Annotated in this window: 42 protein-coding genes (1 of these 42 cut by a window edge); 13 read left to right on the top strand and 29 right to left on the bottom strand. The window is 67.8% G+C overall.

All coding sequences use genetic code 11. The features are described 5' to 3' along the window. Positions 1-244: 244 nt before the first annotated feature. The gene (polA, locus tag MWN34_RS14060) at positions 245-3,193 is read right to left on the bottom strand and encodes a DNA polymerase I (RefSeq protein WP_247029925.1); all 2,949 of its coding nucleotides are present in this window, start codon (positions 3,191-3,193) and stop codon (positions 245-247) included. 210 nt (positions 3,194-3,403) lie between these two features. Between polA and truA the strand changes: the two genes are divergently transcribed. After that, positions 3,404-4,156, top strand: a complete 753-nt coding sequence (gene truA / locus MWN34_RS14055) for a tRNA pseudouridine(38-40) synthase TruA (protein WP_247029924.1) — start codon at positions 3,404-3,406, stop codon at positions 4,154-4,156. Between the two features lie 7 nt (positions 4,157-4,163). Here truA and MWN34_RS14050 read toward each other — a convergent pair whose 3' ends face one another. After that, positions 4,164-5,510 carry a dihydroorotase gene (locus MWN34_RS14050; protein ID WP_247029923.1) on the bottom strand — a complete coding sequence of 449 codons (1,347 nt, stop codon included), beginning with the start codon at positions 5,508-5,510 and terminating at the stop codon, positions 4,164-4,166. Positions 5,511-5,696: 186 nt separating this feature from the next. Between MWN34_RS14050 and ygfZ the strand changes: the two genes are divergently transcribed. The 6 genes from ygfZ to MWN34_RS14020 all read left to right on the top strand — a co-directional run bounded on the left by ygfZ (position 5,697) and on the right by MWN34_RS14020 (position 10,441). After that, a complete protein-coding gene (ygfZ, locus tag MWN34_RS14045; protein WP_486187718.1) occupies positions 5,697-6,557 on the top strand; it encodes a CAF17-like 4Fe-4S cluster assembly/insertion protein YgfZ in 861 nt (286 codons plus the stop codon). Then, the gene (locus MWN34_RS14040; RefSeq protein WP_247029921.1) at positions 6,554-7,156 is read left to right on the top strand and encodes a DNA-3-methyladenine glycosylase I; all 603 of its coding nucleotides are present in this window, start codon (positions 6,554-6,556) and stop codon (positions 7,154-7,156) included. The genes ygfZ and MWN34_RS14040 overlap by 4 nt, the downstream gene beginning before the upstream one ends. Next, positions 7,156-7,812, top strand: coding sequence for an HD family hydrolase (locus tag MWN34_RS14035; protein ID WP_247029920.1), 657 nt, complete (start codon positions 7,156-7,158; stop codon positions 7,810-7,812). Before MWN34_RS14040 ends, MWN34_RS14035 begins: the two co-directional genes overlap by 1 nt. Then, positions 7,809-8,315: a tyrosine phosphatase family protein gene (locus tag MWN34_RS14030; RefSeq protein ID WP_247029919.1), complete on the top strand. Its 507-nt coding sequence runs from the start codon at positions 7,809-7,811 to the stop codon at positions 8,313-8,315. Before MWN34_RS14035 ends, MWN34_RS14030 begins: the two co-directional genes overlap by 4 nt. Positions 8,316-8,470: 155 nt before the next feature. Next, positions 8,471-9,721: an MFS transporter gene (locus MWN34_RS14025; protein ID WP_247029918.1), complete on the top strand. Its 1,251-nt coding sequence runs from the start codon at positions 8,471-8,473 to the stop codon at positions 9,719-9,721. A gap of 255 nt (positions 9,722-9,976) precedes the next feature. Then, the gene (locus MWN34_RS14020) at positions 9,977-10,441 is read left to right on the top strand and encodes a hypothetical protein (protein WP_247029917.1); all 465 of its coding nucleotides are present in this window, start codon (positions 9,977-9,979) and stop codon (positions 10,439-10,441) included. A 106-nt stretch (positions 10,442-10,547) separates the two neighbouring features. Here the strand turns inward: MWN34_RS14020 and MWN34_RS14015 are convergent, their stop codons facing one another. The 18 genes from MWN34_RS14015 to MWN34_RS13930 all read right to left on the bottom strand — a co-directional run bounded on the left by MWN34_RS14015 (position 10,548) and on the right by MWN34_RS13930 (position 27,754). Further along, on the bottom strand, positions 10,548-12,242 hold the full coding sequence (locus MWN34_RS14015) for a tetratricopeptide repeat protein (protein ID WP_247029916.1): 1,695 nt from the start codon (positions 12,240-12,242) through the stop codon (positions 10,548-10,550). 287 nt (positions 12,243-12,529) lie between these two features. Then, a complete protein-coding gene (locus MWN34_RS14010; protein WP_247029915.1) occupies positions 12,530-13,000 on the bottom strand; it encodes a phage holin family protein in 471 nt (156 codons plus the stop codon). Next, positions 13,000-13,350 (bottom strand): ElaB/YgaM/YqjD family protein, encoded by a 351-nt coding sequence (locus tag MWN34_RS14005; protein ID WP_247029914.1) that lies wholly within the window; start codon positions 13,348-13,350, stop codon positions 13,000-13,002. The genes MWN34_RS14010 and MWN34_RS14005 overlap by 1 nt, the downstream gene beginning before the upstream one ends. Positions 13,351-13,455: 105 nt before the next feature. Beyond that, complete coding sequence (trmB, locus tag MWN34_RS14000; RefSeq protein WP_247029913.1) at positions 13,456-14,223, bottom strand: tRNA (guanosine(46)-N7)-methyltransferase TrmB; 768 nt, start codon at positions 14,221-14,223, stop codon at positions 13,456-13,458. A gap of 100 nt (positions 14,224-14,323) precedes the next feature. After that, complete coding sequence (gene metK / locus MWN34_RS13995; RefSeq protein ID WP_247029912.1) at positions 14,324-15,517, bottom strand: methionine adenosyltransferase; 1,194 nt, start codon at positions 15,515-15,517, stop codon at positions 14,324-14,326. A 218-nt stretch (positions 15,518-15,735) separates the two neighbouring features. Next, positions 15,736-16,152, bottom strand: a complete 417-nt coding sequence (locus MWN34_RS13990; protein WP_247029911.1) for a helix-turn-helix domain-containing protein — start codon at positions 16,150-16,152, stop codon at positions 15,736-15,738. A 105-nt stretch (positions 16,153-16,257) separates the two neighbouring features. After that, on the bottom strand, positions 16,258-17,844 hold the full coding sequence (gene lnt, locus MWN34_RS13985) for an apolipoprotein N-acyltransferase (protein WP_247029910.1): 1,587 nt from the start codon (positions 17,842-17,844) through the stop codon (positions 16,258-16,260). A 64-nt stretch (positions 17,845-17,908) separates the two neighbouring features. Continuing rightward, the gene (locus MWN34_RS13980; protein WP_247029909.1) at positions 17,909-19,123 is read right to left on the bottom strand and encodes a hemolysin family protein; all 1,215 of its coding nucleotides are present in this window, start codon (positions 19,121-19,123) and stop codon (positions 17,909-17,911) included. Positions 19,124-19,141: 18 nt separating this feature from the next. Then, a complete protein-coding gene (ybeY, locus tag MWN34_RS13975) occupies positions 19,142-19,642 on the bottom strand; it encodes an rRNA maturation RNase YbeY (protein WP_247029908.1) in 501 nt (166 codons plus the stop codon). Next, entirely contained in the window at positions 19,639-20,619 is a 981-nt protein-coding gene (locus MWN34_RS13970) for a PhoH family protein (protein WP_247029939.1), read from the bottom strand. Before MWN34_RS13970 ends, ybeY begins: the two co-directional genes overlap by 4 nt. A gap of 179 nt (positions 20,620-20,798) precedes the next feature. Continuing rightward, on the bottom strand, positions 20,799-22,238 hold the full coding sequence (miaB, locus tag MWN34_RS13965; RefSeq protein WP_247029907.1) for a tRNA (N6-isopentenyl adenosine(37)-C2)-methylthiotransferase MiaB: 1,440 nt from the start codon (positions 22,236-22,238) through the stop codon (positions 20,799-20,801). Between the two features lie 263 nt (positions 22,239-22,501). Then, positions 22,502-23,320, bottom strand: a complete 819-nt coding sequence (gene olsA, locus MWN34_RS13960) for a lyso-ornithine lipid O-acyltransferase (RefSeq protein WP_247029906.1) — start codon at positions 23,318-23,320, stop codon at positions 22,502-22,504. 3 nt (positions 23,321-23,323) lie between these two features. After that, complete coding sequence (locus MWN34_RS13955) at positions 23,324-23,794, bottom strand: Fur family transcriptional regulator (RefSeq protein WP_247029938.1); 471 nt, start codon at positions 23,792-23,794, stop codon at positions 23,324-23,326. A gap of 91 nt (positions 23,795-23,885) precedes the next feature. Then, on the bottom strand, positions 23,886-24,377 hold the full coding sequence (locus MWN34_RS13950) for a GNAT family N-acetyltransferase (RefSeq protein WP_247029905.1): 492 nt from the start codon (positions 24,375-24,377) through the stop codon (positions 23,886-23,888). After that, the gene (gene tsaB, locus MWN34_RS13945) at positions 24,377-25,057 is read right to left on the bottom strand and encodes a tRNA (adenosine(37)-N6)-threonylcarbamoyltransferase complex dimerization subunit type 1 TsaB (RefSeq protein WP_247029904.1); all 681 of its coding nucleotides are present in this window, start codon (positions 25,055-25,057) and stop codon (positions 24,377-24,379) included. The genes MWN34_RS13950 and tsaB overlap by 1 nt, the downstream gene beginning before the upstream one ends. Positions 25,058-25,145: 88 nt before the next feature. Further along, a complete protein-coding gene (locus tag MWN34_RS13940; protein ID WP_247029903.1) occupies positions 25,146-25,700 on the bottom strand; it encodes a NifU family protein in 555 nt (184 codons plus the stop codon). A gap of 106 nt (positions 25,701-25,806) precedes the next feature. Then, positions 25,807-26,370, bottom strand: a complete 564-nt coding sequence (locus MWN34_RS13935) for a universal stress protein (protein ID WP_425532115.1) — start codon at positions 26,368-26,370, stop codon at positions 25,807-25,809. A gap of 40 nt (positions 26,371-26,410) precedes the next feature. Continuing rightward, on the bottom strand, positions 26,411-27,754 hold the full coding sequence (locus tag MWN34_RS13930) for a glycosyltransferase family protein (protein ID WP_247029901.1): 1,344 nt from the start codon (positions 27,752-27,754) through the stop codon (positions 26,411-26,413). A gap of 159 nt (positions 27,755-27,913) precedes the next feature. Here MWN34_RS13930 and rfbC point away from each other — a divergent pair, with 159 nt between their 5' ends. From rfbC to rfbA, 4 genes are read left to right on the top strand one after another with little or no spacing between them, the layout of a single operon-like run. Beyond that, positions 27,914-28,483, top strand: coding sequence for a dTDP-4-dehydrorhamnose 3,5-epimerase (rfbC, locus tag MWN34_RS13925; protein WP_425532114.1), 570 nt, complete (start codon positions 27,914-27,916; stop codon positions 28,481-28,483). Positions 28,484-28,497: 14 nt separating this feature from the next. Beyond that, entirely contained in the window at positions 28,498-29,565 is a 1,068-nt protein-coding gene (gene rfbB, locus MWN34_RS13920) for a dTDP-glucose 4,6-dehydratase (RefSeq protein ID WP_247029899.1), read from the top strand. Then, a complete protein-coding gene (rfbD, locus tag MWN34_RS13915; protein WP_247029898.1) occupies positions 29,565-30,452 on the top strand; it encodes a dTDP-4-dehydrorhamnose reductase in 888 nt (295 codons plus the stop codon). Before rfbB ends, rfbD begins: the two co-directional genes overlap by 1 nt. Positions 30,453-30,504: 52 nt before the next feature. After that, the gene (gene rfbA / locus MWN34_RS13910) at positions 30,505-31,383 is read left to right on the top strand and encodes a glucose-1-phosphate thymidylyltransferase RfbA (RefSeq protein ID WP_247029897.1); all 879 of its coding nucleotides are present in this window, start codon (positions 30,505-30,507) and stop codon (positions 31,381-31,383) included. A gap of 64 nt (positions 31,384-31,447) precedes the next feature. Here the strand turns inward: rfbA and trpS are convergent, their stop codons facing one another. Then, the gene (gene trpS, locus MWN34_RS13905) at positions 31,448-32,491 is read right to left on the bottom strand and encodes a tryptophan--tRNA ligase (protein WP_247029896.1); all 1,044 of its coding nucleotides are present in this window, start codon (positions 32,489-32,491) and stop codon (positions 31,448-31,450) included. 152 nt (positions 32,492-32,643) lie between these two features. Beyond that, the gene (murJ, locus tag MWN34_RS13900) at positions 32,644-34,209 is read right to left on the bottom strand and encodes a murein biosynthesis integral membrane protein MurJ (protein WP_247029895.1); all 1,566 of its coding nucleotides are present in this window, start codon (positions 34,207-34,209) and stop codon (positions 32,644-32,646) included. Between the two features lie 192 nt (positions 34,210-34,401). On the opposite strand from murJ, the gene MWN34_RS13895 reads away from it, so the two are divergent. After that, complete coding sequence (locus tag MWN34_RS13895; protein ID WP_247029894.1) at positions 34,402-35,403, top strand: adenosine kinase; 1,002 nt, start codon at positions 34,402-34,404, stop codon at positions 35,401-35,403. Between the two features lie 126 nt (positions 35,404-35,529). On the opposite strand, the gene MWN34_RS13890 is transcribed toward MWN34_RS13895, so the two are convergent. Together MWN34_RS13890 and MWN34_RS13885 are read right to left on the bottom strand one after the other, a co-directional pair. After that, complete coding sequence (locus MWN34_RS13890) at positions 35,530-36,078, bottom strand: ActR/PrrA/RegA family redox response regulator transcription factor (protein WP_247029893.1); 549 nt, start codon at positions 36,076-36,078, stop codon at positions 35,530-35,532. Positions 36,079-36,201: 123 nt separating this feature from the next. Further along, a complete protein-coding gene (locus tag MWN34_RS13885) occupies positions 36,202-37,617 on the bottom strand; it encodes an ActS/PrrB/RegB family redox-sensitive histidine kinase (protein ID WP_247029892.1) in 1,416 nt (471 codons plus the stop codon). A gap of 199 nt (positions 37,618-37,816) precedes the next feature. Between MWN34_RS13885 and MWN34_RS13880 the strand changes: the two genes are divergently transcribed. Beyond that, positions 37,817-39,169, top strand: a complete 1,353-nt coding sequence (locus MWN34_RS13880; RefSeq protein ID WP_281503007.1) for a polyhydroxyalkanoate depolymerase — start codon at positions 37,817-37,819, stop codon at positions 39,167-39,169. Positions 39,170-39,267: 98 nt separating this feature from the next. Here the strand turns inward: MWN34_RS13880 and phoB are convergent, their stop codons facing one another. The 5 genes from phoB to pstC all read right to left on the bottom strand — a co-directional run. Beyond that, positions 39,268-39,969: a phosphate regulon transcriptional regulator PhoB gene (gene phoB / locus MWN34_RS13875; protein WP_247029891.1), complete on the bottom strand. Its 702-nt coding sequence runs from the start codon at positions 39,967-39,969 to the stop codon at positions 39,268-39,270. Between the two features lie 65 nt (positions 39,970-40,034). Then, a complete protein-coding gene (gene phoU / locus MWN34_RS13870; protein ID WP_247029890.1) occupies positions 40,035-40,748 on the bottom strand; it encodes a phosphate signaling complex protein PhoU in 714 nt (237 codons plus the stop codon). Between the two features lie 26 nt (positions 40,749-40,774). Further along, a complete protein-coding gene (gene pstB / locus MWN34_RS13865) occupies positions 40,775-41,596 on the bottom strand; it encodes a phosphate ABC transporter ATP-binding protein PstB (protein WP_247029889.1) in 822 nt (273 codons plus the stop codon). A gap of 7 nt (positions 41,597-41,603) precedes the next feature. Next, positions 41,604-42,437, bottom strand: coding sequence for a phosphate ABC transporter permease PstA (gene pstA / locus MWN34_RS13860; protein WP_247029888.1), 834 nt, complete (start codon positions 42,435-42,437; stop codon positions 41,604-41,606). A gap of 16 nt (positions 42,438-42,453) precedes the next feature. Next, a protein-coding gene (gene pstC, locus MWN34_RS13855; protein WP_425532119.1) for a phosphate ABC transporter permease subunit PstC crosses the window boundary here: on the bottom strand, positions 42,454-42,835 show its end. 587 nt of this gene lie beyond the right edge of the window; the window shows 382 of its 969 coding nt (coding positions 588-969); the start codon falls outside the window, past its right edge; it ends in the stop codon at positions 42,454-42,456.

Here is a 42,835-nt window from a genome sequence, read left to right as displayed (position 1 = left end):
GTTTCCGCCTATGCCGATGGCGGCCGTGACCCCAGCCTCTATGGCCGTCCCGCGCAGACCCAGACCCTGACCGAAGGTCGCAACGCTGCCTTTGCTGCCCCGGCCGCCGATGCCGCGAACGCCAATGCGGCGATCAACCAGCAGGTCCAGCAGAACGCCCGCTCGTCCAACTGAGCCGACGTCGCCTGAACCAAAAAAGGGGCGCTCCCAACCGGGGGCGCCCTTTTTTTGCGATCGAACGATATCAGTGGGCCTCGTCCCAATTCTCCGCGGCGCGCGCGTCCACCCTCAGGGGCACGCGCAGCGCCACCGCCGGCAGCGGCGCCTGCTCCATGACCCGCGTGATCACCGGCAGAGTCGCCGCGATCTCCTCGTCCGGCACCTCGAAGATCAGCTCGTCATGCACCTGCAGCAGCATGCGGGCACTCAGCCGGGCAGCCTGCAGCGCCGCCTCAACCCGCGCCATGGCGCGGCGGATGATGTCGGCTGCGGTTCCCTGCAGCCGGGCGTTGATCGCCGCGCGCTCGTTGAAGGCACGGATCGAGGGATTCTTGGCGTTGATGTCCGGGTAGTGGCAGCGCCGTCCGAACAGGGTTTCCACATAGCCATGCTCGCGGGCATAGGCCCGGGTCGCATCCATATAGTCGCGGATGCCGGGAAAGCGCTCGAAATAGCGCTTGATGTAGGCCCCCGCCTCCTCGCGCGGGATGGCGAGCTGGTTGGCGAGACCGAAGGCCGAGATGCCGTAGATGATGCCGAAATTGATCGCCTTGGCGCGCCGGCGCACCTCGCCCGGCATGCCAGCGACCGGCACCCCGAACATCTCGGACGCGGTCATGGCATGGATGTCGAGCCCGTCCTGGAAGGCTTGCCGGAGCGCCGGCACCTCGGCGATCTCGGCGAGCAGGCGCAGCTCGATCTGGGAATAATCCGCCGAGACCAGCTTGCAGCCGGGCGCGGCGACGAAGGCCTTGCGGATCTTGCGACCTTCCTCGGTGCGCACCGGAATGTTCTGCAGGTTCGGCTCGGAGGAGGACAGTCGTCCCGTGGTGGTCGCGGCGAGCGCGAAGGAGCTGTGCACCCGGCCCGTTTCGGGGTTGAGATAGGTCGGCAGCGCGTCGGTGTAGGTCGATTTCAGCTTCTGAAGCTGGCGCCAGTCGAGGATGCGGCGCGGCAGCTCATGGCCCTGCTCCGCCAGATCGTCCAGCACGTCGGCACCGGTTGACCACGCGCCCGTGGGAGTCTTGCGCCCGCCGGGCAGGCCCATCTTGCCGAAGAGGATGTCGCCGAGCTGCTTGGGCGAACCGGGATTGAACGGCTCGCCGGCCAGCTCGCCGATCTCCGCTTCCAGCCGCGCCATGCCCTGCGCGAACTCGCCGGAAAGGCGCGAGAGCATCTGCCGGTCGATGGCGACGCCGCGCATCTCCATACGCCCGAGCACGGCGACGAGCGGTCGCTCCAGCGTCTCGTAGACACTCACCTTGCCCTCCGCGACAAGGCGCGGCTTTAGCACCCGCCACAGCCGCAGCGTGACGTCGGCATCTTCGGCGGCATAGGCCGTCGCCTTGTCGATAGCGGCACGGTCGAAGCAGATCTGGCCCTTGCCCTTGCCGCACACCTCCTCGTACTTGATCGGTGTGTGCTTCAGCCAGCGCTCGGAGAGCGGGTCCATGCCATGGGGACCGGCACCGGCGTCGAGCACATAGGACATCAACATGGTGTCGTCATGGGGGGTGACGTCGATGCCGTAGCGCTTCAGCATCAGCCAGTCATATTTCATGTTCTGACCGACCTTGAGCACCGCCGGGTCCTCCAGCAGCGGCCTTAGCGCCTCGACCGCCGCGTTCACCGGAATCTGATCCGGCAGCAGCCCCTCCGAGAACAGCCCGTCATCCCCACCCTTATGGCCGAGCGGGATGTAGCAGGCCAGACTCGGCCCCACCGCCAGCGAGACGCCGACCAGCTCGGCCTGCATCGCGTCGAGGCTCGTCGTCTCGGTGTCGAGCGCGACGATGCCTGCCTCGCGCGCCGCCGCGATCCAGGCGGCGAGCCGCTCCGGGGTCGCGACCGTCTCGTATTTCGAACGGTCGACCGGGGTGGCAGTCGCTTCCGCGATGCGTGCGCCGACCAGCGCGGCCGGCGTCAGCTCGCCCTCGCCGCGGGCGGCCGCTTCCTCCGTCTCCTCGTCGTCCTCGGCCTTCTCCTGCGCCGCGGCCACCGGCGAGATGGCGGGATCGGCCCCCGCCTTCAGCCGAGGATCGGGCTCGATCTCGGCCGCCTCGACGCCATAGGCCTCGGCGACCCTCCGGGTCAGAGTGGTGAACTCCATCGCCTTCAGGAAGGCGACCAGCCGCCGGCCCTCCGGCTCGACCACCGCGACATCGGCGAGCGGCACATCGAGCACCACGTCGCGCTTCAGCGTCACCAGTTCGCGCGAGAGCCGGGCCTGGTCGGCGAAGTCGATGAGGCTTTGCCGGCGCTTGGGCTGCCTGATCTCCTCCGCACGAGCCAGCAGGGTGTCGAGATCGCCATATTCGCCGAGAAGCTGCGCCGCGGTCTTTACGCCGATGCCCGGCACGCCCGGCACATTGTCCACCGAATCGCCGGCCAGCGACTGCACGTCCACCACCCGCTCCGGGCCGACGCCGAATTTCTCGAACACCTCGTCGATGCCGATGGCCCGGTCCTTCATCGGGTCGTACATCCGCACCTTCTCGCCGACGAGCTGCATCATGTCCTTGTCGGAGGAGATGATGGTGACGAGTGCGCCCTTGGCCTTGGCCTCTTCGGCATAGGTCGCCATCAGGTCGTCGGCCTCGAAGCCTTCCTGCTCGACGCAGGCGAGGTCGAAGGCGCGCGTCGCCTCGCGGATCAGCGGGAATTGCGGGATCAGATCGTCCGGCAGGTCCGGGCGCTGGGCCTTGTAGAGCGGATAGATCTCCTTGCGGAACGTCTGCTCGGACTTATCGAACACCACCGCCAGATGGGTCGGCGCCGGCGAGAAGCCCGAATGGCTTTCCCCGGCGCGCACCAGCTTCCACAGCATGTTGCAGAACCCTGCCACCGCGCCGACGGGCAGCTTGTCCGAGGTGCGGGTCAGCGGAGGCAGCGCGTGATAGGCGCGGAAGATGTAGGCTGAGCCGTCGATCAGGACGAGATGGTCGCCGGCTTCCAAGGGGTCGGTCTCGGGCATGTCGGCTCCATCGGGTTGGGCGCACGATGCCGAAGGCGGCACCGGCAGGCAAGGTCATCGCGCATGCGGGCACTTTCCTCACGCGCCCGCCCGATCTAGAGCATTTCCGGTGAACTCCGGTTCACCGGAAATGCTCTCGGTCTCTGTTTCTACGCATTTTCTTCACGCGAACCGGAATCCACTTCGCTCGGAAATGCTCTAGACAGCCTCATGCCCCGCTACAAGCTCACCATCGAATATGACGGCACGCCCTTCCGGGGCTGGCAGATCCAGGCCGACGGCGCCTCCGTGCAGGGCGCGCTGACCGAAGCGGTGCGCCGCTTCTCCGGCGAAAGCGTGCATGTGCAGGGCGCGGGACGCACCGATGCCGGCGTCCACGCCACCGGGCAGGTCGCGCATATCGAGCTGTCGAAGGTGTGGAAGCCCGACACGGTGCGCGACGCCATGAACGCGCATCTGCGTCCCCATCCGGTCGCCGTGCTGGCGGTGGAAGAGGCGGCGGACGATTTCCACGCCCGCTTCTCGGCGATCGGCCGGCGCTATGTCTACCGCATCATCACCCGGCGCGCCGATCTCGCGCTGGAGCGCGACCGGGCGTGGAAGATGCCACGCCCACTCGATGCACGGGCGATGCAACTTGGCGCGAATCGGCTGATCGGCCGGCACGACTTCACCACCTTCCGCGCCGCCGACTGCCAGGCGCTCTCCCCGGTGAAGACGCTGGACCGGCTGGAGGTGGAAAGCCGCGACCACGGCCTGGGCGGGGCCGAGCTCCTCGTCCACGCCGCCGCGCGTTCCTTTCTCCACCATCAGGTGCGCTCCATGGTCGGCACGCTGGTGAAGGTCGGCGAAGGGGTCTGGACGCCGGAGGATGTCGGCGCCGCGCTGGAAGCCCGCGAGCGCGCCCGCTGCGGGCCGATGGCGCCCTCGGCCGGGCTCTATCTGGCCGAGGTGCTGTACTGAAGACAGCTCAGCCCTTTGCCAGCGCCTCCATGAAGCGCACCGGAGCGCCGAGGGACGGCGCGGTGAGCTCGCCCTCCCACATCACCTTGTTGCCGCGCACGAAGGTGCCGACCGGCCAGCCGGTGACCTCGACGCCGTCATAGGGCGTCCAGCCGGGCTTGGAGGCGATCCAGCCATTGCGGATGGTCTCGCGCCGCTTCATGTCGACGATGGTGAAGTCGGCATCATAGCCGACCGCGATGCGGCCCTTGGTGGCGATGTTGAAGATGCGGGCCGGGCCGGCGCTCGACAGGTCGATGAAGCGCTCCAGCGAAAGCCGGCCGGCATTCACATGGTCCAGCATGGTCGGCACCAGCGTCTGCACGCCGGTCATGCCCGAGGGGCTGTCGGGATAGGGCTTCTGCTTTTCCTCGAGCGTGTGCGGAGCGTGGTCGGAGCCGAGCACATCCACCACGCCCTCCGAAAGCCCGCGCCACAGCGCCGCCTTGTGCCGCGCCTCGCGCACCGGCGGGTTCATCTGCACGAGAGAGCCGAGCCGCTGGTACCAGCTCGCATCCATGGTGAGGTGGTGCGGCGTCACCTCGACGGTCGCGACGTCCTTCTGGTCGCGCAGATATTCCATCTCCTCCTGCGAGGTGACGTGCAGCACGTGCACCCGCTTGCCCTCCTCGCGGGCGAGCGTCACCAGCCGCTGGGTGGCGGTGAGCGCGGCGATCTCGTCGCGCCACACCGGGTGCGAGGACGCATCGCCCGGCACCCGCAGGTTCCGCCGCTCGGCAAGGCGCGGCTCGTGCTCGCAATGGAAGGCGGCGCGGCGGCGGATCACCTTGAGGATGGCCCGCACGCCCGGATCGTCCGCCACCAGCAGGGACCCGGTGGAGGAGCCGATGAACACCTTGATGCCGGCCGCGCCGGGCAGCATCTCCAGCTCCGGCAGGTCCTTCACATTGTCGTGGGTGCCGCCGACGAAGAAGGCGAAGTCGCAATGCATGCGGCCTGTGGCGCGGCGGATCTTGTCGGCCAAAGCGTCGCCGGAGGTGGTGAGCGGATTGGTGTTCGGCATCTCGAACACCGCGGTCACGCCCCCCATGACCGCGGCGCGGGCCCCCGATTCGAGGTCCTCCTTGTGCTCGAGCCCCGGTTCACGGAAATGCACCTGGGTGTCGATGACGCCGGGCAGCAGGGTGAGGCCGGTGCAGTCGATTGTCTCGCCGGCCTGCGCGGACGAGAAGGAGCCGATGCCGGCGATCCGGCCGCCCGTCACGCCGACATCGCGCAGCGCGGTGCCGTCCTGGTTCACCACGGTGCCGCCCTTGAGCAGCAGGTCGAAGGTCGGAAGCGGGGTCTCGGCCATGGCGGGCTCCTGGGAGAAGGGCGACGAGAAGACACGGCGGGCAAGTGAGCCAAGCACGTGCGGCAGGCAAGCGCGGCAGGCAAGCGCGAGGCGCCCTTGCGGGCATCCGCCGGGCGCTTTACGTCTCCGGGCGGAAGCTGGCAAGAAGCAGAGCGGTTCCGGCCGCCCCGCGCGAGGAGGATCAGGATGCCGATTGCGATTCTCGACAGCCGGGCCGTCATACGTGTCGCTGGCGCCGATGCCGGCCATTTCCTCGACAATCTTCTCACCGCGCGGATGCCGGCCCCCGGCGCTCAGCGCTATGCGGCGCTGCTCGCCCCTCAGGGCAAGATCATCGCCGACATGATCATCGCCGCGACGGAAGGCGGCTTCCGGCTCGATACACCCCGCAGCACGGCCGATGAATTGCTCAAGCGCCTGCGCCTCTACCGGCTGCGCTCCAAGATCGAACTCGGCACGCTGGACGACCTTTCGGTTTGCGTCGCCTGGGGCGGCGATGTGCCCGTCATCGACGCCTTCGTCTATGACGATCCACGCCTGCCCGGCATCCCCGCCCCGCTCGGCCGGCGCTTCCTGCTGCCCGCAGTGGAGGCGGCGGGGCTCGGCGCGCTGCCCGAGGCGGCATGGCAGGCGCACCGCATCGCCCTCGGCGTACCGGAGGGCGGGCAGGACTTTCTCTATGGCGACGCCTTTCCCCATGAGGCCGACATGGAGCAGCTCGGCGGGGTCGATTTCGACAAGGGCTGCTATGTCGGGCAGGAGATCGTCTCCCGCATGCAGCACCGCGGCACCGCGCGCACCCGCATCATTCCCTTCGCGGTCGAAGGCACCCTGCCGCCGGAAGGTACGCCCGTCCGCGCCGGAGCGAAGGACATCGGCCGTCTCGGCTCCGGCACCGGCGAGCGGGCGCTCGCGCTGGTGCGGCTCGACCGGCTGGGGGATGCGCTGGCGGACGGGCATGCCGTCATGGCCGGCGAGGCCCGGCTCACCCCCGCGCCGCTGGACTGGGCGCGCTTTCCCATTCCCGGCACGGAGCGCGCGGCATGAAGGCTCACCACCATCCCGACGGCCTGACGCGCTGCGCGTGGTGCGGCACCGATCCGTTCTACATGGCGTATCACGACACCGAATGGGGCGTGCCGGAATATGACGACCGCGCCTTGTTCGAGAAGCTGCTGCTTGACGGCTTCCAGGCCGGCCTCTCCTGGATCACCATCCTGCGCAAGCGCGAGAATTTCCGCCGCGCCTTCGACGGTTTCGAACCCTCGATCATGGCCGGCTACGGCCCGGAAAAGGTCGAGGCGCTGATGCAGGACGCCGGCATCGTGCGCAACAGGGCCAAGATCGAGGCCGCGGTGCGCTCGGCGCGGGCTTTTCTCGACATCATGGAAAAGGGCCCCGGCTTCTCGCCCCTGCTGTGGGAGATCAATGGCGGCGCACCGCGCGACAACCGGCTCTCGCCCGACGCGCCCAACCCGACCACCTCGCCTCAGGCCCTTGCCATGTCGAAGGAGCTAAAGCGGCGCGGCTTCAATTTCGTCGGCCCCACCATCGTCTACGCATTCATGCAGGCGGTCGGCATGGTGGACGATCATGTCATCACCTGCCATCGCCACGGCGTCGCGCAGCCGCCGGCGGCCGGCTGATGACCTCGATGCCTGCGAAACCGTCCCACGTCTCCGCGTCCCGCGCAAACGCCTCGCGCGCCTGGCAGCGCATGCTGTCCGGCCGGCGGCTCGATCTGCTGGACCCGTCCCCGCTCGACATCGAGATCGAGGACATCGCCCACGGCCTCGCCCGCGTCGCCCGCTGGAACGGTCAGACCGGCGGCGCCCACATTTTCTCGGTGGCGCAGCATTCCGTGCTGGTGGAAGAGATCGCGGTCCGGCAGGCCGAGGGACGCGGCGCACCGCTTGCCCCGCGCGAGCGGCTCGCCATGCTGCTGCACGATGCCCCGGAATATGTGATCGGCGACATGATCAGCCCGTTCAAGGCGGTGCTGGGCGGCGACTACAAGAGCGTCGAGGCCCGGCTGCTCGCGGCGGTGAGCCTGCGCTTCGGCCTGCCCGTGGTCTGGCCGGCAACGCTCGTGAAGCGGGTGAAGGAGGCCGATCGCGCCAGCGCCTTCCTGGAGGCGACGCGGCTCGCCGGCTTCGCGCCGGAGGAGGCGCGCCGTTTCTTCGGCAGGCCCTTCCCCCTCGACCCGGCCACCGAGCGCGACTATCTCACGCCCTGGGGCGCCGAGGAGGCCAAGGCCCGCTTCCTCGTCCGCACCACCGCATTGCTGGAGAGCACGCCATGATCCACGTCTGCCCGCTCTCCCGCCTCGAGGAAACGGTCCAGCGCACCGGCGCCGCCCATGTGCTGACGGTAATCAACCATGGTACGGCAGTAACACGCCCGGCCTCGATCACGCCGGACAACCACCTGTTCATCGGCTTCAACGACATCACCACGCCGCAGGACGGGCTGGTCCGCCCCGCTGCCGAGCATGTGGACGCCATCCTTGGCTTTGCCCGCCGCTGGCCGCGACAGGCCCCGCTGGTGGTGCATTGCTTCGCCGGCATCAGCCGCTCCACAGCCTCGGCCTATATCGCCGCCTGCGCGCTCAACCCGGACCGCAACGAGGCGCGGCTTGCCGCGGAGCTGCGGGAAGCTTCGCCGAGCGCGACGCCGAACGCGCTGCTCATCGCGCTGGCCGATGCCGCGCTCGGCCGGCAGGGCCGGATGATCGCCGCCATCGCCTCCATCGGCCGCGGCGCGGATGCCTTCGAGGGCAATCCCTTCTTCCTGCGGCTCGACTGAGCCGGGCACCATCCATCATTTCCGCCAATCGCCGGCGACAGAAATATTCATTTCACGCCCAGCGGACACTGACTTAGTTTCCATGCGAACGGACGGGCGATGCCGCGTTCCGGCCGCGCCGGGATGATCCGGCTCATCGACCATCGGATCCGCCCATGACGCACGCCGCCCCGCGCCCCAGCCCTGCCGCACAGGGCTCCCTTGCCGCCCGGGCACCCCTCGCCGTCGTGCTGTGCGGCTGCCTCATCGCCATGCTGACCTTCGGGCCGCGCGCAAGCTCGGGCATCTTCCTGCTGCCGATGACCCATGAATATGGCTGGGGCCGCGATACATTCGGCCTCGCCATTGCCATCCAGAACCTGCTCTGGGGCGTCGGCACCCCCTTTGCCGGAGCGGTGGCCGACCGGTTCGGCGTCACCCGCGTGCTATGCGTCGGCGCGCTGCTCTATGCGCTCGGCCTGATCGCCATGGCCTATGCGGCGACGCCGGGCCTTCTGCATCTTTCGGCGGGCGTCATCATCGGCTTCGGCCTGTCCGGCTGCTCCTTCAACATCGTGCTCGCGGCCTTCGGCAAGATGCTGCCCGAGAGCTGGCGCCCGCTCGCTTTCGGCGCCGGAACGGCGGCCGGTTCCTTCGGTCAGTTCCTCTTTCCCCCGCTTGCCAACGGCCTGATCGGCGCGGTCGGATGGCAGGAGACGCTCATCATCTTCGGCTTCGCCATGCTGATGGTGATGCCGATCTCGCTTGCCCTCGCCACCCCGGCGAAGAGCACGCCGCACGCGTCTGGACCGCAGCAATCCATCGGTGCGGCGCTGCGCGAGGCGTTCCGGCACCCGAGCTATGTGTTTCTGGTGCTCGGCTTCTTCACCTGCGGCTTCCAGCTCGCCTTCGTGACGACCCACCTGCCCGCTTATCTCGCCGATCGCGGGCTTTCCATCACCATCGGCGGCTGGACGCTGGCCGTCATCGGCCTCGCCAACATGGTCGGGTCGCTGACCTCGGGATGGCTGTCGAGCCGCATGTCCCGGCGCTGGCTGCTGGCGCTGATCTACTTCGCCCGCGCCATCGTCATTGCCGCCTTCGTGCTGCTGCCCGCCTCGCCGGTCACCTCGATCGGCTTCGGCGTCGCCATCGGCCTGCTGTGGCTCTCCACCGTGCCGCCGACCTCCGGCCTCGTGATGCTGATGTTCGGCACCCGCTATCTCGCCATGCTTTACGGCTTCGCCTTCTTCAGCCATCAGGTCGGCGGCTTCCTCGGGGTGTGGCTCGGCGGCCTGCTCTATGAGCGGCTCGGCTCCTACGACCTCGTCTGGTGGCTGTCCGTCGCCCTCTCGGTCGCCTCGGGCCTGATCAACCTGCCGATCATCGAGCGTCCGGTCGCGCGGCCGGAGCCTCAGCCGGCCTGACACGGGGACCACATCCGTCGGCGCAGGCCGGATTTTCCTGCCGGCATTTTCCCAACGTTAACCATCTTGCCGCAGCATATTCGCCGGGGAAGGGATGGGATCGGCATTCCGTTCGGTGATACCGCCAACGTTGCCACATGGCCACAGGCGCGCGCCGACATGTCGCCTTGCCCCGCGCAAAGGCCGGCTTTGCCTTGCACGGCGAGACGGGCTTCGCGCATCGTGAAGCACGATCAGGAAAGCACGGAACCGTCGATGCGACTGTCTTCAGCTCTCATTGCCTGCGCCTGCCTCATGCCGTCCATTCCCGCTCTCGCGGACCAGATGGATGCGCAGCAGGCGCGCAGCTTCGTGGTCGGGCGCACCTTCTCGTACAAATGCTACGAGGGAACAGTCGGCGCGGGCCGCATTCTCGACGACGGCTCGGTGGCCGGCACCATCCAGATGCGCGGCCAGGGCACGCTGCGCTTCGTGACGCTTCCGGCCGGCACCCTTATCACCAAGGGCAGCACCGTCTGCGCCCGCATGAAGGGCATGATGTTCGAGCCCTGCTTCGACCTCGAGAAGACCAGCGAGGTCTCCTTCCGCGGCAATCTCTCCGGCTTCGCCAAGCTCGCCTGCGAGTTCAACCGCGGCGGCGCCGGCCGTGCCCGCCTCGCCTCCAACCGCAACAAGACCTCGCGGCCGACCACCACCGCGCAGGTCGAGGCCCGAAACTAAGATTCCGGGGCTCCGGGGCCGGACTCCGATGCTCTCCCCGCGCCAAGCAAAGGGCAGCCCGCGGGCTGCCCTTTGCATGTCCGGCTCCCGGAAAGCCTCGTGCCGGTCAGCCGCCCTGCTTGGTGGCGGTCGGCGCCATCGCCGGCTGCTCGGGCTGCGCCTTGTCGGCGGCATCGAGGCCCACAGCAATCTTGCGTTCGATCTTGGCGAGGTCATCCGGCTCGGGCTTCAGGTCGCGCGCCTGGTTCCACTTGAACCGCGCTTCCAGCTTGCGCCCTACTTTCCAGTAGGCGTCGCCGAGATGGTCGTTGATGACCGCCTCATCCGGCTTCAGCTCGACCGCACGCTCCAGCTCGCGCACCGCGTCGTCATAGCGCCCCACCCGGTAATAGGCCCAGCCAAGGCTGTCGATGAAGAAACCGTCGTCGGGGCGCAGCGTGACCGCCTTGCGGATCATCTCCATGCCTTCGTCGAGATTGATCCCCTGGTCGATCCAGGAATAGCCGAGATAGTTCAGCACATGCGGCTGATCGGGCTTCAGCTCCAGCGCCTTCTTGAGATCGGCCTCGGACTTAGCCCATTGATGCGTGCGCTCATAGGCGGTGCCGCGGAAATAATAGAGCATCCAGTTAGCCGCGGTCGGAGCCTGGAGCTGGTCGATGACCTTGGTATAGGCCTCGGCGGCCTCCGCATATTTCTGCTTGGAGCGCAGGATGTCACCCAGCGCGATCATGGCGCGGGTGTCCTTGGGATCTTTCTCGATGATCTTTTCGAGCGTGGAGCGCGCTTCGTCGAACTGGCCGGCGGCATCGAGATTGATGCCGAGCTGAATGTCGGCATTCAGCTTGAGCGGCGAGGTCGCCGGGATCGACCGGTAGGTCGCAATGGCCTCGTCATAGCGCTTCATGCTCTCGAACAGGTCGGCCAGCGCCACCCCCACCAGCGGGTGGCTGGGGTCGAGCCAGCGCGCGAGCTGCAGATAGACCAGCGCCAGATCCTCGCCTCCCTGCCGGCCAAGTGCCGCGCCAAGGCCATACAGCACCTCGGCCGCGCCCTGCGCCGGCGTCTCGATGAGCGGCGGCAGGGTCTTGCCGGCCTCGACCTGCCTGAGCGACTGCTCGACCAGCGGGTCGTTCGGCAGCACCTTGTCGAACGCCTCATAGGTCGAGACGGCGACGCCCTTGTCGCCATTGCGCGACGCCCAGCGGCCATAGGCATCGACGACGCGCAGCGTGCGCGGATCGATCTTGAGCGCCTGCTCAAGCCGCTTGCCGGCGTCCTTCTTCTGCCCGGCGGCATCGAGGATCAGGCCGGCATTGAAGTCCTTGAAAGCGGCGTACCATTCTGGCCCCTGCAGGGCGTCGATCATGTCTATGGCGGCGCGGGTATTGCCGGAACCGTACTGGCTCCATGCCGCCATCAGCGTCGCGCTGAGCTCCGCGATCGCGCCCTGGCTGGCGCGCTTCAGGTTGGAGCGGGCCGTAACATATTGCTTGGTCTTCAGCGCCTTAACGCCCAGCACCAGCCGCGACAGCCGATGATCGGGATCTATGCGCACCAGCTTCTGCGCCAGGTCCACCGCCTCGTCGATGTCGCCATCCGCCAGGAAGGTGAGGAAGGCGCGTTCCAGGATCTCACCGTTGCGCGGAAACACGCGGATCAGCGCACGGTAATAGGCAGCGGCGGTCGACGTATCCCGTTCAGCGCTAGCAAGGCGGGCAGCGAGATAGTTGCCGGCCGGGGAGGTCCGAGCGATCACCGCGTCGGGTATGGCATCCGCCCGCGCGGAAGCCAGCGGCATGAGGCCGCCGAGAAGCGTAAGCACGGAAAGAGCGGCCGCCGTCGGCCGCTGCATGACACGTCGAAACGTCAAAGTCGAAACCTCCAGCGGCGCTGACCCCGGCCCGGCGCAATCGGCAGGCCGCGGGGCAGTCGAGACGGCCCCACGCCCCCGCGCCAGATTGGTCCTTTTTGCCAGCGCCCGCAAGAACGAGCGCCAACCGGAACAGCCGAGACGGGACGAAGCTATCTATGGAGGGTTGCAGAGTCCTAAATGCGGCAAAGGCCGGAAAGCCGGCGGCTTCAGTCTCAGATCCGCCGGCCCAGCGCGACGCCCGCAATCAGCGCGCCCACGGTGATTCCAACCACCGTCGTCACCTTCAGCGGACCCCGGCGCGAACCGACCGGAGTGACGGGAGGCACTGCCGCGCCGCTCGCCATCCGCGCCGACATGGAATCGGGCGCGACCGATGCGCGCGGCATCACCATTGCGGCAAGTCCGCCGAGCGGAGAGGCCGTGCGCGCCACGGGTCGCTTCAGCCTTAGGAACCCCAGTACCAGCAGGATTGCGCCCACTAGGAAAGCACCCGCGGCGATGAGCAAAGCCGCCTCGATCGGCCCATAAGCGTCTGCGAGGGCAATGAACGCCGCGACCAGCAATCCGCCGAGCGTGAATGCGAGAAGCACGCCTCCCAAGCCGATGAGCAAGGCCGTGATGGCCGCCCGGCGGGCGGTTATGCGGAGTTCGATGCCGACAAGGCCGAACAGCGTCTGAAACATCAGTCGCGACCCCGGGTCAGCAGCCCGAAGACGAAGCCGACGCCCAGCGCCGCCACCACCGCACCAATGGGGTTGCGCTCGATGCAGGCCGTCACGTCGCTGGAAAGGTTCTGCGCGCGCTCCTTGGCGTCTTCGAGAGCGGCCGAGCCTTCATCGAGGAGATTGGTTGCCGTCGCTTCGGCGCGGGCCCGGGTGCTGCGCACCTTGCTGCGGACCGCGGAGCTCACTGCCTCGCCTTCGCTCTTCGCGAGCGCAGTCAGGGTATCGGCGAGCTTCGCCACATCGGCGCGCAGGGTCGCCAGATCATCGGAAAGCTTGGAAAAATCCTGCTGCACGCTGGGCTCCGCCATCTAATCCTCCTCATTGACTGCGCATGAACATACGCGTCGGTCTGCGGTACTCGAACGCTTAACGCGCCCGGTGACCACCCGGTTCCGGCCCATCCTGCACGGCGATCAGATACGGCGGAAGGTAAAATAACCCGGGACCCGTCCCTCCCGGATGGCCTTCGCCTCGTAGCGGGTACCGTGCCAACCCGCGAAAGGCCGGCGCCAGTCGTCGGCGCGCCGCGCGGTCCATTCGAAACGCGCATCGGCGAGCAGGTGGCGCAGGGTCCAGGCCGCATAGTCCTCGACATCCGTCGCGAAACGAAACCGACCGCCGGGCGGCAGCAGGCGGGCGATGCGCGACAGGTTCTCCGGCCGCACGAAGCGCCGCTTCCAGTGCCGGCGCTTGGGCCAGGGGTCGGGATAGAAAAGGTCGATCCGCTCGAAGGCAGCGTCCGGCAGCTTATCGAGCAGCGGCACGACGTCGTCGCCATAAAGCCGGACATTGTCCAGCCCGCGCTGGGCAATGGCGGCCGTCGCCTTGGCGACACCATTGAAGAACGCCTCGGCGCCGATGAAGCCGATATCCGGCTCCCGCGCCACCTCGTCGACCAGACGCTCGCCACCGCCGAAGCCGATCTCCAGTCGATAGGCCGCCATCGGCCGCGCGAAGAGATCGGCGAGCGTCGTACCGGGCGGCAGATCCGTCGGGATGGCCAGCGAAGGCAGGTCGCGCTCCATATGGACCGCCTGCAGCGGGCGCAACGTCTTACCGCGCCTGCGCCCGAAGAACGCACCCCCGCCGCGGTGATGCACGGCCTCGGCCTCCGCAGGGGATTCCTCATGCGTCGTCTCGGGAGTGGTCGATTGTCCGTCGCTCATCATCGTCGCGTCCATGGCCGAAGCCCGGCGATGACGGCCGGGGCGGCGAGCCCCGGTTACACAAGGCAAAACCGCCGCGCAACCGCGGCGGTCCGATTTAGCGGAGGCGACAGGCTCAGACGAGCGCGGAGCGGATCGCGTCGGCGAGGTCGGTGCGCTCCCAGGAGAAGCCGCCATCGGCCTCCGGCGCGCGGCCGAAATGCCCATAGGCCGAGGTCCGCGCATAGATCGGCTTCGTGAGGCCGAGATGCTCGCGGATACCGCGCGGGCGCAGATTCATCACCTCCCGCAGCACGACTTCGAGCCTGGCTTCCTCGACCTGTCCGGTGCCGTGTAGGTCGACATAGACCGCCAGGGGGTCGGAGACGCCGATCGCATAAGCAAGCTGGATCGTGCAGCGCTCGGCGAGGCCGGCGGCGACCACGTTCTTTGCGAGATAACGCGCGGCATAGGCGGCGGAGCGGTCCACCTTGGTCGGGTCCTTGCCCGAGAAGGCGCCACCGCCATGGGGAGCCGCGCCGCCATAGGTGTCCACGATGATTTTGCGGCCGGTAAGCCCACAATCGCCGTCCGGGCCGCCGATGACGAACTTTCCGGTCGGATTGACGTGCCAGATCGTCTCCGGCGTGATCCAGCTGGCCGGAAGCGCCTCACGAATATAGGGTTCGACGATGGAGCGCACATCATGCGACGACAGGTCGGCATCGAGATGCTGGGTGGAAAGGACGATCTGTGTCACCTCCACCGGCTTGCCTCCGTCATAACGAACGGTGACCTGGCTCTTGGCATCCGGGCCCAGCACCGTGCTCTCGCCCGAATGGCGGGCATCGGCGAGGCGCTTCAGTATGCGATGGGCATAATAGATCGGTGCCGGCATCAGCTCCGGCGTTTCGCGGCAGGCATAGCCGAACATGATGCCCTGGTCGCCCGCGCCTTCGTCCTTGTTGTCCGCGGAATCAACGCCTTGCGCGATATCCGCGGACTGCGCATGGAGCAGAACCTCGATATCCGCAGTTTCCCAGTGGAAGCCGTCCTGCTCATAGCCGATGTCCCTGATGGCAAGGCGGGCGATGTGGGACAGCAGATCCCTGGTGATGCCGGCCGGCCCACGAGTTTCACCGGCGATCACGACGCGATTGGTGGTCGCGAGCGTCTCGCAGGCGACGCGCAGATGCGCCGGATCCCAGCCGAGCTCCGGCCCGAGGCGGAAGAACGCGTCCACGACCTCGTCGGAAATACGATCGCAGACCTTATCCGGATGCCCTTCGGAAACGGATTCGCTCGTAAATACATAAGCTTGACGGGACACAGACGGCCTCCCAGTTTCAGGCCCGGGCCAACCAGCGGCACCCGGCACTGCGCTTGTGACAAGCAGCAGGGTCCACCGTCAAGACCGAAGCGACGGACTCGTTCGTAAAAACGAACGATTTGACCGGGCCGGAGCCTTTCGGCGGCATCGTTCTCCGTCATGCCCGCCGGACGACGGCACGACAGCCTCGGTTCCCGTGCCAGACATCGTGCCGACGCTCATGGCTCCGCCGCTTCCTCGCCGGCGATGGCTTCCACGAGATCGACGACGCGGCGGCGCACCTTGGCGTCGGTGATGCGGGTGAAGGCGCGCGTGAGCGCGAGGCCTTCGGATGTTGAAAGGAAATCCGACACATAGGTCGGAGAGCCCTCCTCTCCGAAGCCGCCATGAGGAAGCGCTGCGCCCCCCGGAGCCCCATCAAAGAAAAAGGAAACGGGCACGCCGAGCACGTTGGAAATGTGCTGAAGGCGACTGGCACCTATACGATTGGTGCCCTTTTCATATTTCTGGATCTGCTGGAAGGTAATGCCCAAGCTCTCGCCAAGCTTTTCCTGGCTCATGCTGACCATCATGCGGCGCATGCGAACCCGACTTCCGACGTGCTTGTCAATCGGATTCGGCGACTTCTTGGTCATTAGTTTCCCCATTGCGAGCAGCAGACAACGCTCCCCCCGGTCTACCGAGGAGAGACATGACGCCCAGCCCGCGGGCAGTCTAGGCAAAGGGCGTTACAGCGTCGATCAACCAGAACGTGCATGGCGACAAGCGGATGCCAAACTGGCACAAAATATCATCAGCATGAGGAAAAATGGTATCATATAACCATATCGATTGTAAAAGGTGCCGGCTAGCGCTTGCGGCAATGGACCATCCACAACACCGCGCTGCCCCAACCCGAGATATGCAATGGACCTTCCTAGCGGATCGAGGATGGCGGAAATGCCGTCATTGGTGCCGCGAATCATCGGCAAGCCCTGCTCGATACTGCGCAATCTCGCCTGCTGGTAGTGCTGGTAGGGACCGGGCGTCAAACCGAACCAGGCATCGTTGCTGAGATTGAGCAGAGCGGACGGCCGCGGCCCGGCTTCGTCCGCGACGCGAACCTCATCGGGAAAAATCGCCTCATAACAGAGCAGCGGCAGCACCGGGGGCAGGCCGGGAATGGCGAGAAGCGTCCGCCGCTCCGCCGCAGCAAAGCCGCCACGCACACGCGTTAGTTGCTGAAGACCAATGCTCTCCAGCATCGATTGAAAGGGCAGATATTCGCCGAACGGTACCAGATGCACCTTGTCCGCCGTCGCGACCAGAGCGCCCTCATGGTCCAGCGCGCGGATGCTGTTGAAGATCTTCGGATACCCGCCCGGCACCGGGGGCGGCGCCCAGCGCGCGGCGCCGGTGACGAGCACCGTTTCCGGCGGCAGAATGCCGGCGATGCGCGCCAGCACCTCCGGCTCGTGCTCCAGGAAGAACGGAAAGGCGGATTCCGGCCAGATCAGATGGGTGATGCCGGACAATCCGCCCGCGCTCTCGCTTGTCTCGATATAACGCTCGACCACGCGGTCGCGGGCGTCGTAGCGGAATTTCTCGTCCTGCGGCAGGTCCGGCTGCATGATGCGGAGCCGCACGCCGGGCACATCACCGATGGACGTCGTGTCGAGACGCCAGTTCCCCCACCCCCACAGGCCGGCCAGCACGGCGCCCGCGAGGCAGGGCCACACCCAGCCGCGCCCCCTGGGCGGGCCGAGCAGGAGGACCGGGCTCGCGAGCACGGCGACCGCCAGCAGGCTCATGCCCCACAACCCGACAAGGGAGCCGGCCTGGGCAAGCGCAAGGTCGTTGGCAAAAGCGTAGCCGAAGCTGTTCCAGGGAAAGCCGGTGAAGAGATGCCCGCGCAACCAGTCCGCTGCCGTGAGGCTCGCGGCGAGCGTGAGGACGCGCAGCGCGCCCGGAGGCCACACCAGCCGTGCCAGGACGCAGCCGAGGCCGAGATAGATCGCCAGTCCCGCCGGCAGCGCCAGCACGGCAAAGGGCAGCAGCCATGCAAAGACCTCCGCCTGGACCAGAAGGGCGTTACCTATCCACCAGAGCGAGGCCACGAGATAGCCGAAGCCGAACCACCAGCCGATGCCGAAGGCGGCGACCAGGCCGGCGCGATTACGGCTGGTTCCGTCCAGCAGCAGGACGAGCATGGGAAAGGTGAGCGCCAGCAACGGCCAGAACGAGACAGGTGCCATGGCGAGGGCTGAGAGGGCCCCCGCTGCGCAGGCGACGCCACGCCGCCGCCAGCCGGACAATCCGGCGATCCGGCCGGCGAACCCTGAAAGCATCAGGAACCTCGTGGAGGAGCGACAGGAGAAAAGCAGGCGGGACGCGGCCACGGCCGCATCCCTGTCAGGCCGCGTCGGGATCCGGCGCCTTCGCGGAGCGCTCGCCATTGGCCTGCACCGACGGCGAAGGCAGGCCATTGCGTCGAGCACCGCCCTCCGCCGCATCATCCGCACGGCGCATGGGAGCGCCGCCGGTGCGGGCCGGCATAATGCGCAGGCGCTTCACCCGGCGCGGGTCGGCATCCAGCACCTCGATCTCGAAGCCGCCCGGCGCCGCGACAATCTCGCCGCGCACCGGCACCCGGCCGGCCAAAGTCACCAGGAGGCCGCCCAGCGTATCGACCTCCTCGGCCTCCTCGCCAAGGGCGAAGGCGGGGTCGACGAGTTCCGCCACGTCCTCGAGATTGGCACGGGCGTCGGCAATGAAGGTGCCGTCGGACTGACGGGCGATGAGCGGGACATCGTCCTCGTCATGCTCGTCCTCGATGTCGCCGACGATCTCTTCGACGAGATCCTCCATCGAGACGATACCATCGGTGCCGCCATATTCGTCGATGACCAGCGCCAGATGGATGCGGCTCGCCTGCATGCTCGCCAGCAGCTCGATCGAAGGCATGGAAGGCGGCACGAACAGCAGGCGGCGGATCAGCTTCGACGCGCTGAGCGCGGTGGAGAGGTCCAGCGCCTTAGGATTGAAGGTGGGATTGGCGGGGGCCTCGATGCCGGTCGCAAGCGCGTCCCGCGCAGGAACGTCCTCGGCCTGGAGAGCGGGGCGGCCGATCAGCGCGCGCTGGGTGAGATGAGCGACGAGGTCGCGGATATGGACCATGCCGACCGGGTCGTCGAGCGTGTCGTCGAAGACCACGAGGCGCGAATGGCCGGCCTTGGCGAACACCGCCAGCAATTCGCCGAGGCTGATCTCCTTCTGCACCGCGACGATGTCCGCCCGCGGCACCATCACATCGCCGACCCGGAGTTCGCGCAGCTCCAGGATGTTCTTGAGCATCGAGCGCTCGGTCACCGTCAGGTCGGCGGCGAAGTCCTCGTCGGAGGACAGCACCTCCGCCAGTTCGCTGCGCAGCGAACCGGAGGAACGCCAACCTCCGAGCAGGCCGCGCAGCCTGTCGAACAGGCCGCTGCGCTCGCCGCGTTCCGCACGGGTTTCTCCGCGTGCCTCATGTGGATCACCCCCCTCCTCACGGCCCTTCTCATGGGAGGGATCCGTATTGGAGCGGGGACTTCGAGGTCGGTCGGACGGGTTCGAGGCAGAGTGTGACATGGCCATGATGCGTGTGGATCAGCGTAAGGGTTCCGTCTCGGCATAGGGATCCGGGACATCGAGCGCCGCGAGGATGACGCGTTCCAGCGCCTCCATCCCCTCGGCTTCCTCGCCGTCCTCGTGATCGTGGCCGATCAGGTGCAACGTACCGTGGACGGCGAGGTGAAGGAGATGGTGGGCCAGCGGCTTGCCCTCCTCCTCCGCCTCGCGCGCCAGCGTCTCATAGGCGATCGCGATGTCGCCGAGATGGGGATCGCCGCCTTGCCGGGCGATCTCGGGCGTCGGAAAGGACAGAACGTTGGTCGCCTTGTCCTTGCCGCGCCAATCGCGGTTGAGAGCACGAATGCCCTCGTCGTCCGTCAGCATGACCGCTATCTCGGTTCCGTCCGGCAGATCCGCGGCCGCGGTACGGCAGGCGGCGATCACCGCCTGCACCACGAGATCCTCGGCCGGGGGAAAGGTCGACCATAAGTCGGCCTCCACCAGCACGTCGACCTCGATCAGAGAGCCATCGCTCATCGCGGGCGGTTCCTGCTGTCGGCGGACGGCGTGGGCGCACGCCCGTCATAGGCGGCGACGATGCGCCCGACCAGTTCGTGCCGCACCACGTCGGCGGCGCTGAAATGGCAGACCTCGACGCCCTCGACATCGCTGAGCAGGTCGACCGCCTCGGCAAGACCGGAGGTCTGGCCTGGCGGCAGGTCGATCTGGGTGGGGTCGCCGGTTACGATCATATGCGAGTTTTCGCCGAGGCGCGTCAGGAACATCTTCATCTGCATTGATGTAGTGTTCTGCGCCTCGTCGAGGATCACGCAGGCATTGGAGAGCGTGCGTCCGCGCATGAAGGCCAGAGGTGCGATCTCGATCTCGCCCGAGGTGAGCGCCCGCTCCACATAGGCGCGGTCCATCAAATCGTGGAGCGCGTCATAGATGGGACGCAGATAGGGATCGACCTTTTCCTTCATATCGCCGGGCAGGAAGCCGAGCCGCTCCCCGGCCTCCACCGCAGGACGCGAAAGGATGAGCCGGTCGACCGCGCGGCGCTCCAGCAGATGCACCGCATAGGCAACGGCGAGCCAGGTCTTGCCGGTGCCGGCCGGGCCGACGCCGAACACCAGCGTTTGCCGCTTCAGGGCGCGGATATAGGCATCCTGCGCCGCGGTGCGCGCCCGCACCGGGCGGCGGCGCAGCGAAATCTCGTCAAAGCTCTGGCGCCGGGCGGCGGGATCGAAATCGAACAGGAAGCCTTGGGAGGCTGCCTCGCGGATCACGCCCTCGACATCGCCGGGGCCGAGATCGGCGCCTTTCTTGAGACGGCCATAGAGCGTTTCCAGCACATGGCGTGCCTGCTCGCAGGCCTCGCGCGAGCCCTCCAGCGCGACGTGGTTGCCGCGCTGCTCGGCCACCACCTCGAGCCGGCGCTCGATCAGCGCGAGGTTCTGGCCGTAATGGCCGAAGAGCAGGCTGGCGAGGCGGTTGTCGTCGAAGGCCAGCACGAGCTGGAGCGGCGTGTCGGCGGTGGGATCGGTCCAGCGCGCCTCGGTGCCGGCCGGCGCCGGGCGGGGCGCGACGAGCGTGGCACCGCCGCCGCGTTCGACGAAGACCTTGTCCGGCCTTCCTCCGTCTGACTTTCCTGCCCGCGAACGATCATGGTCGGATCCGGGTCGCCGCACGCTCACGCCTCCACCTTCTCCACCGGCACCATGCCGGCTTCCAGTCTCAAGCCGCCCTGCGGCGGCCGATCGCTGCCGAAGGCCTCGCCGCCAATGATCGTGCCGGCAAGGCTCCTGGTGCTGACCTCGCGGATATCCACCTCGGCCAGCGTTCCGATCGCGGCCGTGGGCGCAAGGACCACCACAGACTGGAGATAGGGCGAGCGCCCGATGAGTTGACCCGGCAGACGGCCGGGCTTTTCGAGGAGGATATCGAAGCGCCGGCCGCGGCAGGCCGCATCGAACGCCGCTTTCTGGCGCTCCAGCAGGGCCTGCAGCGCATAGAGGCGCTCGTTCTTCACATCCTCGGGAAGCTGCGAACCGGAACCCGCCGCCGGCGTACCGGGCCGCGGGCTGTACTTGAAGGAGAAGGCCCCCGCAAAGCCGACGCGCTCCACGAGATCCATCGTGTCGGCGAAATCCTCATCGCTCTCGCCGGGAAAGCCAACGATGAAATCCGAGGAAAAGGCGATGTCGGGGCGCGCCGTGCGCACCTTCTCCACCACCTCGAAATAGAGCTCGCGGTCATGCTTGCGGTTCATCGCCGCGAGAATGCGGTTCGAACCCGACTGAACCGGCAGATGCAGATAAGGCATCAGCGCCGGCATCTCGCGATGGGCGGCGATCAGGTCGTCATCCATGTCGCGAGGATGGCTGGTGGTGTAGCGGATGCGGGCGATGCCCGGCACCTCGGCAACCCGGCGCACCAGCTCGGCAAGGCCGGCCGGGGAGCCATGACCGTCATCGCCGTGATAGGCATTGACGTTCTGGCCGATCAGCGTGACCTCGCGCACCCCGCCATCGGCGAGGCGTTTCACCTCGTCGAGGATCTTGGCCACCGGCCGCGACACCTCGGCCCCGCGCGTATAGGGCACGACGCAGAAGGTGCAGAACTTGTCGCAGCCTTCCTGCACCGTCACGAAGGCGGTCGGGCCGCGCTTGGCGATGGCGGCACGGGTCGGCGGCGCCAGGAAGTCGAACTTATCCTCGACCGGAAACTCGGTCTCTACGATCCGGGCGCGCTTGTGGGTGCCGCGGCTCTGCGCCTCGGCAATCAGCTCCGGCAGCCGGTGATAACTTTGCGGGCCGACCACGAGATCGACGCCATGGGCGCGCTTCACGATCTCGGCGCCCTCGGCCTGCGCCACGCAGCCGGCGACCGCCACCATCGTGCGGCGCCCCAGCTCCTCCTGCTGCTTCCTAAGCCGGCCGAGTTCGGAATAGACCTTCTCGGCCGCCTTCTCGCGGATGTGGCAGGTGTTCAGGATGACGAGGTCGGCATCGTCCGCGGTGTCCGTCTCGACATAACCCTCGCGTGCAAGCTGATCCGTCATGCGCTGGGCGTCATAGACGTTCATCTGGCAACCGAAGGATTTGACGAAAAGCTTCCGGGGTTCGCTCATGGGACTCAAGGGTGGGCACGGCCGCAGGCACGGGAAAGCGGACCGGACATGAAGGGATGTGACGAAGGCGGCGCGCTCCCGCGCGCTGCAGACTGTGGCGTGCCCATGCGACGGCGCGGTGAAGGCAATCGCCGTCCTCCGCTCGTTTCCAGCTCACTGGTGCCCAGCTTGCTCGTATGGAAGGTCGCGATAGGGTTCTGCTCCTGAGGCTACGTCGACTCTACCTTTAACCGGATTCCGGAAAAAAGGGAATGCGCCACGCCTTATCCCCGCTGGCGTCCGGTAAGCGCACCGCCCAGCATGCGGCGTGCGGCGCGCTCGGCGGCAAGCGTCACCTTCTTGCGGTCGCCGCCAGCGATCGGCGCGCCGAAATGCAGCTCCACATCGATGGCACCGCGCTTCATCACCTCGATGAGATGGGGGGCAAGGTCCATGTCGCCATACCAGGCGACCAGCGGGCGGCGCTGCCGGCCGAGCGGGATACCGCCTTGCGCGACATAGGCAAGCGCGACCGGCTGGACGAGCGCTCCGCCTCCGCCCGCACCGTCCATCGCCTCGCGGGTCGCGCCCAGCAGGGCGGAACGGAAAGCGAGCACCCGGTTGCCGTCGCTCGACGTGCCCTCGGCAAACAGCACGACCGGATCGCCTTCCGCCAGCCGCGCCGCTATCTCCCGATTGACCCGCCCTGTATCGGTCCGGCTGGAGCGATCGACGAAGACCGTACGCTGCAGGCGGGCGAGCAGGCCGATGCCGGGCCAGCGCCCGATCTCGCTCTTGGCGACGAAGCCGAGCGGCACGCACGAGCCGAGCACCAGGATGTCGAGCCACGACACATGATTCGCCGCCAGGATCAGCGGGCGCGCCGCCTCCACCTCCCCCACCACCCGCACCCGCACGCCGAGCAGCGCCAGCGCAGCGCGGTGGAACAGCAGGGGGATGAAGCGCCGGCTGGGCAGCCCGAGGCGCAGCGAGAACCACTGCAGGGGGATGCCGATCGCAACCAGCCCCAGCACCCCGGCGAGCACGCAGGCGACGCGCAGCCGCCCGAGACCGCCACCCATGCCACCATGGAGGCGCTCCACGGCTCAGTCCTTCGACAGGTCCGAAGTCGTGGAGGGAGACGGCGGCGCCTTTTCGGGCGCGTCGAGCGGCACGCCATAGAGTTCGAGCCGGTGGCCGACGAGACGGAAGCCGAGACGGCGCGCCACCTCCTCCTGCAACCGCTCGATCTCCTCGGAGCGGAACTCGACGACCGTGCCGGAGCGCAGGTCGATCAGATGGTCGTGATGCTCGTCCGGCACCGGCTCGTAGCGCGAGCGGCCGTCGCGGAAGTCGTGCCGCTCGATGATGCCCGCATCCTCGAACAGCTTCACCGTACGGTAGACCGTCGAGATCGAGATGCGGTCGTCCACGGCCGCGGCGCGGCGGTGCAGTTCCTCGACGTCGGGATGATCCTGCGCATCGGAGATCACACGCGCAATGACCCGTCGCTGATCGGTCATGCGCAGGCCGAGCGTCATGCAGGCTTCCTCGATCGCGGTCGGCTTCTCGGTCATCGTCACGCCCGTCTCACATCCCGCCCCAGCCTTAGGACGCCTGTGCCCACCTAGGCAACCACGTCACGGCGATTGCCGTGTGAAACCGCTCTCAGGCGATGTCGCGGCGCATGGTCAGCGCGGCGGCCGGAACGCCGCCTTGCGTGCGATAATAGCCCGAACGCCGGCCGATCTCGCGAAAGCCGGCGCGTGCATAAAGCTTGCGCGCCGCCGCGTTCCCCTCCTCCACTTCGAGGAAAACGGTGGTGTAGCCCTCGGCGGCGAGCCGGCCGAAGACGGCTTCCACCAATTGTCGACCGAGTCCGCGCCCGCGCCAGCGCGGCGCCACCGCAACCGAGAGAATCTCGGTTTCCGGCAACACGCCGCGGGTGAGGATGAAGCCGATCGGGGCCCCCTGGGGGCCGTCGGTAGCCAGGAAAGCGAGGCTGAGCCGGTCGGCGAGCAGCCGCTCGAATTCGGCGGCATCCCAGGCGATGTGGAACGCCCCGGCATGGAGGCCTGCCAGCGCCGCGGCGTCCCGGCTTGTGGCCACCCGCAACGCAGGGGGCCGGTCGGGAAAGAAGCGCGACAGCAAACCGCTCATCAACGGGCGATCCGGGCGCCATCCTGCGGCCGGGCATCGGGGCCGCGCAGATAGAGCGGGCGCGGCGGCGAGCGGGCGGGATCGGCGATGGCGGCGAGGCGCGCCAGCCAGACCGGATCCGGCGTCGCCTCGGCATCCACGCTGAGCGGGGCCGGCTGACCCGCCGGCCAGTGCTCGGCGAGGATCGCGGCGCCCGATCCCACAAGCCGCACCGGGCCGATCGCGACCGCGCGCGCGGCGTCGCGCACATTCATCGCACGCGCCCCGATCAGCACGCGCCCGCCGGCGCCGAACATCTGGACATAGAGATTCTCGTGCCGGGCATCGAGCGCGGCAACCACCGGGACGGCATCCTCGTCCGCGAGCGGAGGGGCGGCCAGCGTCGCGAGCGTCGACAGCCCTATGACCGGGCGCCCGGTGGCGAGCCCGAAGCCGCGGGCCGCAGACAGCCCCACCCGAAGCCCGGTAAAGCTGCCCGGGCCCACGGTCACGGCAAAGGCATCGATGGTGTCGAACGAGGTCTTCGCCTGCTCCATCAGCCGCCCGATCATGGGCACCAGCGTCTCGGCATGCCCGCGCGCCATCGGCAGCCGCTCGACGGCAAGCGTCGTATCGGTTTCGACGTTGTGGAGCGCGGCGGCGCAGGCCTCCAGCGCGGTGTCGATGGCAAGAATCAGCATGTCACACTCCGTCCCCACAATGGCATGGGAACGGGGCGGGACAGAAGCGAGGATGCGGCGGCGTCCCCGGCCTCAGGCTCTGCGGTCTTCAGACCGGCCGCACCTCGACCACATCGGGCACGAAATGACGCAGCAGGTTCTCGATGCCGTTCTTGAGCGTGGCGGTCGAGGACGGGCAGCCCGAGCACGAACCCTTCATGGCGAGGAAGACGACGCCGTCGCGATAGCCGCGGAAGGTGATGTCGCCGCCGTCATTGGCCACCGCCGGCCGCACCCGGGTGTCGATCAATTCGCGGATGGTGTCCACGATGCCGGCATCCTTGCTCTCGAAGAAGGTGTCCTCCTCGACCTCGGACGCCTCTCCGGCGAGCAGCGGCTTGCCGGAAACGAAGTGCTCCATGATGGCGCCGAGGATGGCCGGCTTGAGATGCGCCCAGTCCGCGACATCCTTGGTCACGGTCACGAAATCCGAGCCGAAGAACACGCCCGTTATGCCCGGCACCTCGAACAGCGCCTGCGCCAGCGGCGAGCCGGCGGCTTCCTCACGGTTGCGGGCCTCGAAGGTGCCCTGGCCGAGCACGGTGCGGCCCGGCAGGAATTTGAGGGTTGCAGGGTTCGGGGTGGCTTCGGTCTGGATGAACATGGCTCGCTCCGTCCATGCGGGATTCAAGGTCCCGCCGGCGTGGGTTGTCAGGCTTCTAGATAGGCGCTCGACGCGGGCAAAGAAAGGGCGGGAAAGCCGGGCGCCATCAGGCCAGCGCATCGATCTCGTCATCGGTCAGGCTTCCCGGCACGAGCGTGATCGGCACCAGCAGCCGCGGCCACGCACCGTGGGCGGCGCTTCCGCTCGCCAGCGCAGCGATCAGCGGCCCCGGGCCTTCCGAACCGGTAGCGGCGGCGAGAACGAGGATGGCGATGTCCTCGTCGGCCTCGATCAGCCGCACCACCTCGTCCGCCACCTTGCCCTCGCGCAGCACGCGCTCGGGCTCGACCCCGGAGAGGCGGCGCACCCGCGCGGCGAAATGCTCGAGCCGGGCATTGGCCTGCTCGCTGGCCTCGGCACGCATCAGATCGCCGACCCCGAGCCACTGGCTGGACGCATCGGCAAGATCCATGACGGTCAACATCACCACCCCGCCGCCGGTGCGCGAGGCCCGGCGTGCCGCGTAGTAGAGCGCGCGGTCGCATTCCGGGGTTTCGTCGACCACGACAAGAAACTTGCGGGCATGGCCCGGCTCGAAGCTCTGGCGACGACGCGGCATCAGGCTCTCCCGTCTTGTCGGCTGCGCAATCGAGCGCGGAACAGCGTGCAAGGCAACCGTCCGATGTGCAGGACGGCGGCGGAAGCCGGCGTCAGGCTCCGGCCGCCCCTGTCCCGCCGGCTCGGCCCCCGGCTGCCGGCTCGGCCTCGATCCGGTTGGTCTCGCCACTGCCGTCCAGCATGTCCCACATCTCGATCATCGGGTCGATGCGCCGACTCTTGAGGTAGCGGTAGAACGTGCCGTTCTCGGAATCCACCGGCGTCGCGTGGCGCGCCACGGCGCGGTCGACGACGCCCACCCGCCAGCCGAGGCTGCGCACCTGCGCCCCGAGCAGGATGTCGATGCCATAGCCGCTGATGCCGCGTGCGAACACGGATCCACATGTCTCCAGCGCCCGCCGGCTCAGCGCCGGCATCATGATTTCCACCGCGGTAACCGGCCGCCACGGCGCAGCCCTGCCCCCCTGCTGCATGAGCACGGGAAAATAGCTGCTGGAATCGGCAGTGAGCGACGGCTGCGCGAGATCGAGACGTTCGCTGTCCATGACCGCGAAGAAGGTTGCGATCGTCTCTGGGGCGATCTCGACATCGTCGTCGAGAAACAGCACCCGGTCATAACGCAGCAGCAGATGCGGGTGATGCTTCAGCAGCAGCGCGATGGCGGTCGACTTGGTGCCGGACTGACGCACCACATAGTCGGCGGCGCCAAGCGCGCCCTCCGGCTCGGCATAGAGGTTCAGCATCAGGTCGAACCGGCGCGCGCCATCGTGCAGCGACGGCTCGTGGCGGCCATTGGTCTGCACGAACACCAGGTCGCGATGGCGGCGCTCCGGGAGCGCCTGGCGCAAATCGAGGTCGACGGTATCGCGGAAGGCCTGCTGGTTCCGGGCCAGTTCGACATGGGAGAGCGGAAGCCAGGGTTCCCGCACCCGCCGGGCGAAAAGCCCCATCAGGTCGCGCAGCAGCCGTCCGCGCCGGCGCTTGTGAATGCGCAGGATCCATTCGAGCGACACATCGGGTGCCGGATCCTCGCCGTGCGTGAGGCCATGACGACGGTAATGCTCCCATGCCGAAAGCCCGGAGGCTGCCACCTGCGGATGACGCTCGACATACCAATCCGCGTCGAACTCCGCACAAGCCGGGCCGGATCGTCGTTCCGACAGGAACCGCGCGAACGCCGCACCGCCGCCGGCAGACAGGTTCGCGGGGGAATAAAGCGGATCGAAGAAGGGATGCGGTCGGTTTCCCCGGGCCTCGCCGACGGCCACGTAATGAACGAGTGCAAACGGCAGATACAGCCGGCTACCCAGATAAACCCGGGCATAGGCACTGTGCGCGAAGACCCCGGACGCCAGAATCCTCACATAATGGAGCACCCGTCCGAGGCAAGAAGCGCCGCCCGGTTCCTCATTGCCACGTTCCGTCACCGTGTTCACCAAGCTCCTGCATCCGCGCGCGGCCGACCGGCGGTTGCCACAACTCCGACTATCATTCCGTGCTTAGCTGCGCTACGCGAAGACTTGCGGATCGACGGCGTGCGCTCACGGAAGGCGCGGCACGTCCCGCACGGTCCGGCCAGCAGGATGGGGGCACGCGTGATCTACCTCTTTAGCCCGGCTCGTTTTCAGGACGACCGCGGCTGGTTCTCGGAAACCTACAACGCCCGCAAAGCCGCCTCTCATGGCCTCGATATGGTGTTCGTGCAGGACAACCAGTCCTTCTCGCGCGATGCCGGCACCATCCGGGGCCTGCATTTCCAGGCCGCACCCGTCGCGCAGGGCAAACTGGTGCGTGTGCTGACCGGGCGCATCCTCGACGTGGCGGTGGACATCCGCCGGGGCTCGCCGACCTACGGCCAATATGTCAGCGCGGAACTTTCCGCCGAGAACGGCGCGCAGCTTTATATTCCGCCGGGCTTCGCCCACGCCTTCGCGACGCTGGAGCCGAACACCCAGGTCTTCTACAAGGTCACCGCCTTCTACGACAAGGCGAGCGAGGGCGGCGTGCGTTGGGACGACCCGGACATCGGAATCGACTGGGGTCTCGGCGACCTCACCCCGACCCTGTCGGCCAAGGATGCCCTGCTTCCGACCCTTTCATCGTTCACCAGCCCGTTCGACTATGACGGCGTGCCGATGACACTGACCACCCTGTCCCCCTACTGAGCGCGACCAACCCCATGCGTGTGCTTGTAACCGGCGGTGCCGGCTTCATCGGATCGGCCGTCTGCCGCCATCTCGTCGATGATCTCGGCCATGAGGTGGTCAATGTCGACGCCCTCACCTATGCGGCGAATCTCGCCTCGCTGGATCCGATCGCCTCCTCGCCGCTCTACACCTTCGAGAAGGCAGACATCCGCGACCGCGCGGCGATGGACACCCTCCTCGCCCGCCATCAGCCCGATGCGGTGATGCACCTCGCCGCCGAGAGCCATGTCGATCGCTCCATTGCGGCGGCGGCAGTGTTCCTCGAAACCAACATCATGGGCACGGCGACGCTGCTGGAGGCGGTGCGCGCCTATCTCGACCGGGCCTCGCCGGAGCGGCGCGACGCGTTCCGCATGCTGCACATCTCGACCGATGAAGTGTATGGCTCGCTGGGACCGGACGGGCTCTTCACCGAGAGCACGCCCTACGACCCCTCCTCGCCCTATTCGGCCTCCAAGGCGGCGTCCGACCATCTGGTTCGCGCCTGGACCCGCACCTATGGGCTGCCCTGCGTCATCTCCAACTGCTCGAACAATTACGGGCCGTACCACTTCCCGGAGAAGCTGATCCCGCTGGTGATCCTCAATGCGCTGGAGGGCCGCGACCTGCCGGTGTATGGTGACGGATCCAACATCCGCGACTGGCTCTATGTGGAAGACCATGCCCGCGCGCTGGTGATGGTGCTGACCCGCGGCCGGATCGGCGAGAAGTACAATATCGGCGGGCGCAACGAGCGTACCAATCTCGCCGTGGTCGAGACCATCTGCACTCACCTCGACGCGATGCGCCCGCGCAATGCCAGCCATCGCGATCTCATCCGCTTCGTCACGGATCGCCCGGGCCACGACCACCGCTACGCCATCGACGCCACCAAGACCGAGACCGAGATCGGCTGGCTGGCGCAGGAAAGCTTCGACACCGGCATCGAGAAGACCGTGCGCTGGTATCTCGACAACGAGGCCTGGTGGCGTCCGCTGCGCGAGAAGGTCTATGGCGGCGAGCGGCTCGGCACGCTGGGCGAAACGGGGAGCCGCTCCTGATGCGCGTGGCGGTCACGGGCCGGACCGGCCAGGTGGTCAGCGCCCTTGTCGAACGCGGACCGCTGGCGGGCATCGACGTCCTGCCGGTCGGGCGCCCGGACATGGACCTCGCCGATCCGTCATCCGTTGCCCGCGCGCTCGCCGCGGCAGAGCCCGACGTCATCGTCTCGGCGGCCGCCTATACGGCGGTGGACAAGGCGGAGAGCGAGCCCGAGCTCGCTCATGCCATCAACGCGACCGGCGCCGGAGCCGTGGCGAGCGCCGCAGCCCGGCTCGGCGTACCGGTGGTACATCTGTCGACCGACTACGTATTCGACGGCAGCAAGTCCTCAGCTTATCGCGAGGACGACCCGGTGCACCCGCTCGGCGTCTATGGTACGAGCAAGCTGGCCGGCGAACGCGCGGTCGCGGCGGCGACGCCCGACCATGCCATCCTGCGGGTCGCCTGGATCTTTAGCCCGTTCGGGGCGAATTTCGTCCGCACCATGCTGCGCCTTTCGGAGACGAGGGATGTCGTGCGCATCGTCGCCGACCAGCAGGGCGGCCCGACCTCGGCGCTCGATATCGCCGATGCGGTGCTCACCGTCGCGACGCGGCTGCGGGCGGGTCCGGTGCCGGAGCTGCGCGGCATTTTCCATCTGCCGCCGGCTGGCGAGGCAAACTGGGCGAGCTTCGCCGAGGCCATCTTCGCCGGGGCAGGGAAGCGCGGCCGCAATCCCTGCGCGGTCGAGCCGATCACCACGGCGGACTACCCGACGCCGGCGCGGCGCCCAGCCAATTCACGTCTGGCCGGCGAGCGGATCGCCGCCATCCATGGCATCGCCCTGCCGGACTGGCGGGACAGCCTCGAAACCTGCCTCGACCGACTGCTGGGGCCCGCGCCATGATGCGCCCGGCTCGGCACCACATGACAGCATGCAAGACACGCAGGAGACGGCCATGAAGGGTATCATCCTAGCCGGCGGCGCGGGCACGCGCCTCCACCCGATGACCATGGCGGTCTCCAAGCAGATGCTGCCGGTCTACGACAAGCCGATGATCTATTATCCGCTGTCGGTGCTCATGCTGGCGGGCATCCGGGAAATCCTCATCATCTCGACCCCGCTCGACCTGCCGCTGTTCCAGCGCCTGCTCGGCGACGGCTCGGATTGGGGCCTCGACATCCGCTATGCCGAACAGCCGAAGCCCGACGGCCTCGCCCAGGCCTTCGTGATCGGCGCGGATTTCGTCTCCGGCGGCCCGTCCTGCCTGGTGCTCGGCGACAACATCTTCTACGGCCATGGGCTGGGCGACCTTCTCGGCAACGCGGTGAAGCGCACCTCCGGCGCCTCGGTGTTCGCCTATCATGTGCCCGATCCCGAGCGTTACGGCGTCGTCGAGTTCGACGCTGCGAAGAACGTGGTGTCGATCGAGGAAAAGCCCCTGAAGCCCAAGTCGAGCTGGGCCGTCACGGGCCTTTATTTCTACGACGAGCAGGTCGTCGACATCGCCGCCAACCTCAAGCCCTCGGCACGCGGCGAGCTTGAGATCACCGATGTCAACCGCCATTACCTCGCCCGCGGCACGCTGAATGTCGAGCTGATGGGTCGCGGCTATGCCTGGCTCGATACCGGCACCCCCGAGAGCCTGACCGATGCGTCGAGCTTCGTGCGCACGCTGGAGACACGCCAGGGCACGAAGGTGTGCTGTCCGGAGGAGATCGCCTTCCGTCAGGGCTATATTGACGAGGCCCAGCTCGGCCGGCTCGCCACAAGGCTCGGCAAGAGCAGCTATGGCCGCTATCTGGCCGCGCTGATGACCGAGCCCCGGATCGACTGACGGCGCCGGCAAGCAAAGGCCGGGCACGCGGCAGGCGCGCCCGGATTACGCCGGTCCGGTGTGCTCAGCGCACGAAGCCGACGATGTCCTTCACCTGGCGCATCGTCTCGTCCGCCAGAACGCGGGCGCGCTCGCCGCCCTTTTGCAGCACGGCGTCGATATGGCCGGGGTCGGCCACCAGCCGCTTCATCTCGGCGCCGATCGGCCCGAGCTTGGCGACCGCGAGGTCCACCAGCGCGCCCTTGAAGGTCGAGAACTGGCCGGCGCCGAACTGCTGCAGCACTTCGGCCGGCGTGGTGCCGGACAGCGCCGCATAGATGCCGACGAGATTCTCCGCTTCCGGGCGTGGGCGCAGGCCTTCCACCTCGGAGGGCAGCGGCTCGGAATCGGTCTTTGCCCGGCGCACCTTCGAGGCGATGGCGTCGGCGTCATCGGTCAGGTTGATGCGCGAAAGATCCGACGGATCGGACTTCGACATCTTCTTGGAACCGTCGCGCAGGCTCATCACCCGCGCCGCCGGGCCGCCGATCAGCGGCTCGGGCAGCGGGAAGTAGCTCTCGCCGAGCCCCTGCGCGGCGATGGACGGGCCGAAATCATTGTTGAACTTCTGCGCGATGTCGCGCGTCAGCTCCAGATGCTGCTTCTGGTCCTCGCCCACCGGCACATGGGTGGCCCGGTAGAGCAGGATATCGGCGGCCATCAGCGTCGGATAGGCATAGAGACCGACCGAAGCGTTCTCGCGGTCCTTGCCGGCCTTTTCCTTGAACTGGGTCATGCGGTTCAGCCAGCCGAGGCGGGCGACGCAGTTGAACACCCAGGCGAGCTCAGCATGGCCCGCGACCTGGCTCTGGTTGAACACGATATGACGCTCGGCGTCGATGCCGGCGGCGAGATAGGCCGCGGTCACCTCGCGAATGTTGCGCCGCAATTCGTCCGGTCCGCCCCAGACCCGCATGTCCTGGGTGATCGCATGCATGTCGACGACGCAATAGATGCAGTCATAGCTGTCCTGCAGTTCGGCGAACCGCTTGATGGCGCCGAGATAATTGCCGAGGTGCAGGTTGCCGGTGGGCTGCACGCCGGAAAAGACCCGCTGCTGGAATGCCATGGAGTGTCCTCAAACTGACCGGGCATCGGCCCGGAATGCCTCGTCGGCCCGGATGGCCGGCACAGGCGGGCGCGTCATCGCATGACCCTGCAGATCGGGCAAGCATCTCGCGGATCGCGCCAAGCGTCGAAGCTGCGCACCCTTGCGCATCATCACCCCCCGCGCAGGGCACGCTTCAGTTCCTTGAGATCCACGGCGCCTGCGAGCTGGGCAACGCCCGCATAGAGCGCGACCGCGAGGGCGACGATCGTCGCCAGCACACCGAATCCCACCGCCCCACCCCGCTCCAGCGGGCCGGCGAGCAGATGGCCCGCGAAGAAACTTGCCAGCGCCATGACGAGCGCCGCCGGCAACAGGCGCGGCAGGCGCCGGCGCAATGTCGCGTCGACCGGCAACAGGCCTCGCCGCATCAGGCCGCCCGCGAGGAGGCCGGCGCCGACAAGGCTCGAAACGAGCAGTCCCAGCGCCGGGCCGACAAGCCCGAGCGGCCCGGCCAGCGCGAAGCCGGACACCCCACCGACCGCCAGTGCCGCCAGTCCGGCCGCCGTGGCGAGCCGGCCGCTTCCATGAGCGAAGGCGATGGCGGCAAGGATTTTCTCCATCGCCTGGACCGGCAGCGCCAGCGCCAGCAACGCCAGCGCCTCGCTGGTGGCGGCAACGGCCGCGGCGTCGAAAGCACCATGGCGGAACAGCACGGTGACGATCGGCTCGGCCAGCACGATGAGGCCGAGGGCCGCCGGCAGCGCCAGGGTGATCGTCGCCTCCAGCCCCCGGCTCGCCGCCTCGGTCCGCCCGGTTCCGACAAGGGCGGGCAGCAGCACCGCACCCGCCACCGCGCCGATGACGCCGAGCGGCAATTCGACCAGCCGCGAGGCATAGAACAACGCGGCAACCGCACCCGGCACGCCGGACGCCACCGCGCCGGCGATGATGAAACGCAGCGGCGGCAAGGCCGCGCTGAGCAACGACGGTACTGCCCCGAGCAGGGTGGGCGCGGCCGCGCGCAGGCCGTTCCACAGCTCCGCAATGTTCGAGGGCAGGCGCGGCGCGAAGCGGCAGCCGGCAACCGCGGCGCATTGCACGGCGAACTGCACGGCCGCGCCGGCGAGGGTCGCTGCGGCGAGCCAATCAAGAGCGATCCGCGCCCCCGCCGGCGTCTCCGCTCCCACGGCGGCGGAGGCGAGCGCCAGAAACAGCACCGCCAGCACGCCGACATTGCCCATCAGCGGCGACAGCGACGGCAGGCGGGTGCGGCCCGCCGCATTGGCGAGCGCCGCGAGCACGCCCGAAACGGCCATCAGCGGCAGGCAGACGACGGTGAGCTGGCCTATCCACACCGCATCGGCAAAGCGCGTCTCCCCCGGTGCGAAGCCCGGTGCCAGCAACCGGATCGCCTGCGGCATGAAGACATAAAGCAGCGCGGCCAGCATCATGCCGATCCCGAACTGCAGCAGGACAGCGCCGAACGCCAGCCGCCGCACAGCATCGGGCCCGCCGTCGCGCTCGGCACGCAGGGCTGCCGGCACCACCGCGCCGTTGAGCGCGCCCTCGCCCAGCAGACGACGGGAAAGCTGCGGCAGGGCAAGGCCCGCCACCGCCGCATCGGCGACGGCGCCGGCCCCGAACAGCGCCGCGACGGCGGCGTCGCGCGTGAAGCCAAGGATCCGCGAGCCCAGCACCAGCACGGCGACGACCGACGCGTTGCGGATGAGGCTCATGAAGCGATCCGATGCAGCATGAAGCGATCCATAGCCGAGCCGCACGTCCGCGGAAAGCGCTGCGGTGCCAATGGGTGCGGGGTCCCGCATCATCCCCGTGGTTTGCCACTCCGGGTGCATTCTGATAGGCCGGACCGGCTGGCGACCGACCGTCCCCGGCTCCCTTTTCCTCCTGCAACAGAGACGCGCCTCGTGACCTCAGCCCGCCTCGACGTCCTCGGTTTCGGCAACGCCATTGTCGATGTCATCGCCCGTGCCGAGGAGGCATTCCTTGCTGAACAGGGGATGCGGAAAGCGGGAATGACCTTGATCGACGAAGCCCGCGCCGTCGCGATCTATGGCGCGATGGGACCAGGGATCGAGGTTTCCGGCGGCTCCGGAGCCAACACCACGGTCGGCGTCGCGGCGCTTGGGGGCAAAGCAGGCTTCATCGGCAAGGTGAAGGACGACGCGCTCGGCGCGATCTTCGGCCACGACATCCGCGCCGCCGGCGTCCATTACGCGACCCCCGCCGCCCCGGAAGGCCCGGAAACGGGACGCTGCCTCATTCTGGTGACGCCCGATGGCGAGCGCACCATGAACACGTTCCTCGGTGCCGCGCAGAATCTCTCGCCCGCCGATGTCGACGAGGCGACGGTGGCGAGCGCTTCGGTCAGCTATCTCGAAGGCTATCTCTGGGATCCGCCGGAAGCCAAGGCGGCGTTCCTCAAGGCCGCCGGCATCGCTCACGGGGCGGGGCGCGACGTCGCGCTCACCTTGTCCGACGCCTTCTGTGTCGGACGTTATCGTTCTGAATTCCTTGATCTTATTCGCTCGGGCACGGTCGATCTCGTCTTCGCCAACGAGCAGGAACTGCTCTCGCTCTACGAGACCGATGACTTCGCCGCCGCCCTCGCACGGCTCCGCCAGGAAGCCCGGCGGGCGGTCGTGACGCGCAGCGCGAAGGGGGCGATGGCGGTGTTCGGCGACGAGACGGTGGAGGTCGCCGCCGAGCCGGTGGCGCAGGTGGTGGATACCACCGGGGCGGGCGACCTGTTCGCCTCCGGCTATCTCCTTGGCCACGCTCGTGGTTTTTCGCCCGAGCAATCCCTGCGGCTCGGCGCGGTGTGCGCGGCCGAGATCATCTCCCATATCGGCGCGCGCCCGGTCGGCGACCTCAAGGCGCTCGCGCGGGCGGCCGGCATCGGGCTCTGACGCATCGCCGATTCCGGCAGGCCGATGAGTCCAGTGTGGTGGATGATGAGGCCAGAATGTCGTGCAGAATGACGAAGGGCCCGGCCGCCTGAGGCGGACCGGGCCCTTTTTCTCAAGCCTCGTCCTTCAGCGCGGAGCGCGTTTGGCGAGGATGCGCTGAAGCGTGCGCCGATGCATGGAAAGACGCCGCGCGGTCTCGGACACATTGCGCCCGCACAATTCATAGACGCGCTGGATGTGCTCCCACCGGACCCGATCGGCCGACATCGGATTTTCGGGAAGCTGCGGCTTGTAGTCCGCCTGCGCGTCGAGCGCGGCACAAATGTCGTCGGCATCCGCCGGCTTGGCGAGATAGTCGACCGCGCCCATCTTCACCGCATTCACCGCCGTGGCGATGTTGCCATAGCCGGTGAGAACGATTCCGCGGGCTTCCGGGCGGCGGCGCTTCAGCGCCGAGATGACCTCAAGCCCGTTGCCGTCGCCGAGCCGCATGTCGACGACCGCATAGGCCGGGGCGGCGCCTTCGACCCGGGTCAGGCCGTCCGCAACCGTCTCGGCGGTGGTGACGGCGAAGCCGCGCGATTCCATGGCGCGGGCGAGGCGCTGCAGGAAGGGGCGATCGTCATCGACGATCAGAAGGGAGCGGTCGGAACTGTCGGCGGTCATTTCGAGCATGGCGTTTTCCTCAGGCGTCGCGCGTTGGCCGCTGCGACCTTGTGTCTTTCGTCCTAAGGTACACGCTTCTGCGCCCTGTGCAAAATGGTGCAGCATACGGCTTTCGGCAAAGGTGGGGGAGACTCAGCCGCGGTCCGCCCCGGCATGGCCGGCTTCCGCAGCGTCGTCCAGGTCGTTCCCGGCCCATTGCGGATCTCGATCGGAAATATCGATCAGATCGCGCGGCCAGCGCACGGTCACTTCGGCGCCATGAGCGGGGGCGACGCGGTTGGCGAAGTAAAGCTCCGCGCCGCTGCGCTCCAGCAGCGTCTTGGCGATGAAGACGCCGAGGCCGAGCCCGTCATCGGCGTTCTCGCCGTCCGGCTCCATGCCGGCCTTGCGCCAGCGCTGACGCCCGCGGCTCGTGATGTAGGGCGCGCCGATGCTGTCGAGCTGTTCCGCCGGGAAGCCCGGGCCGTCGTCGCTCACCCTCAGCGTCAGGTCGCGCTCGCTCCAGGTGGCGACGATCTCGACCCGGTTGCCGGCGAAATTGACCGCATTCTCGACGATGTTGCCCAGCCCGTAGAGCAGGCCCGGATTGCGGGCGATGACCGGCTCCGACCCCTCGCTCGGCCGGCTGACGGTGATGCCGATACCGAAATTACGGTGGGGCGACACCACATCCTCGATCAGGTGCGAAATCGGCATGCGGTCGAAGGGGGCGTCGCCGGAACCGAGACTGGTGAGCCGGCGCAGGATCGCGCGGCAGCGCTCGGCCTGTTCCTTCAGGAGCCCGATATCCTCGTGCATGGGGCTGTCGCCGGGCAGCGAGCGGGCGATCTCCTTCACCACGACGGTGATGGTGGCGAGCGGGGTGCCGAGTTCGTGGGCCGCCGCCGCGGCAAGGCCGTCCAGCGCGGAGAGGTGCTGCTCGCGCGCCAGCACCAGCTCGGTGGCGGCCAGGGCTTCGGACAGCTCGCGCGTTTCCTCCGCCACGCGCCAGGCATGCATGCCGATGAAGGCGATGGAGGTGGCGAGCGCGCACCAGATGCCGACGAGATAGAGCACCGGCAGCACGGGCGGGGGAGTGAAGGCCTCGCTCCCCGGCGGCGCCCAGGGCAGCGGCATCTGCCACACCCCGACCAGCGCCGCGCAGGCAGCCGCGAGAACGCCAAGCAGGATGGTGGTACGCGGCGACAGCGCCGTGGCGGAGATCAGCACCGGGGCGAGGAACAGCAGCGCGAAGGGATTGGCCAGCCCGCCGGACAGGAACAGCAGCGCCGAGAGCTGCAGGATGTCATAGGCCAGCAGCCACGCCGCCTCGCCATCGGTCAGCCGCCGCGCGCCGGCATAGCGCAGCCGGAGCGCGAGGTTGAGCCAGGCGGACAACGCCACCACCGCCAGGCACGCCCCGATCGGCAGCGAGAAGCCGAAGACGAGTTGCACGGTGAGGATGGCCAGCGCCTGCCCCGACACCGCCAGCCAGCGCAGGCGGATCAGCGTGTCGAGGCGCAGGCCGAAGAAGCGTTCGCCGATGGGATGGTCGAGCGAGAAGGACATGCCCGCCTTATAGCGCCGGGCGCGGGCGCCCTCCAGAGCCGGCGCCTTTCGGTCGCAGGGCCGCGGCGCGGTAACGGCTTCCGTGAGGCGCGAAAGGTTCTACAACGAAATGGCGCGTTGACGTGGATCAGGAAGCGCCTATCTCTTGTGCAACGCACAACAGGCCGCACCGGGCGACCGGGCGGATCGGAGAATGGCCATGGCGATCGGAGTATTCGGCGACGCGCTGGATGGGGACATAGCCCAGCCACTGGAAGTGACGACCGCGCTGTCGAAGTCCATGTACTGGCTTTTCGAGGCCGGCCACGCCGTGCTCAACCCCTATCGCGCCCTCGCCGACGCCGGGCGGCTCTATTACCGCAACCCCGCCAATCCCTTCGCCCACACCGAGTTCGGCAAGTCGATGGCCGCGGCCTGCGAGATGTTCGAGCGCTCGACCCGCCGCTACGAGAAGCCCGACTGGCGGATCGACGAGGTGAGCGTGGATGCCACCCGCGTGAAGGTGACGATCGAGACGGTGTGGCGCCGGCCGTTCTGCCATCTTCTGCATTTCCGGCGCGACTTCGCCCATGTGCCGCGGCGCCCGCAGCCGCGCCTGCTGATCGTGGCGCCCATGTCGGGCCACCATGCCACGCTGCTGCGCGGCACGGTGCGCACCATGCTCGCCAATCATGACGTCTACATCACCGACTGGCGCGACGCCGAAGGTGTGCCACTCGCCGAGGGCGGCTTCGATCTCGACGATTATATCGACTATGTGATCGAGATGATCCGCGTCTTGTCGAAGGACGCGCCGGGCGGCCTGCATCTCATGGCGGTGTGCCAGCCCGCGGTGCCCGTGCTGGCGGCGGTGGCGCGGATGGAGGCCGAGGGCGACCCCGACGTCCCCGCCTCGATGACACTGATGGGCGGGCCGATCGACACCCGCGAGAGCCCGACCGCGGTGAACAATCTGGCGCTGGACCGCGGCATGGAATGGTTCCGCCGCAACGTCATTACCACCGTGCCGTGGCCCCATGCCGGTGTGATGCGCCCGGTCTATCCCGGCTTCCTGCAGTTGAACGGCTTCATGGCCATGAATTTCGACCGCCATCTGCAGGCGCATTCCGACATGTTCCGCCACCTCGTGAAGGGCGACGGCGATTCGGCCGAGAAACACCGCGAGTTCTATGACGAATATCTCGCGGTGATGGATCTTTCCGCCGAGTTCTACCTGCAGACCATCCAGACCGTGTTCATCGACCACGCCCTGCCGCGCGGCGGCATGCGCCATCGCGGGCAACCGGTCGATCCCTCGAAGATCCGCCACACCGCGCTGCTGACCATCGAAGGCGAGAACGACGACATTTCCGGCATCGGCCAGACGAAGGCCGCCCACCGCCTCGCGCCGAACATCCCGGAGGAGAAGCGCGTGCACTACATGCAGCCGGCGGTCGGCCATTACGGCGTGTTCAACGGCTCCCGCTTCCGTGCCGACATCGCCCCGCGCATCTCGGACTTCATCCTGTCCAACCAGAAGCGGCGGAATTTTCGCGAGGGCGATGAAGGCTGAAGGCTAGGCAGGGCCAAGGAGTGGCGGAGCGGCCTTGGCCGGCATCATCCCGGAACGGCCGCCGGCCGTGTCCGGGATCGCGGGGCGATCGACCGCCCTCAATGGGTCCGGGCGAACATCTCGTTGAACGAGTAGCCGGAGCCGCGCACGGTGCGGATCGGGTCGGGCTGGCGGGGGCGGTTCAGCGCCTTGCGCAGGCGGCCGACATGCACGTCCACAGTGCGCTCATCGATATAGACGTCCTGCCCCCACACCCCGTCGAGCAGTTGCTCGCGGGAGAAGACGCGGCCGGGCGACTGCATCAGGAACTCCAGCAGCCGGAACTCGGTGGGGCCGAGATGCAGCTCGCGGCCGGCGCGGTAGACCCGCTTGGTCTCGCGGTCCAGCTCGATGTCGCCGGCTCGCAGCAGGGTGGCGATGTGGTCGGGCTTGGCCCGGCGCAGCAGCGCGCGGACCCGGGCGACCAGCTCCGGCACCGAAAAGGGCTTCACCACATAATCGTCCGCCCCGGTGGCGAGGCCGCGCACGCGCTCGGTCTCCTCGCCGCGCGCGGTGAGCATCAGCACCGGCATCCGCTCGGTTTCGGGCCGGGCGCGCAGGCGGCGGCACAGCTCGATTCCGGAAAGGCCCGGCAGCATCCAGTCGAGGATGACGAGATCGGGCACGCTCTCGCGCAACCGCGTCTCGGCCTCGTCGCCGCGCCCGACGCTCTCCACCGCATAGCCTTCGGATTCGAGGTTGTAGCGCAGCAGAAGGGTGAGGGGTTCCTCATCCTCGACGATCAGAATGTTGGTCGGCATGATCGATGGTCTCCGGCGGCACCAGCCCGCGGCCTGCGCCGCGGGGGTGCCTCAGCTCGGGCAGATCAACTGGGAAACGCGACGCTGGTGAGGCTCGACGTGTCGTGCTTGGGCCGCTCGTCGGCGAGGATCTGCCCGGTCACGAGATAGTGCAGCGTCTCGGCGATGTTGGTGGCGTGGTCGCCGATGCGCTCGATGTTCTTGGCACAGAACAGCAGATGCGTGCACAGCGAGATGTTGCGCGGATCCTCCATCATGTAGGTGAGGAGCTCGCGGAACAGCGAGGTGTAGAGCACGTCCACGTCGCCGTCGCGCTTCCAGACCTCGACGGCGGCGGCGTCGTTGCGGCTGGCATAGGCGTCGAGCACCTCTTTCAGCTGCTCCAGCACCAGGCCGGACATGTGCTCCACCCCGCGCACCAGCTTCTGCGGGTGGAACTCGCCGGTCAGCGCCAGCACGCGCTTGGCGGTGTTCTTGGCGAGGTCGCCGATGCGCTCGAGGTCGTTGGCGACGCGCATCGCCGCGACGATCTCGCGAAGGTCGTTGGCGAGCGGCTGGCGGCGGGCGATGGTGAGGATGGCCTTTTCCTCGATCTCGCGCTGCAGCAGGTCGACCGGGCCGTCGAGCACGATGACCTTCTGCGCCAGCTCGGCGTCACGCTTCACCAGCGCGGCGACGGAATCGGCGACGAGGCGCTCGGCCTGGCCGCCCATCTCGACGACCTTGCGGCCGAGATCCTTGAGGTCCGCATCGAAGGACGAGACGATGTGTTCGGTCATGGGTGCAGTCCTCTCGCGGGCGCGGCTCAGCCGAAGCGGCCGGTGATGTAGTCGCGGGTGCGCGGCTCGCGCGGATTGGTGAAGATGTCGGAGGAGACGCCCACCTCGATCAGCTCGCCCAGATAGAAGAAGGCGGTGAGGTCGGCGCAGCGCGCCGCCTGCTGCATGTTGTGGGTCACGATGACGATGGTGAAGTCCTGCTTCAGCTCGTCGATCAGGTCCTCGATCTTGGAGGTCGAGATCGGGTCGAGCGCCGAGGTCGGCTCGTCGAGCAGGATCACCTCCGGGCGCACCGCGATGGTGCGGGCAATGCACAGGCGCTGCTGCTGGCCGCCGGACATGCCGAGCGCCGAGGTGTGGAGACGGTCCTTGGTCTCCTCCCAGATCGCGGCCTTGCGCAGGCACCACTCGACGCGCTCGTCCATCTGCGCCTTGGAGAGGCTCTCATGGAGCTTCACCCCGAAGGCGATGTTGTCGTAGATCGACATCGGGAACGGCGTCGGCTTCTGGAACACCATGCCGATGCGCGAGCGCACAACGGTGGAATCGAGCCCCTTGCCGAGCAGGTCGACGCCGTCGAACAGGATGGAGCCCTCGGCGCGCTGGCCGGGATAGAGCTGGTACATCCGGTTGAAGACGCGCAGCAGCGTGGACTTGCCGCAGCCCGAAGGTCCGATCATCGCGGTGACGCGCTTCTCGGGGATGTCGAAATTGATGTTCTTCAGGGCGTGGTTGTCGCCGTAATAGAAGTTCAGCTTATCGACCTTCAGCTTGGGCTGGCCGGAAGGCGGCGTCGCGCGGTTCACCGCAGTCGCGATGTCGAGGGGGGTGTCGGGTGCGAAGTTCATGGCCGGCTCACTTCATCTTCGCCAGGAAAAGGCGGGAGAGGATATTGAGGGTCAGCACCCCCACGGTGATGAGAAGGGCGCCGGCCCAGGCAAGGGCGACCCAGTCTTCGAACGGGCTTGCGGCGTATTGATAGATCGCAATCGGCAGGCTGGCCATGGGGCGCGACATGTCGAGCGACCAGCCATTGTTGCCGAGCGAGGTGAAGAGCAGCGGCGCGGTCTCGCCGGCGGCGCGGGCGAGGGCCAGCAGCACGCCGGTGACGATGCCGGCACGCGCCGCGCGCCAGGTCACCAGCGTCACCACCTTCCACTGCGGCGCGCCCAGCGCGAAGGCCGCTTCGCGCAGGCCGATCGGCACCAGGTTCAGCATGTCCTCGGTGGTGCGCACCACCACGGGCACGATGAGGATGGCCAGCGCGATCGAACCGGCCCAGCCGGAGAAGCCGCCGAACGGCACCACCAGGATCTGGTAGACGAACAGGCCGATCAGGATCGAAGGGGCGGAGAGCAGCACGTCGTTGATGAAGCGCACGGTGCCGGCGATCCGGGTGCCGCGGCCGTTCTCGGCGAGGAAGGTGCCGCACATCAGGCCGATCGGGGTGCCGATGACGAGCGCGACCACGATCTGGAGGAGGCTGCCGACGATGGCGTTGAGCAGGCCGCCATTGCCGCCGGGCGGCGCCATGACGTTGGTGAAGACCTGCGGGCCGAGCGCCGGCAGGCCGCGCGAGATCAGCGTCCACAGGATCCAGGCGAGCAGGACGATGGAAAGCGCGGCGAAGCCGGTCGAGATCGCCTTGACGACGAGGTCGGTGGCGCGCCGGCGGGCGAGCGATGCCATGGGTGCGGCTCCCGGATCAGGACTTGAGCTTCGAGCGCACCAGCAGCCGCGACAGCGCCAGCACGATGAAGGAGATGACGAACAGGATGAAGCCGAGCTGGAGCAGCGCCTGCAGCTTCAGCGAACCCATCGGCGCCTCGGGGAACTCGTTGGCGATGGTCGAGGCGATGGTCGAGCCGGGCGCGAAGAGCGAAGCCGACATGCGGGTCGCGTTGCCGATGACGAAGGTGACCGCCATGGTCTCGCCCAGCGCGCGGCCGAGGCCGAGCATCACCGCGCCGACCATGGCCGTGCGGCCATAGGGCACCGAGACGTTGCGATAGACCTCATAGGTGGTCGCGCCGACGCCATAGGCGGATTCCTTGATCATCGGCGGCACCGATTCCAGCACCTCGACG

The sequence above is a fragment of the Ancylobacter crimeensis genome (assembly GCF_023016805.1).
Lineage (GTDB): Bacteria > Pseudomonadota > Alphaproteobacteria > Rhizobiales > Xanthobacteraceae > Ancylobacter > Ancylobacter crimeensis.
Note: the sequence above shows the minus strand (reverse complement) of the source record. Positions and strands in the feature narration are given on the sequence as shown.

What these genes read in the sequence shown, in the direction of transcription:
- polA (WP_247029925.1), bottom strand. Translation starts at nt 3,193, where the DNA reads ATGCCCGAGACCGACCCCTTGGAAGCCGGCGACCATCTCGTCCTGATC.
- truA (WP_247029924.1), top strand. Translation starts at nt 3,404, where the DNA reads ATGCCCCGCTACAAGCTCACCATCGAATATGACGGCACGCCCTTCCGG.
- MWN34_RS14050 (WP_247029923.1), bottom strand. Translation starts at nt 5,510, where the DNA reads ATGGCCGAGACCCCGCTTCCGACCTTCGACCTGCTGCTCAAGGGCGGC.
- ygfZ (WP_486187718.1), top strand. Translation starts at nt 5,697, where the DNA reads ATGCCGATTGCGATTCTCGACAGCCGGGCCGTCATACGTGTCGCTGGC.
- MWN34_RS14040 (WP_247029921.1), top strand. Translation starts at nt 6,554, where the DNA reads ATGAAGGCTCACCACCATCCCGACGGCCTGACGCGCTGCGCGTGGTGC.
- MWN34_RS14035 (WP_247029920.1), top strand. Translation starts at nt 7,156, where the DNA reads ATGACCTCGATGCCTGCGAAACCGTCCCACGTCTCCGCGTCCCGCGCA.
- MWN34_RS14030 (WP_247029919.1), top strand. Translation starts at nt 7,809, where the DNA reads ATGATCCACGTCTGCCCGCTCTCCCGCCTCGAGGAAACGGTCCAGCGC.
- MWN34_RS14025 (WP_247029918.1), top strand. Translation starts at nt 8,471, where the DNA reads ATGACGCACGCCGCCCCGCGCCCCAGCCCTGCCGCACAGGGCTCCCTT.
- MWN34_RS14020 (WP_247029917.1), top strand. Translation starts at nt 9,977, where the DNA reads ATGCGACTGTCTTCAGCTCTCATTGCCTGCGCCTGCCTCATGCCGTCC.
- MWN34_RS14015 (WP_247029916.1), bottom strand. Translation starts at nt 12,242, where the DNA reads ATGCCGCTGGCTTCCGCGCGGGCGGATGCCATACCCGACGCGGTGATC.
- MWN34_RS14010 (WP_247029915.1), bottom strand. Translation starts at nt 13,000, where the DNA reads ATGTTTCAGACGCTGTTCGGCCTTGTCGGCATCGAACTCCGCATAACC.
- MWN34_RS14005 (WP_247029914.1), bottom strand. Translation starts at nt 13,350, where the DNA reads ATGGCGGAGCCCAGCGTGCAGCAGGATTTTTCCAAGCTTTCCGATGAT.
- trmB (WP_247029913.1), bottom strand. Translation starts at nt 14,223, where the DNA reads ATGGACGCGACGATGATGAGCGACGGACAATCGACCACTCCCGAGACG.
- MWN34_RS13990 (WP_247029911.1), bottom strand. Translation starts at nt 16,152, where the DNA reads ATGACCAAGAAGTCGCCGAATCCGATTGACAAGCACGTCGGAAGTCGG.
- lnt (WP_247029910.1), bottom strand. Translation starts at nt 17,844, where the DNA reads ATGCTTTCAGGGTTCGCCGGCCGGATCGCCGGATTGTCCGGCTGGCGG.
- MWN34_RS13980 (WP_247029909.1), bottom strand. Translation starts at nt 19,123, where the DNA reads ATGTCACACTCTGCCTCGAACCCGTCCGACCGACCTCGAAGTCCCCGC.
- ybeY (WP_247029908.1), bottom strand. Translation starts at nt 19,642, where the DNA reads ATGAGCGATGGCTCTCTGATCGAGGTCGACGTGCTGGTGGAGGCCGAC.
- miaB (WP_247029907.1), bottom strand. Translation starts at nt 22,238, where the DNA reads ATGAGCGAACCCCGGAAGCTTTTCGTCAAATCCTTCGGTTGCCAGATG.
- MWN34_RS13955 (WP_247029938.1), bottom strand. Translation starts at nt 23,794, where the DNA reads ATGACCGAGAAGCCGACCGCGATCGAGGAAGCCTGCATGACGCTCGGC.
- MWN34_RS13950 (WP_247029905.1), bottom strand. Translation starts at nt 24,377, where the DNA reads ATGAGCGGTTTGCTGTCGCGCTTCTTTCCCGACCGGCCCCCTGCGTTG.
- tsaB (WP_247029904.1), bottom strand. Translation starts at nt 25,057, where the DNA reads ATGCTGATTCTTGCCATCGACACCGCGCTGGAGGCCTGCGCCGCCGCG.
- MWN34_RS13940 (WP_247029903.1), bottom strand. Translation starts at nt 25,700, where the DNA reads ATGTTCATCCAGACCGAAGCCACCCCGAACCCTGCAACCCTCAAATTC.
- rfbB (WP_247029899.1), top strand. Translation starts at nt 28,498, where the DNA reads ATGCGTGTGCTTGTAACCGGCGGTGCCGGCTTCATCGGATCGGCCGTC.
- rfbD (WP_247029898.1), top strand. Translation starts at nt 29,565, where the DNA reads ATGCGCGTGGCGGTCACGGGCCGGACCGGCCAGGTGGTCAGCGCCCTT.
- rfbA (WP_247029897.1), top strand. Translation starts at nt 30,505, where the DNA reads ATGAAGGGTATCATCCTAGCCGGCGGCGCGGGCACGCGCCTCCACCCG.
- trpS (WP_247029896.1), bottom strand. Translation starts at nt 32,491, where the DNA reads ATGGCATTCCAGCAGCGGGTCTTTTCCGGCGTGCAGCCCACCGGCAAC.
- murJ (WP_247029895.1), bottom strand. Translation starts at nt 34,209, where the DNA reads ATGAGCCTCATCCGCAACGCGTCGGTCGTCGCCGTGCTGGTGCTGGGC.
- MWN34_RS13890 (WP_247029893.1), bottom strand. Translation starts at nt 36,078, where the DNA reads ATGCTCGAAATGACCGCCGACAGTTCCGACCGCTCCCTTCTGATCGTC.
- MWN34_RS13885 (WP_247029892.1), bottom strand. Translation starts at nt 37,617, where the DNA reads ATGTCCTTCTCGCTCGACCATCCCATCGGCGAACGCTTCTTCGGCCTG.
- MWN34_RS13880 (WP_281503007.1), top strand. Translation starts at nt 37,817, where the DNA reads ATGGCGATCGGAGTATTCGGCGACGCGCTGGATGGGGACATAGCCCAG.
- phoB (WP_247029891.1), bottom strand. Translation starts at nt 39,969, where the DNA reads ATGCCGACCAACATTCTGATCGTCGAGGATGAGGAACCCCTCACCCTT.
- phoU (WP_247029890.1), bottom strand. Translation starts at nt 40,748, where the DNA reads ATGACCGAACACATCGTCTCGTCCTTCGATGCGGACCTCAAGGATCTC.
- pstB (WP_247029889.1), bottom strand. Translation starts at nt 41,596, where the DNA reads ATGAACTTCGCACCCGACACCCCCCTCGACATCGCGACTGCGGTGAAC.
- pstA (WP_247029888.1), bottom strand. Translation starts at nt 42,437, where the DNA reads ATGGCATCGCTCGCCCGCCGGCGCGCCACCGACCTCGTCGTCAAGGCG.